Origin of the sequence: Streptomyces sp. HUAS 15-9 (assembly GCF_025642155.1) — a bacterium.
Lineage (GTDB): Bacteria > Actinomycetota > Actinomycetes > Streptomycetales > Streptomycetaceae > Streptomyces.
This window is the reverse complement of record NZ_CP106798.1, coordinates 4,444,278-4,501,098: the sequence shown is the minus strand read 5'-3', so window position 1 is coordinate 4,501,098 and position 56,821 is coordinate 4,444,278. Positions and strand designations below refer to the sequence as shown.

The 56,821-nt window shown below is 71.1% G+C and carries 52 protein-coding genes, 1 tRNA gene and 3 pseudogenes (2 of these 56 only partly in view); 21 read left to right on the top strand and 35 right to left on the bottom strand.

The features are described 5' to 3' along the window. Positions 1–262, top strand: partial view of a hypothetical protein gene (locus tag N8I87_RS20835; protein WP_263210697.1) — the 3' portion only. The gene continues 314 nt to the left of window position 1, outside the view; 262 of the gene's 576 nt are visible here — the last part of the coding sequence; the start codon falls outside the window, past its left edge; its stop codon occupies positions 260–262. Between the two features lie 64 nt (positions 263–326). Here the strand turns inward: N8I87_RS20835 and N8I87_RS20830 are convergent, their stop codons facing one another. Beyond that, the gene (locus tag N8I87_RS20830) at positions 327–1,307 is read right to left on the bottom strand and encodes an NAD(P)H-quinone oxidoreductase (protein ID WP_263210696.1); all 981 of its coding nucleotides are present in this window, start codon (positions 1,305–1,307) and stop codon (positions 327–329) included. Positions 1,308–1,354: 47 nt separating this feature from the next. Then, positions 1,355–1,702, bottom strand: a pseudogene (locus N8I87_RS20825) (Ion channel protein); the annotation flags it as partial. A gap of 482 nt (positions 1,703–2,184) precedes the next feature. Here N8I87_RS20825 and N8I87_RS20820 point away from each other — a divergent pair. Then, positions 2,185–3,615 (top strand): hypothetical protein, encoded by a 1,431-nt coding sequence (locus tag N8I87_RS20820; protein WP_263210694.1) that lies wholly within the window; start codon positions 2,185–2,187, stop codon positions 3,613–3,615. A gap of 248 nt (positions 3,616–3,863) precedes the next feature. On the opposite strand, the pseudogene N8I87_RS20815 reads toward N8I87_RS20820, so the two are convergent. From N8I87_RS20815 to pdhA, 6 genes and pseudogenes are all read right to left on the bottom strand, one after another. Further along, positions 3,864–4,274 (bottom strand): annotated as a pseudogene (locus N8I87_RS20815) (potassium channel family protein); the annotation flags it as partial. Next, on the bottom strand, positions 4,271–5,644 hold the full coding sequence (locus N8I87_RS20810; RefSeq protein ID WP_263210693.1) for a molybdopterin molybdotransferase MoeA: 1,374 nt from the start codon (positions 5,642–5,644) through the stop codon (positions 4,271–4,273). The pseudogene N8I87_RS20815 and the gene N8I87_RS20810, both read right to left, overlap by 4 nt. Continuing rightward, complete coding sequence (locus N8I87_RS20805; RefSeq protein WP_411577260.1) at positions 5,641–6,615, bottom strand: NTP transferase domain-containing protein; 975 nt, start codon at positions 6,613–6,615, stop codon at positions 5,641–5,643. The genes N8I87_RS20810 and N8I87_RS20805 overlap by 4 nt, the downstream gene beginning before the upstream one ends. 60 nt (positions 6,616–6,675) lie before the next feature. Beyond that, positions 6,676–8,073, bottom strand: coding sequence for a dihydrolipoamide acetyltransferase family protein (locus N8I87_RS20800; protein WP_263210692.1), 1,398 nt, complete (start codon positions 8,071–8,073; stop codon positions 6,676–6,678). Further along, a complete protein-coding gene (locus N8I87_RS20795; RefSeq protein WP_263210691.1) occupies positions 8,073–9,077 on the bottom strand; it encodes an alpha-ketoacid dehydrogenase subunit beta in 1,005 nt (334 codons plus the stop codon). Before N8I87_RS20795 ends, N8I87_RS20800 begins: the two co-directional genes overlap by 1 nt. Beyond that, a complete protein-coding gene (gene pdhA, locus N8I87_RS20790) occupies positions 9,074–10,210 on the bottom strand; it encodes a pyruvate dehydrogenase (acetyl-transferring) E1 component subunit alpha (protein ID WP_263210690.1) in 1,137 nt (378 codons plus the stop codon). The genes N8I87_RS20795 and pdhA overlap by 4 nt, the downstream gene beginning before the upstream one ends. A 175-nt stretch (positions 10,211–10,385) precedes the next feature. Here pdhA and N8I87_RS20785 point away from each other — a divergent pair, with 175 nt between their 5' ends. After that, positions 10,386–10,886 carry an Lrp/AsnC family transcriptional regulator gene (locus N8I87_RS20785; protein WP_411577259.1) on the top strand — a complete coding sequence of 167 codons (501 nt, stop codon included), beginning with the start codon at positions 10,386–10,388 and terminating at the stop codon, positions 10,884–10,886. A gap of 9 nt (positions 10,887–10,895) precedes the next feature. Here the strand turns inward: N8I87_RS20785 and N8I87_RS20780 are convergent, their stop codons facing one another. Together N8I87_RS20780 and N8I87_RS20775 are read right to left on the bottom strand one after the other, a co-directional pair. Beyond that, complete coding sequence (locus N8I87_RS20780) at positions 10,896–11,486, bottom strand: TetR/AcrR family transcriptional regulator (RefSeq protein WP_263210689.1); 591 nt, start codon at positions 11,484–11,486, stop codon at positions 10,896–10,898. Beyond that, positions 11,483–12,997, bottom strand: coding sequence for a 3-hydroxyacyl-CoA dehydrogenase (locus tag N8I87_RS20775; RefSeq protein WP_263210688.1), 1,515 nt, complete (start codon positions 12,995–12,997; stop codon positions 11,483–11,485). Before N8I87_RS20775 ends, N8I87_RS20780 begins: the two co-directional genes overlap by 4 nt. A 160-nt stretch (positions 12,998–13,157) precedes the next feature. On the opposite strand from N8I87_RS20775, the gene paaN reads away from it, so the two are divergent. Beyond that, complete coding sequence (gene paaN, locus N8I87_RS20770; protein WP_263210687.1) at positions 13,158–14,852, top strand: phenylacetic acid degradation protein PaaN; 1,695 nt, start codon at positions 13,158–13,160, stop codon at positions 14,850–14,852. A 7-nt stretch (positions 14,853–14,859) separates the two neighbouring features. Here paaN and N8I87_RS20765 read toward each other — a convergent pair whose 3' ends face one another. The 3 genes from N8I87_RS20765 to N8I87_RS20755 are packed head-to-tail and all read right to left on the bottom strand — an operon-like array spanning position 14,860 to position 17,371. Further along, complete coding sequence (locus N8I87_RS20765; protein WP_263210686.1) at positions 14,860–15,615, bottom strand: TrmH family RNA methyltransferase; 756 nt, start codon at positions 15,613–15,615, stop codon at positions 14,860–14,862. Further along, positions 15,612–16,820 carry an HTTM domain-containing protein gene (locus tag N8I87_RS20760; protein ID WP_263210685.1) on the bottom strand — a complete coding sequence of 403 codons (1,209 nt, stop codon included), beginning with the start codon at positions 16,818–16,820 and terminating at the stop codon, positions 15,612–15,614. Before N8I87_RS20760 ends, N8I87_RS20765 begins: the two co-directional genes overlap by 4 nt. After that, complete coding sequence (locus tag N8I87_RS20755; RefSeq protein WP_317633483.1) at positions 16,817–17,371, bottom strand: DUF5819 family protein; 555 nt, start codon at positions 17,369–17,371, stop codon at positions 16,817–16,819. The genes N8I87_RS20760 and N8I87_RS20755 overlap by 4 nt, the downstream gene beginning before the upstream one ends. 904 nt (positions 17,372–18,275) lie before the next feature. Here N8I87_RS20755 and paaA point away from each other — a divergent pair. From paaA to N8I87_RS20725, 6 genes are all read left to right on the top strand, one after another. Beyond that, entirely contained in the window at positions 18,276–19,298 is a 1,023-nt protein-coding gene (gene paaA, locus N8I87_RS20750; protein WP_263210684.1) for a 1,2-phenylacetyl-CoA epoxidase subunit PaaA, read from the top strand. Then, positions 19,295–19,582, top strand: a complete 288-nt coding sequence (gene paaB, locus N8I87_RS20745) for a 1,2-phenylacetyl-CoA epoxidase subunit PaaB (RefSeq protein ID WP_263210683.1) — start codon at positions 19,295–19,297, stop codon at positions 19,580–19,582. The genes paaA and paaB overlap by 4 nt, the downstream gene beginning before the upstream one ends. Beyond that, positions 19,579–20,313, top strand: a complete 735-nt coding sequence (paaC, locus tag N8I87_RS20740; RefSeq protein WP_263210682.1) for a 1,2-phenylacetyl-CoA epoxidase subunit PaaC — start codon at positions 19,579–19,581, stop codon at positions 20,311–20,313. Before paaB ends, paaC begins: the two co-directional genes overlap by 4 nt. Then, complete coding sequence (gene paaD, locus N8I87_RS20735) at positions 20,307–20,834, top strand: 1,2-phenylacetyl-CoA epoxidase subunit PaaD (RefSeq protein WP_263210680.1); 528 nt, start codon at positions 20,307–20,309, stop codon at positions 20,832–20,834. The genes paaC and paaD overlap by 7 nt, the downstream gene beginning before the upstream one ends. Then, a complete protein-coding gene (locus tag N8I87_RS20730) occupies positions 20,834–21,892 on the top strand; it encodes a 2Fe-2S iron-sulfur cluster-binding protein (RefSeq protein ID WP_263210679.1) in 1,059 nt (352 codons plus the stop codon). The genes paaD and N8I87_RS20730 overlap by 1 nt, the downstream gene beginning before the upstream one ends. Before the next feature lie 133 nt (positions 21,893–22,025). Beyond that, entirely contained in the window at positions 22,026–23,159 is a 1,134-nt protein-coding gene (locus tag N8I87_RS20725; protein ID WP_263210678.1) for an acyl-CoA dehydrogenase family protein, read from the top strand. A gap of 62 nt (positions 23,160–23,221) precedes the next feature. Here the strand turns inward: N8I87_RS20725 and N8I87_RS20720 are convergent, their stop codons facing one another. The 4 genes from N8I87_RS20720 to N8I87_RS20705 form a co-directional block, all read right to left on the bottom strand. After that, the gene (locus N8I87_RS20720) at positions 23,222–23,551 is read right to left on the bottom strand and encodes a rhodanese-like domain-containing protein (RefSeq protein WP_263216567.1); all 330 of its coding nucleotides are present in this window, start codon (positions 23,549–23,551) and stop codon (positions 23,222–23,224) included. Between the two features lie 59 nt (positions 23,552–23,610). Next, positions 23,611–24,423 (bottom strand): hypothetical protein, encoded by an 813-nt coding sequence (locus N8I87_RS20715; RefSeq protein WP_263210677.1) that lies wholly within the window; start codon positions 24,421–24,423, stop codon positions 23,611–23,613. Positions 24,424–24,519: 96 nt separating this feature from the next. Next, entirely contained in the window at positions 24,520–25,947 is a 1,428-nt protein-coding gene (locus tag N8I87_RS20710) for a DUF2252 domain-containing protein (protein ID WP_263210675.1), read from the bottom strand. Between the two features lie 310 nt (positions 25,948–26,257). Then, positions 26,258–26,341, bottom strand: a tRNA-Leu gene (locus tag N8I87_RS20705). Between the two features lie 362 nt (positions 26,342–26,703). Here N8I87_RS20705 and N8I87_RS20700 point away from each other — a divergent pair. The 6 genes from N8I87_RS20700 to pknB all read left to right on the top strand — a co-directional run bounded on the left by N8I87_RS20700 (position 26,704) and on the right by pknB (position 35,156). After that, the gene (locus N8I87_RS20700) at positions 26,704–27,552 is read left to right on the top strand and encodes an FHA domain-containing protein (RefSeq protein WP_263210674.1); all 849 of its coding nucleotides are present in this window, start codon (positions 26,704–26,706) and stop codon (positions 27,550–27,552) included. A gap of 10 nt (positions 27,553–27,562) precedes the next feature. After that, a complete protein-coding gene (locus N8I87_RS20695) occupies positions 27,563–28,081 on the top strand; it encodes an FHA domain-containing protein FhaB/FipA (protein WP_263210673.1) in 519 nt (172 codons plus the stop codon). Between the two features lie 98 nt (positions 28,082–28,179). Continuing rightward, positions 28,180–29,766 carry a Stp1/IreP family PP2C-type Ser/Thr phosphatase gene (locus tag N8I87_RS20690; RefSeq protein ID WP_263216566.1) on the top strand — a complete coding sequence of 529 codons (1,587 nt, stop codon included), beginning with the start codon at positions 28,180–28,182 and terminating at the stop codon, positions 29,764–29,766. A 27-nt stretch (positions 29,767–29,793) separates the two neighbouring features. Next, the gene (locus N8I87_RS20685; RefSeq protein ID WP_263210671.1) at positions 29,794–31,254 is read left to right on the top strand and encodes an FtsW/RodA/SpoVE family cell cycle protein; all 1,461 of its coding nucleotides are present in this window, start codon (positions 29,794–29,796) and stop codon (positions 31,252–31,254) included. Positions 31,255–31,508: 254 nt separating this feature from the next. After that, positions 31,509–32,987 (top strand): peptidoglycan D,D-transpeptidase FtsI family protein, encoded by a 1,479-nt coding sequence (locus N8I87_RS20680; RefSeq protein ID WP_263210670.1) that lies wholly within the window; start codon positions 31,509–31,511, stop codon positions 32,985–32,987. Positions 32,988–33,164: 177 nt separating this feature from the next. Beyond that, positions 33,165–35,156, top strand: a complete 1,992-nt coding sequence (gene pknB, locus N8I87_RS20675) for a Stk1 family PASTA domain-containing Ser/Thr kinase (protein WP_263210669.1) — start codon at positions 33,165–33,167, stop codon at positions 35,154–35,156. Between the two features lie 92 nt (positions 35,157–35,248). Here pknB and N8I87_RS20670 read toward each other — a convergent pair whose 3' ends face one another. From N8I87_RS20670 to N8I87_RS20645, 6 genes and pseudogenes are all read right to left on the bottom strand, one after another. Then, positions 35,249–35,995, bottom strand: coding sequence for a class E sortase (locus N8I87_RS20670; RefSeq protein WP_263210668.1), 747 nt, complete (start codon positions 35,993–35,995; stop codon positions 35,249–35,251). Positions 35,996–36,008: 13 nt separating this feature from the next. Continuing rightward, on the bottom strand, positions 36,009–37,067 hold the full coding sequence (locus N8I87_RS20665) for a class E sortase (RefSeq protein ID WP_263210667.1): 1,059 nt from the start codon (positions 37,065–37,067) through the stop codon (positions 36,009–36,011). Then, entirely contained in the window at positions 37,064–37,702 is a 639-nt protein-coding gene (locus N8I87_RS20660) for an aminodeoxychorismate/anthranilate synthase component II (RefSeq protein WP_263210666.1), read from the bottom strand. The genes N8I87_RS20665 and N8I87_RS20660 overlap by 4 nt, the downstream gene beginning before the upstream one ends. Further along, positions 37,699–37,898 (bottom strand): annotated as a pseudogene (locus tag N8I87_RS20655) (hypothetical protein). Before N8I87_RS20655 ends, N8I87_RS20660 begins: the two are co-directional and overlap by 4 nt. A gap of 17 nt (positions 37,899–37,915) precedes the next feature. Beyond that, positions 37,916–38,605, bottom strand: coding sequence for a class E sortase (locus tag N8I87_RS20650; protein WP_263210665.1), 690 nt, complete (start codon positions 38,603–38,605; stop codon positions 37,916–37,918). Positions 38,606–38,627: 22 nt separating this feature from the next. Further along, on the bottom strand, positions 38,628–39,416 hold the full coding sequence (locus tag N8I87_RS20645; RefSeq protein WP_263210664.1) for a DUF881 domain-containing protein: 789 nt from the start codon (positions 39,414–39,416) through the stop codon (positions 38,628–38,630). 140 nt (positions 39,417–39,556) lie between these two features. On the opposite strand from N8I87_RS20645, the gene crgA reads away from it, so the two are divergent. Continuing rightward, entirely contained in the window at positions 39,557–39,811 is a 255-nt protein-coding gene (gene crgA, locus N8I87_RS20640) for a cell division protein CrgA (protein WP_263210663.1), read from the top strand. A gap of 257 nt (positions 39,812–40,068) precedes the next feature. Here the strand turns inward: crgA and N8I87_RS20635 are convergent, their stop codons facing one another. Further along, positions 40,069–40,956, bottom strand: coding sequence for a rhomboid family intramembrane serine protease (locus N8I87_RS20635; RefSeq protein ID WP_263210662.1), 888 nt, complete (start codon positions 40,954–40,956; stop codon positions 40,069–40,071). Between the two features lie 138 nt (positions 40,957–41,094). Beyond that, complete coding sequence (locus tag N8I87_RS20630) at positions 41,095–41,628, bottom strand: peptidylprolyl isomerase (protein ID WP_263210661.1); 534 nt, start codon at positions 41,626–41,628, stop codon at positions 41,095–41,097. Positions 41,629–41,961: 333 nt separating this feature from the next. Between N8I87_RS20630 and N8I87_RS20625 the strand changes: the two genes are divergently transcribed. Beyond that, positions 41,962–42,654, top strand: coding sequence for a DUF5324 family protein (locus N8I87_RS20625; protein ID WP_263210659.1), 693 nt, complete (start codon positions 41,962–41,964; stop codon positions 42,652–42,654). A gap of 79 nt (positions 42,655–42,733) precedes the next feature. Here N8I87_RS20625 and N8I87_RS20620 read toward each other — a convergent pair whose 3' ends face one another. The 10 genes from N8I87_RS20620 to mftA all read right to left on the bottom strand — a co-directional run bounded on the left by N8I87_RS20620 (position 42,734) and on the right by mftA (position 52,840). Further along, entirely contained in the window at positions 42,734–43,711 is a 978-nt protein-coding gene (locus tag N8I87_RS20620) for a Ppx/GppA family phosphatase (protein WP_263210657.1), read from the bottom strand. A 54-nt stretch (positions 43,712–43,765) separates the two neighbouring features. Next, positions 43,766–44,326 carry an adenylate kinase gene (locus N8I87_RS20615; RefSeq protein WP_263210656.1) on the bottom strand — a complete coding sequence of 187 codons (561 nt, stop codon included), beginning with the start codon at positions 44,324–44,326 and terminating at the stop codon, positions 43,766–43,768. 33 nt (positions 44,327–44,359) lie between these two features. Then, complete coding sequence (acs, locus tag N8I87_RS20610) at positions 44,360–46,474, bottom strand: acetate--CoA ligase (RefSeq protein ID WP_411577258.1); 2,115 nt, start codon at positions 46,472–46,474, stop codon at positions 44,360–44,362. A gap of 65 nt (positions 46,475–46,539) precedes the next feature. Beyond that, positions 46,540–48,144 carry a mycofactocin biosynthesis glycosyltransferase MftF gene (mftF, locus tag N8I87_RS20605; protein ID WP_263210655.1) on the bottom strand — a complete coding sequence of 535 codons (1,605 nt, stop codon included), beginning with the start codon at positions 48,142–48,144 and terminating at the stop codon, positions 46,540–46,542. A 322-nt stretch (positions 48,145–48,466) separates the two neighbouring features. Further along, complete coding sequence (locus N8I87_RS20600; RefSeq protein WP_263210653.1) at positions 48,467–49,252, bottom strand: mycofactocin-coupled SDR family oxidoreductase; 786 nt, start codon at positions 49,250–49,252, stop codon at positions 48,467–48,469. Next, positions 49,249–50,022 (bottom strand): mycofactocin biosynthesis peptidyl-dipeptidase MftE, encoded by a 774-nt coding sequence (mftE, locus tag N8I87_RS20595; RefSeq protein WP_263210652.1) that lies wholly within the window; start codon positions 50,020–50,022, stop codon positions 49,249–49,251. Before mftE ends, N8I87_RS20600 begins: the two co-directional genes overlap by 4 nt. A 1-nt stretch (position 50,023) precedes the next feature. Next, entirely contained in the window at positions 50,024–51,196 is a 1,173-nt protein-coding gene (gene mftD / locus N8I87_RS20590; RefSeq protein ID WP_263210650.1) for a pre-mycofactocin synthase MftD, read from the bottom strand. Continuing rightward, on the bottom strand, positions 51,193–52,422 hold the full coding sequence (gene mftC / locus N8I87_RS20585) for a mycofactocin radical SAM maturase (protein WP_263210648.1): 1,230 nt from the start codon (positions 52,420–52,422) through the stop codon (positions 51,193–51,195). Before mftC ends, mftD begins: the two co-directional genes overlap by 4 nt. After that, positions 52,419–52,703: a mycofactocin biosynthesis chaperone MftB gene (mftB, locus tag N8I87_RS20580; RefSeq protein WP_263210647.1), complete on the bottom strand. Its 285-nt coding sequence runs from the start codon at positions 52,701–52,703 to the stop codon at positions 52,419–52,421. Before mftB ends, mftC begins: the two co-directional genes overlap by 4 nt. Positions 52,704–52,717: 14 nt before the next feature. After that, positions 52,718–52,840: a mycofactocin precursor MftA gene (gene mftA, locus N8I87_RS20575; protein WP_263210646.1), complete on the bottom strand. Its 123-nt coding sequence runs from the start codon at positions 52,838–52,840 to the stop codon at positions 52,718–52,720. 394 nt (positions 52,841–53,234) lie between these two features. Between mftA and mdo the strand changes: the two genes are divergently transcribed. The 3 genes from mdo to N8I87_RS20560 form a co-directional block, all read left to right on the top strand. Further along, positions 53,235–54,527, top strand: a complete 1,293-nt coding sequence (gene mdo / locus N8I87_RS20570; RefSeq protein ID WP_263210645.1) for an NDMA-dependent methanol dehydrogenase — start codon at positions 53,235–53,237, stop codon at positions 54,525–54,527. A 107-nt stretch (positions 54,528–54,634) separates the two neighbouring features. After that, positions 54,635–55,819, top strand: a complete 1,185-nt coding sequence (locus N8I87_RS20565) for an AAA family ATPase (protein ID WP_263210643.1) — start codon at positions 54,635–54,637, stop codon at positions 55,817–55,819. Between the two features lie 68 nt (positions 55,820–55,887). Further along, positions 55,888–56,821 carry the 5' portion of a VWA domain-containing protein gene (locus tag N8I87_RS20560; protein ID WP_263210642.1) on the top strand. The gene runs 590 nt beyond the window's last position, so the window shows 934 of its 1,524 coding nt (coding positions 1–934); its start codon is at positions 55,888–55,890; the stop codon falls past the right edge of the window.

Here is a 56,821-nt window from a genome sequence, read left to right as displayed (position 1 = left end):
CCAGGAGGAAGCGGACGATCCCGGCGAGGACGGTGACGCCAGCGCCCTCGCGACCCCGAGCACGGCGTCCTCCGCATCGCCCCAGGAGGCCGGGCTGGTCCCCTCCGCACCCCCGGCGCCCCCCGCGGGGCAGACCGGCGCCCACGGGGGTGAGTCCACCGCCGAGCCCGTCCTGCAGATCCTGCCGCTGGGCAGCGGCCTGGTCCTCATCGGGCTGGGGCTGGGCCTGGCGTTCGTCGCCCTGCGGGTACGCAGGGGCTGAGGCCCACCCGGCCGACCGCACCGGGGCCAGGGCCGGGCATGAGCCTCCACCACGTCACCGGGCGTTACGGCGCGACCAGCAGGACCTTGCCGACGTGGCCGCTGGCCTCCACCACCCGGTGGGCCTCGGCGGCCTCGGACATCGGCAGCTCGCGGTCGACGACCGGGCGGATGTGACCGGCGTCGATCAGGGGCCACACATGCTCGCGCACGGCCGCGACGATGGCCGCCTTCTCGGCGAGCGGGCGGGCGCGCAGCGAGGTGGCGCTGACGGCGGCCCGCTTGTTCAGGAGCGCGCCGATGTTCAGCTCGCCCTTGGCGCCGCCCTGCAGGCCGATGATCGCGAGGCGGCCGTTGACGGCGAGGGCGCGGACATTGCGGTCCAGATACTTGGCGCCCATGTTGTCCAGGATGACGTCGGCGCCCGCGCCGTCCGTGGCCCGCTCCATCTCGGCGACGAAGTCCTGCTCCCGGTAGTTGATCAGGATGTCGGCACCCAGCTCGGCGCAGCGCTCGAGCTTCTCCTTGGTACCGGCCGTGACCGCGACCCTCGCCCCGACCGCCTTGGCGAGCTGGATGGCCATCGTGCCGATGCCGCTGGAGCCGCCGTGCACGAGCAGCGTCTCACCGGGGCGCAGATGGGCGACCATGAAGACGTTCGACCAGACCGTGCAGACCACCTCGGGCAGCGCGGCGGCCTGCGTGAGGTCGAGGCCCTTGGGGACCGGCAGCAGCTGCCCGACCGGGACGACGACCTTCTCGGCATAGCCGCCGCCCGAGAGCAGCGCGCACACCTCGTCGCCGACGGCCCAGCCGGAGGCCCCGGGACCGAGCGCGGCGATCCTGCCGGAGCACTCGAGGCCGGGGTAGGGGGACGCGCCGGCAGGCGGGTTGTAGAAGCCCTGCCGCTGCAGGATGTCGGCCCGGTTGACGGCGCCGGCCGCCACCTCGACCAGCACCTCGCCCTCGCCGGGCACCGGATCGGGGACCTCGTCCCACACCAGCGCCTCGGGCCCACCAGGTTCGGGAATCGTGATCGCATGCATGACGGCGACGCTACCCCGCACCGCGGCGACCCTCGGGTGAGGCCCGCTCAGTCCCGTGGCAACGGCCGCAGGTCCGGGGTGACCTGCGCACCCGGTGTCGCCCGGACGATCGTGATCAGACGGTCCGTCAACTGGAGGGTGCCGATGGACGGATCGTCGTAGCCGAGCACGCGGTGGCCGCGTACGACGCTCACCACCAGGTCGTCCGTGTCCCGGGGGCCCCGGCCCGCCTCGGCCTTGACCACCGGGCGTTCGACGAGGTCGAGGCCGCTGCCCTGCTGGATCAGATCCTCCATGACCATGCCGGCGGCGGGGCTGAGCACGGACAGGCCGAGCAGCCGGCCGGCCGCGCTGGCGCTGGTGATGACGGCGTCGGCGCCCGACTGCTTGAGCATGCCCGTACCAGCTCCCTAGTCGCGCGCGATCAACCAGCGCACGCCCAAGGCTGACCAACCCGACGCGCGCCAGACACGCCCTTGACCGTACCCATCCCCACACGATCGAGGCGAGGCGCGGACTCAAGGTGAGGGTTCGGGGCAGACGCTGGCGAGCATTGCAGTGCATCGCCCCACCCAGCGCTGCCCCACGACCGGCACATACAGGGATCACTTCCGCAGGGGACTTCTCAGACTCCGGTTCAGTGAAGGCTCATGTCCGATCGGGTGATGCATAGAGAAATGAGCGCAGCCGCAACAACAGCGGTACGTAGCGTGGGCACGTCATTATGCGGGGCGAGCTTGTCAGCCCCACTGGATTCAGCGCGAGAACCATTAATGGGATTCACGCGTGACAGCGCTGCCGAAGCGCGAAAGAAGGTCGACGCATGAGGACGTTTTTCGGGATGAGCCGGTGGCGGAGAAAACCGGGGAATTCCCCGATGTCACGGACTGCTTTGACGGTGGGACTGTCGATCGTGACAGCGGCCGCGCTGGGGCTGGGAAGCGCCGAGTCCGCGTCGGCCGCGTCGGCATCCCGTCAGCCGGTCAACTGCCCGGCGAGTCAGTTCGTGAACCAGTACGCCACTGCCGACAATGTCTCGGCCGCATTCGCGAACAGCGGAAACACCAGCACCTACAGTTTCGACTCACTCACGGACGAAAACCCCGTCGGCGGTGTTCCGGGGCTGATCGGCTACTGCGTCTATCCAGGAAGCTCCCAGCCCACCAACGTCACGGCACAAGCGGTGGGAGCCAACGGCGCGGCATGGTCCGCAACCACGAACGCCAACCGTTTCGCGTTCTCGCGCCCGGACGGCAACCCGAGCAACATCCCGCTCGACGGGACGGCCACCACGGTGGGCACCGCGACCTTCCCCGGAGCGGCTCCGACCAGTCAGACCATCCTGCTCCACATCAACGACCCCGCAGTGTGCGAGGCCCTCTACGGCGGCGGCAGCAACAAGCCCGGTCACCACGGCGGCGACTGGCCGCTGAAGCCGGGGACGCACAAGTACCCGGAAAAGCCCGGCAAACCAGAGAAGAAGAAGACGTGCTACGTCAAGCCCACGCCTCCCTCAACCGCCTGTGACTTCGGCGGCCGAGCCCCCGGCACGGTGTACTCCGCCATCCCCACGAACTTCCCCGCCTGCGAGGGGCCGCCCAGCCTCGGCTACGAAGCGACCGGAACCAGCGAGTTTGGCGATGAAGTAGGACTCAGCCAGACGGGCAATCTCAGCTCGCTGAGAGTGGACTTCCAGAGCTTCGCGTGCAGTGTCAGCGGGCACTGGTTCTCAGGCGACTGCGTGACAACACCGGGAGCGACCTTCACCCACCCGATCACGGCGAACATCTACGCCGTGGACAACTCCGGCCCCGTTCCTGCACCGGGTGCACTCCTCGCCACGGTGACCCAGACCCAGACGATTCCCTACCGGCCTTCGGCTGACCCAGCGTGTACGGGCACAGACGCGGGCAAGTGGTTGAACCCCTCCACCAACCAGTGCGTCAACTCCATCTCGGCCCCGCTGACGTTCAGCTTCCCCGCCGGGACGGCACTGCCCAGTCAGGTCATCTGGACAGTCGCGTTCAACACGACGCACTACGGCGCCAACCCGATCGGTGAGGGCGCGCCCTGCTTCTCGACCTCACAGGGTTGCCCGTACGACTCACTCAACGTCGGAGCGGAGACCTACCCCGGCTCGCCCTACGTCGGCACGGACGTCGACCCGAACGGCGCCTTCCTCAATTCCGTCATCCCCAGCACCTACTGCGACGGCGGAGCCGGCGGTACCGGCACCCTCCGCCTGGACACGGCACCGACGGACTGCTGGGCCGACTTCAAGCCGCTGGGGGAGGTTCGCATCGCATAAGTAAAGACACCGAATCTTCCTGACGCTGGCAACGCATTTGCCGCAGCGTTCGTAACTTGAGGGAAACCCGGCAGTGCCGTCCCCGCTGAGACAACGAGACCTGGCACCGAGTCTCTGTCATCTCAGGGGGACGGCATTTTCTGCGTTTCACATTCCGGGCGTGCAACAGGCCTCTAGCTCGATCACAGCCCCGTCAGCAGCCGTTCTCCGTGTCGTGACTCAGTGGCACATCCAGCAAAACGTTGACTCCAGCGATTCAGGCGCCATTCCTCACGGGTGCGCTCGGTGAGCACCTCCAGTGTGGTGCCGACCAGAATGATCAGGAACAGCACCCGCAGGGGTGTGATGACGAAGATGTTGGTGAGCCGGGCACCGTCGCCGACCGGTGTGATGTCGCCGTATCCGGTGGTGGAGAGGGTGACCGTCGCGTAGTAGAACGCGTCGAGCAGATCGACGGACCCGTCGGAGTTGTCGCTGTAGCCGTCGCGGTCGGCATAGACGATCAACGCGGTCGCGACCAGCACCAGCAGGGCCATCACCAGTCGTTCGGCGACCTGGCGGATCGGGCGCTCCACCACTTTCTTCGGGAGTTTCACCTGATGGGTCACCAGTTGCTCACCCGCCTGGCGGGCTATGGCGTCATGACCCGGAAGTTTCACGTGAAACACACCCCGATTCCGGCGCTGGCCCAGGGCAGGTCGAGGAGTTCCGTCTCCTGCCCCTGCCCGGCGCCACCGGGTGGTACGACCGCGAGCGCGTCGGCGGCGGCGATGCCGCGCAGCATCGCCGGGCCGTTGTAGTGCACCGGCGCGGCACCGTCGCCGCGCAGCACCACGGGGATGAGCCGGGTGTCGTAAGGATGCCCGTGCACCGTCTCCCGCAGCGGCAGCGTGTAGGGCTCGGGGGCCGGGTGGGCGGCGAGGGTCCGCAGCAGGGGTTCGGCGAGCGTGAGCAGGCCGGAGATGGCCGCGAGGGGGTTTCCGGGCAGGCCGACGAGGTGCTGGTTCTCCTTGGTGCGGGCCAGCAGCATGGGGTGGCCGGGGCGCACCTTGACGCCGTCGACGAGCAGTTCGGCGCCGATGCGTCGCAGGGTGGGATGGACGTGGTCGACGGGGCCGGACGCGGTGCCGCCGGTGGTGAGAATGAGATCGGCGTCGGACGAGGCGATGGCCTTGTGCAGGGCCTCGGCGTCGTCGCCGATCCGGCGTACCGAGGTGACGTCGGCGCCGAGCGCGCGCAGCCAGGACGGCAGCATCGGGCCGAGCGCGTCACGGATGAGCCCCTCGCGCGGGAGCCCTTCGGTGAGCAACTCGTCGCCCAGGACGAGCACTTCGGCACGGGGGCGGGGGATCACGGTGACGATGTCGTATCCGGCGGCCGCGGCGAGGCCCAGCACGGCGGGGGTGACGAGGGTGCCGACGGGCAGCAACTGGTCGCCGCTGCGGCACTCCTGGCCACGGGGACGGATGTCCTGGCCGTGGCCCACCTCCCGGGTGGGGTGCAGGCGGCCCTTGGCGTCGATGCGGCCGTGCTCGCTGCGCAGGACGGCCGTGGTGTCGGGCGGGACACGGGCGCCGGTCGCGATCCCCACCGCCTCCCCGTCCGTCAGCGGCTCCGGCTGCGCGTGCCCGGCCAGGACGTCCTTCTCCCGTACGGCCCACGGGCCGGGGCCGGCGACCGCCCAGCCGTCCATCGCGGACGTGTCGAAGGAGGGGAGGTCGGTGAGCGCGTCGAGCGGGGCGGCCAGGACCAGGCCGAGGGCGTCGCCGAGCGGCACGGAGACCGGGGCGCGGCGCACGCCGGAGCGGGCGGCACGGGCGGCGGTCTCACGGGCCTTGGGCCAGGGGGTGGCCCGGTGGTGAGCGTCGTCCGAGGCGCGCCCGGCGTCGGAGGCGGGCGCGGGTACGTGGCCGCCCGGGGCGGGACCGCGGTCTTCCTTGGGTTCCCTCACGAGGGCGAGCGCCTCCTCGACGTCGAGGTCGTCGGTGTCCTCGGTGTGCGCGCCGGCCCGGCTGCCGTGGGCGGTCATCCGGCGTCCGGGCCCGGGGCGGGCTGCGGGGAGCCGTTGTCTTCCTCCCAGCGCAGCGCCAGTGCCGTCGCCTTGCGGGCGGCCTCTGCGACCGCCTCGGGGCCGCCCTTGCCCCGCGCGGCCGCGTAGCCGACGAGGAAGGTGGTCAGCGGGGCGGCGGGGCGGGCCACTCCATGGGCGGCGTCGCGCGCGAGGTCGAGCAGGACGCCGGTGTCGACGTCCAGGTCGATGCCCAGTTCGTCCTTGACTGCGGAGATCCATTCATCCAACACGTGCCCATGCTCCCTGATGCGTGCTCTGGCGGTGGCGATGTCGTCCCAGGTGTCGCAGTCGAAGGACGCGAGCGGGTCCGGGACGCGGGTGAGGTCGAGCGAGCCGGTCAGCCGGCGCAGGGGCAGCCCGGCGAGTCCGCCGTGCCGGTCCGCGAGCACCGCGAGCTCCCGGCGCAGGGCGGCCGTGCGGTACGCGGCGACGAGCGGCTGGTCGCGGCCGTCCGCGTCGACGAGCAGCGCCCCCTCGGCGCCGCCGGTGCGCAGGGCCGTCACCAGCCGGCGCACCGTGTCCTCTTCGAGGAAGGGGAGGTCGGCGGAGAACACCACGGTGAACTCGGCGGGGACATCCTGGCTCGCGGTCCGCCGGAGGCCGGCGTCGAGTGCGGCGACCGGTCCGCCGCCGGGCGGCTCCTCGCGGGCCCACCGCACCGGCCGGGCGGTCGGCCGCGGTTCGGCCACGACGACGGTCGCGCGCGCTCCGGCGCAGGCCGCGAGCACCCGGTCGAGCAGCGGGCGCCCGCCGACCCGCACCGCCGGCTTGTCCACCCCGCCGAGGCGCCGGGCGGCACCACCGGCGAGCACGACGGCGTCGTAGGGTGCATCGGCGTACGACACGGCGTCGCGGGGCACGTCGGCGTATGCGGGCGCGCCGTCGTACGGCACGTCGCGGCCGGGGGAGGCGGGCTCGGAGGCGGTCACCCTCCGAGTATGCGTGCCTCCCTGATCACAGGGAATGCCACCCTGATCACAGGGAACCGGTCACAAGGTGCGCAGGAGCACCGCCGGCTGTTCCACGCAGTCCGCCACGTACCTGAGGAAGCCGCCCGCCGTGCCGCCGTCGCACACCCGGTGGTCGAAGGTGAGCGAGAGCTGGACGACCTGCCGCACGGCGAGCTCGCCCTCGTGCACCCAGGGCTTGGGGACGATGCGGCCGACGCCGAGCATGGCCGCCTCGGGGTGGTTGATGATCGGCGTGGAGCCGTCGACGCCGAACACCCCGTAGTTGTTCAACGTGAAGGTCCCGCCGGTGAGTTCCCCGGGCGTCAGTGTCCCGGCCCGCGCGGCCTCGGTCAGCCGGGCGAACTCGGCGGTCAGCCCCTCCGCGTCCCGCGCGTGCGCGTCCCGTACGACGGGCACGACGAGCCCGCGCTCGGTCTGTGCGGCGAACCCGATGTGCACCTGGGCCAGCCGGACGATCTCGCGGGCCTCCAGGTCCACCGTGGAGTTGAGCTCGGGGTACCGGGCGAGGGCGGCGGTGCAGATCCTGGCGAGGAGCGCGAGGAGGGAGATCTTCGGTCCTCCGGCCGCGTTCATGGCCGTCCGCGCGCGCATGAGCTCCGTGGCGTCCGCGTCCACCCAGCAGGTGGCGTCCGGGATCTCCCGGCGGCTGCGGGACAGCTTGTCGGCGACCGCTCCGCGGATGCCCTTGAGGGGGACGCGGGTGCCTGCGGCGCTCGGCGCCGAGCCCACCGCCGGGGCCTGCGCCGGCGGAGCCACGGGGACGGCATGCGCGGTCCTGGCCTTGAGCGCGCCCTCGACGTCCGCCCGCAGGATCAGCCCCTCGGGACCGGAACCCACCAGCTCCCGCAGATCGAGGCCGTTCTCACGAGCGAGCCGACGGACGAGCGGGGAGATCACGGGAACTGGGCCGCCCGCGTACGCGGTGCTCGCGTGCCCGGCGGTCGTACCACCCGATGCGGTCGTGTCGTTCACTGCGGTCGTGTCGTTCGCTGCGGTCGTACGGCTCGACGCAGCCACGTCGGCCGCCGTGCCCGTGGCGCCGCTCGCACCGTTGTGGGTGACGGGCGCGGCCGGTGCCGGACGCACCCTGCGGCGCCGCGCCGGCGCCTCCGATGTGCCGTATCCGACCAGCACATTGCCCGAACCCTCGGTCTCACCGGCGGGCGCGGCCGGTCCGACCGCCACCGTCAGCAGGGGTGCACCCACGGGAAGTTCCGTGCCCTCCTCGCCGAAGCGGGCGGTGACCACGCCGCCGTACGGGCAGGGGACCTCGACCATCGCCTTGGCCGTCTCGACCTCGACGACCGGCTGGTCGACGGCGACGACATCGCCGACCCGCACGAGCCAGCGGACGATCTCCGCCTCGGTGAGTCCCTCCCCGAGGTCGGGGAGCTTGAACTCCAGCACCTGCGCCATCAGCCCTCGGCCTCCCACTGCAGACGCGCCACGGCGTCCAGGATCCGGTCGACGCCGGGCAGGTGGTGCCGCTCCAGCATCGGCGGCGGGTAGGGGATGTCGAACCCGGCCACGCGCAGCACCGGCGCCTCCAGATGGTGGAAGCAGCGCTCCGCGACCCGGGCCGCGATCTCGCCGCCTGGTCCGCCGAATCCGCCCGACTCGTGCACGACGACCGCGCGTCCGGTGCGGCGCACCGAGGCGCAGACCGTCTCGTCGTCGAACGGCACCAGGGAGCGCAGGTCGACGACCTCGAGGTCCCAGCCCTCCGCCCGGGCCGCCTCGGCGGCTTCGAGGCAGACGGGAACGGACGGGCCGTATGTGAGGAGCGTGGCGCTGCGGCCCGTGCGCCGCACCACGGCGCGTCCGATCGGTTCAACGGCCGTCGGGTGCTCCGGGTTCCAGGTGTCCTTCGACCAGTAGAGCCGCTTGGGCTCCAGGAAGACGACCGGGTCGTCGGAGGCGATGGCGGCGCGCAGCAGTCCGTAGGCGTCGGCGACGGTCGCGGGCGTGACGACGTGGAGGCCCGGAGTGGCCATGTAGTACGCCTCGGAGGAGTCGCTGTGGTGCTCGACCCCGCCGATGCCGCCGCCGTAGGGGACGCGGATGGTGATCGGCAGCGGCATGGTGCCGCGCGTGCGGTTGCGCATGCGGGCGACATGGCTGACGAGCTGTTCGAACGCCGGGTAGGCGAAGGCGTCGAACTGCATCTCCACGACCGGGCGCAGTCCGTACATGGCCATGCCGACGGCCGTGCCGAGAATGCCCGCCTCGGCTAGCGGGGTGTCCGTGCAGCGGTCCTCGCCGAACTCCTTGGCGAGCCCGTCGGTGACCCGGAAGACACCGCCGAGCGTGCCGACGTCCTCGCCCATGACGTGCACGGTGGGGTCGGCGGCCATCGCGTCGCGCATCGCGCGCGTGAGGGCCTGCGCCATCGTGGCGGGCTTGACGGCGACAGTGGTCATCGGTGACCGCCTTCCTGCTCGGCCTCGAGCTCGGCCTCCAGCAGAGCGCGCTGCTCCCGCAGTTGCGGGGTGGGCTCGGCGTACACGTGGTCGAACAGGTCCATGGGGTCGAGCCGCGGGTCCCGGTTCATGCGCTCGCGCAGGTCGGCGGCCATCGCCTCGGCGTCCTCGCGCGCGGCCCGCACGGCGTCCTCGTCGAGCAGCCCGCGGGCGGTCAGCTCCCGCTCCAGCAGCTGGATCGGGTCGTGCTCGCGCCAGGCCTCGACCTCGGCGTCGCCGCGGTAGCGGGTCGCGTCGTCGGCGTTGGTGTGGGCGTCGATGCGGTACGTCACCGCCTCGACGAGGGTCGGGCCGCCGCCCGCGCGCGCGTGCCGTACGGCGTCGCTGAGCACTTCGTGCATGGCCGCGGCGTCGTTGCCGTCGACCAGGCGGCCCGGCATGCCGTACCCGACGGCCTTGTGGGCCAGGGAGGGGGCGGCGGTCTGCTTGGCCAGCGGGACGGAGATCGCGAAGCCGTTGTTCTGGACCAGGAAGACGACCGGCGCCTGCCAGACGGCGGCGAAGTTCAGCGCCTCGTGGAAGTCGCCCTCGCTGCTGCCGCCGTCGCCGACCAGGGCGAGCACGACCACGTCGTCGCCCTTGAGGCGGGCCGCGTGGGCGAGGCCCACGGCGTGCGGCAGCTGGGTGGCGAGGGGGGTGCACAGGGGGGCGACGCGGTGCGTGTGCGGGTCGTAGCCGGTGTGCCAGTCGCCGCGCAGCAGGGTGAGTGCCTCGACGGGGTCGACTCCGCGGGCGACGGCCGCGAGCGTGTCGCGGTAGCTCGGGAAGAGCCAGTCCTGCTCCTGGAGGGCCAGCGCGGCGGCGACCTCGCAGGCCTCCTGGCCGGTGCTGGAGGGGTAGACGGCGAGGCGGCCCTGCTTGGTCAGGGCGGTGGCCTGAGCGTTGTACCGGCGGCCGCGCACCAGCTGGGCGTACAGCCGGCGCAGCAGCTCCGGGTCGGCCTTCGCCGCGGCCTCGGTGCCGAGGACGCGGTAGGGCTCGGCGTCGGGCAGCAGCGGCGCGGGGTCCATACGGGGCTGCCAGGCGGGCGGCGGCGAAGGCCGGTACGCGCCCCGCTGCTCCATGACCGTCATGACGGCACCTCCTCGTGGGAGTGGCTACGGGAGACGTGTCCCGTGTGACCCGCCTCACCTACCGATTGTTCGGTCGTCGGCACATTTTGGCTACGGGCACCTCCAGGCTGTGGACAAACGGTTCTCCACAACCTGGAATGAACGCAGTACGTCCACGGCGGGAAGGCGGGGGGACATGGCACCTGAACAAATGGCCGAGGGCCCGGAAGCCGGCGTCGTCCTGCCGCCCCCGCGCCCGCTGGACGCCATTGATCGGGACATCCTGCAGATCCTCCAGGCGGACGGCCGTGCGTCGATACGGTCCGTCGCCGAGCGTGTCCACGTCTCCCGCGCCAATGCCTACGCCCGCATCAACCGTCTCGTCGAGGACGGCGTCATCCGCGGTTTCCGCGCCCGCGTCGACCATGAGCGCGCGGGGCAGGGCACGTCGGCGTACATCACCCTGAAGATCGTGCAGAACACCTGGCGCACGGTGCGCGCGCAGCTCAGACAGCTGCCGGGCGCCTCCCACATCGCACTGGTGGGCGGCGACTTCGACGTGCTGCTGCTGGTGCACACGCCGGACAACAAGGCGCTGCGCGAGCTGGTGCTCACCCGGCTCCAGGCGATCCCGGAGGTGCTCAGCACACGGACGCTGCTGGTGTTCGAGGAGGAGGACCTGGAGCCCGAGGGCTGACCTGCCGGCTCATCCGGCCCGGCGCAGGCCTCCGAAGGCCAGCTGCACCACGGCGTCGGCCACTTCCCGGCCGCTGGCGCCGCGCGCGTCCGGCCGGTACCACTCGGCCACCGAGTTGATCATCCCGAACACCAGCCGGGTGGCGAGGCGAACCTCCACGTCACCGCGGACGTCCCCGTCGGCCGCCGCCGCCTTGAGCAGCTCGGCGACCCGGTGGTCGAAGTCGCGCCGGCGCTCCAGGGCCCACCGCTCGGTGTCGGTGTTGCCGCGCACGCGCAGCAGCAGCGTCACATAGGGCAGCTCGGCTATGAGCACCTCGACCATGCGCCGAACGACGTACTCCAGGCGGTCGGCGGGGCGCCCCACGCGCGCGTGCTCCTCGTCGAGGATCCCGAAGAGCCCTTCCAGCGCCCGGCTGACGGCGCGGCGCAGCAGTTCCTCCTTGCCGGCGACATGGTGGTAGATCGACGACTTGGAGATGCCGGCCGCCTTGGACAGGTGCTCCATGGAGGTGCCGTCGTAGCCACGCTGGTTGAAGACCCGGACGGCGACGGAGAGCAGCGACTCGGGGGTGTAGGTGTCGCGCTTGACGGTGGTCATGGGGTGCCCTCCCGCTTCTCGGTGGCGTACGCGTGGCGGTAGAGCGCGAGGGACGGCGCATAGCGCCCGGACGGGTCGCGCAGGTGCAGGTCGTCCAGCAGGTCGTAGGCGAAGTCGCGGCCGAGCCTGCGGCTCCACTCGAAGGGGCCGAGCGGGTAGTTGACGCCGAGGCGCATCGCGGTGTCGATGTCCTCCTCGGTGGCGACGCCCTTGGCCACGGCGTCGTGCGCCAGGTCGACGATCCGGGCGACCGTGCGGGCGACGATCATGCCGGGGACGTCGCCGATGACGCTGACCTGCTTGCCGAGCGCCTGGAAGAGTCCGACGGCCTCGGTCAGGGTCTGCGGCGCGGTGTCCTTCGAGGAGGACAGGGCGATGCGGGTGGCCTTGCGGTAGTCGAGCGCCAGGTCGAAGTAGACGACGTCGCGGAACTCGACCGAGGTCTGCCCGTCGGCCAGCGCCAGTGTGCCGCCGCTGGGCAGCACGAGCCGGGTGCCGTGGTCCTCTTCCTCCTCACGGACCGGGATGCCCGCCTCGCGGATCACGGTCAGCAGTTCGGCCGCCGGGCCCAGACCGCCCTCGGCGATCACGTAGGCGGGCGGTGTCGCCTTGTCGGCGGTGTGCGGCTCGGAGCGCTCGGCGTCGTCGGCGTAGTCGTACCAGCCGTGCCCGGACTTGCGTCCCAGCCGGCCGGACTCGACCAGCCGCCGCTGGGCCAGCGAGGGCGTGAAGCGGACGTCCTGGAAGAAGGACTGCCACACGGAGTGCGTGACGGACTCGTTGACGTCCTGTCCGATCAGGTCGGTCAGCTCGAAGGCGCCCATCCGGAAGCCGCCGGACTCGCGCAGCACCGCGTCGATGGTGGCCGGGTCGGCGGCCTGGGACTCGTAGACGGCGAAGGCCTCGGCGTAGAAGGGCCGGGCGAGCCGGTTGACGATGAAGCCGGGGGTGTCGGCGCAGGCCACCGGCGTCTTGCCCCAGGCACGGGCGGTCTCGTACGCGCGCGTGGCCGACGTGACGTCGGTGGCGAACCCGGAGACGACCTCGACCAGCGGCAGCAGCGGGGCCGGGTTGAAGAAGTGCAGGCCCACGAGGCGGGAGGCGTTGCGCAGGGCGCCGCCGATGGCCGTCACCGACAGGGACGAGGTGTTGGTGGCCAGCAGACAGTCGTCGGCGACGATGTCCTCCAGCGCGCGAAAGAGCTCCTGCTTGACCTCCAGCCGCTCCAGGACTGCCTCCACGACCAGTGCGCAGTCCGCGAGTTCGGCCAGGTCCTGCGCGGGCAGCAGGCGCGCGCGGGCCGCGTCGCGGTCGGCGGCGGTGAGCCGGTCCTTCTCGACGAGCCGGTCGAGGCGGGCGCCGATCGCTTCGGCCGCGTCCCGGGCCCGCCCGGGGAGGGCGTCGTACAGCCGCACGGGGTGGCCCGCGACCAGCGCGACCTGGGCGATGCCCTGGCCCATGGTGCCGGTTCCCACGACGGCCACGGGGCTGCTGAGGTCCAGTGCTGTCATGTGCGCGATCCTCCCGCACGGGGTTTTCCACAGATGCGGCAGGCCCCCTTGTCCCGACCGATCGTTCGGTTACTCTAACTCTGTCCGCCTGTTCCCGCCTCTGTTTCCGCACAGGTCATGAGCTCGACGAGGAGCTCTTGAGACGAGGAGTTGGTCCCGCATGGCCTCCGAACTGACCGCGCACGAGTTGATCGCCAAGCACCGGCCGACTCTCGACCAGGCGCTGGAGGCCATCCGCACGCGCGCGTACTGGTCCCCGCACCCCGAGCACCCGAAGGCGTACGGCGAGCACGGCAGTCTGGACGCGGAAGCCGGCAAGGCCGCCTTCGAGGCCCTCCTGGGCAACCGCCTCGACCTGGCCGACCAGCCCGGCATCGACGACTGGGTGGGCGGCGAGGTGTCGCCGTACGGCATCGAGCTGGGCGTGACCTACCCGCGGGCCGACCTCGACACGCTGCTGCCCGCCATGAAGGCCGGACAGCGCGCCTGGCGGGACGCGGGCGCGGAAGTGCGCGCGGTGGTCTGTCTGGAGATCCTCAAGCGGATCAGCGACCGCACGCACCAGTTCGCGCACGCGGTCATGCACACCAGCGGCCAGGCGTTCATGATGGCGTTCCAGGCGGGCGGCCCGCACGCGCAGGACCGCGGCCTGGAGGCGGTGGCGTACGCGTACGTGGAGCAGGTCCGCACGCCCGACACCGCGGAGTGGACCAAGCCCCAGGGCAAGCGCGACCCGCTCGCGCTGACCAAGCAGTTCACACCGGTGCCGCGCGGCATCGCGCTGGTCATCGGCTGCAACACCTTCCCGACGTGGAACGGCTACCCGGGCCTGTTCGCCTCCCTCGCCACCGGCAACGCGGTCCTGGTCAAGCCGCACCCGCGCGCGGTGCTGCCGCTCGCGCTGACCGTGCGGATCGCCCGCGACGTGCTCGCCGAGGCGGGCTTCGACGCGAACCTGGTCGCGCTGACCGCCGAGCGGCCCGGCGAGGGCATCGCCAAGGCGCTCGCGGTCCGTCCCGAGATCAGGATCATCGACTACACCGGCTCGACGGCGTTCGGCGACTGGCTGGAGACCGCTGCCCGCCAGGCGCAGGTCTACACGGAGAAGGCCGGCGTCAACACGGTGATCGTGGAGTCGACCGGCAACTACAAGGGCATGCTGTCCAACCTGGCCTTCTCACTGTCCCTGTACAGCGGGCAGATGTGCACCACCCCGCAGAACCTGCTGATCCCCCGCGACGGCATCCGCACCGACGAGGGCCCCAAGACCTTCGACGAGGTGGTCGCCGACCTCGCCCGCGCGGTCGACGGTCTGCTCGGCGACGACGCGCGTGCCAACGCCCTGCTCGGCGCGATCGTCAACCCGGACGTGAAGGCCCGCCTGGAGGCCGCGGCTGGCCTGGGCGAGGTGGCCCTCGCCTCCCGCGAGATCACCAACCCGGAGTTCCCGGGAGCGGTGGTCCGTACGCCGGTCGTCGTGAAGCTGGACGGCGCCAAGCCGGACGACGAGGCCGCCTACATGAGCGAGTGCTTCGGCCCCGTCTCCTTCGCCGTCGCGGTCGACTCGGCGGCCGACGCCGTGGAGCTGCTGCGGCGGACCGTCCGTGAGAAGGGCGCGATGACCGTCGGCGCGTACACGACCGACGACGACGTCGAGCGGGCGATCGAGGAGGTCTGCCTGGAGGAGGCCGCCCAGCTGTCGCTCAACCTCACCGGCGGGGTGTACGTCAACCAGACCGCCGCCTTCTCCGACTTCCACGGCTCGGGCGGCAACCCGGCGGCCAACGCGGCGCTCTGCGACGGCGCGTTCGTGGCGAACCGCTTCCGGATCGTCGAGGTCCGCCGGGAGTCCTGAGCGGCTCCTAGGAGCCGAGGGACGCGCCCCCGGTGGCGCTCCAGTGGTACAGCGTCATGGCCACACTGGTCGCGAGGTTGTAGCTGGAGACCTGGGGGCGCATCGGCAGTGCCACCAAGTGGTCGGTCCGCGCGCGCAGTTCGGCGGACAGACCGCTGCGCTCGGAGCCGAAGGCGAGCACGGCGTCGTCCGGCAGCTTCACACTCCGGATGTCCTCACCCTCCGGGTCGAGCGCGAACAGCGGCCCGGCCGGCAGCTCTCGCACCGTCAGCCGCTCCACCGCGGTCGCGAAGTGCAGCCCCGCCCCGCCACGCACCACGGTGGGGTGCCAGGGGTCCAGCGTGCCGGTGGTGACGACCCCGGTCGCCCCGAATCCGGCGGCCAGCCGGATCACGGCCCCGGCGTTGCCCAGGTTGCGCGGATCGTCGAGGACCACGACGGGCGCGGTGCGCGGCATACGGGCGAGGGCCCGCAGATTGTCCTCGCGCGACGGCCGTACGGCCAGGGCGGCCACGCCGGTGGGATGCGGTCGCGGCACGAACGAGGCGTACGTCCGCTCCGGCACCTCGGTCAGCAGCGCGTCCAGCGTGTCCCGCACGTCCGGGGCCAGGTCGCCGGCGAGGGCGAGCGCCGCACGCCGGTCCGTGGTGACCGCCACCAGGACCTCTGCCCCGAAGCGCACCGCGTGCTTGAGGGCGTGGAAGCCGTCGAGCAGCACGGCGGAACCGGCGCGCTCGCGCCAGCGGGTCACAGGGTCGGTCATGCCGTGAAGCCTACGCGGGGACGCTCCCCGTCCTCCGGGGCGCGGGGCCCCGGCACCTCGGGGCCCCCACGGGCGAGCGCTCGCCCACGCGCGCGTGCCGCCCAGCCGCCGAGCCGGCGCAGAAACGTCGTCGGCAGGAAGACGGCGTCCGTGGCGATCATCGCGAGCGAGAAGAACGGCAGCCCGAGGACGACGGCGATCACGGCGTGCTCGGTCATCATCGCGGCCAGCAGGACGTTCTTGACCCGCCGGTTGAACACGGTGAACGGGAAGGCGACCTGCACGATCACCGTCCCGTACGTCACCAGCATCACCATCGTGCCGCTGGAGGAGAGCAGACCGGCGAGGGACGGCCAGGGCGAGAAGTAGTCGAGGTGGAGCGGGTAGTAGACCGCGGTGCCGTCCTGCCAGCGCGAGCCCTGGATCTTGTACCAGCCGGCCGTCGCGTAGATCAGACACGCCTCGGCCATGATCACGAACAGGGCGGCGTTGTGGAGGACGTTGGCGATCACGTCCAGCAGGATCCGGGGCTCGCCCTGCGGGGTGAGGCGCCCGACCAGCCACCACAGGCCCAGCGCCGCCCACGCCGTCCACAGGAGCACGGGCACCAGCCGGCCGCCGCCGAGGCGGTCCACCACGGTCACCCCGCTGAGCACCAGCCCGAGCACCACCCACAGGACCGGTCCCACCCGGTCGGTGACCCGCTCCCCACGCGCGCGTGCCGCCTCCGTGCGCACCGCTCGGCGCGCGTCCAGGGACCACACCTGGCCGCAGCGCGTGAACACCAGATAGATGGACATCAGGTGCAGCACGTTGTCGCCGCCGTCGCCCATGAAGACGCTGCGGTTCTGCAGCGAGAGCACCCCGAGCATGAACAGCACGGACATCGTGCGGGTGCGCCAGCCCACGAGCAGCAGGGCGCTCGACACGACGGCCAGCAGATAGAAGGTCTCGAACCAGGCCTGCCCGTCGGACCACATCAGGGCGGTGAAGGCGTGGTTGTCCCGCGTCAGCTGCTGGGCGAGGTCCCAGCTCCACGGGCCGTCGGGGCCGTAGAGCTCCTGACGGTGGGGGAACTCGCGCAGCAGGAACAGCAGCCAGGTCCCCGCGAAGCCGATGCGGATCACGGCGCTCTGGTGGGGACCGAGGGCGGATCCGGTGACCTTGGCGATGCCGCGGGAGGCGGACACGAAGAGACGGTTCACTTCACACCCCTGGCGGCCTCGTCGTCCGTGACCGTCCACCACGGCAGCACGCGGTCCACCGGCTTGTCGGAGACCTGCTCATGGCTCCACCCGGGCGGGGGCACATTGGTGGTCTCCGAACGGACCTGCACGCTGTGCACCGTGCCCTTCCGACTCGCCGGGTCCTCCCGGTACAGGCGCATCACCACGATCCGGCGCATGTACTGCTCGGAGAGCGACCCGCGCAGGCCCACCGGCCTGTTCTCGGCGTCGTGCGTGGCGGTGAAGAAGTCCCACGCCCGGCGCAGCTCGTTCTGCTCGGTGTGGCTGGGCAGCGGATTCCCCTTGATGGCGGCGCCGTCCAGCGCGGACAGGTCGTACCAGCCGGTGGTCGTCATGCTGCCGTCGGGCAGGACCACCTGGGCCCGCGTCTGGACCGCGATGTCCTGCTGCAGCGGGTTCGGCGCGAACAGCTTCCAGTTCTGCTCGAACTCCGGGTAGATCCACTCCTCGATCGCCTTGCCGTGCTGCTTCGTCGCCGTGTTCGCCGGCGCGACGTGCAGAAACACCATCCCGAGGTGCACACAGGCGACAACCGCGACGACCGCGAGCGCCAGGGCCGCGCCGATCTGATAGCGGGGGGAGAGGGCGGCGACTCCGGTGCGGGGTGGTGCCGGGGTGACGGAGATCGGGGGGATGGGGATGGGGTCGGGGGTGGGGCCATGGCCGGGGGCCGGGGGTCCGCAGGTGCGGTCTCCGTGGTCTCGGCCCGGGGCAGGGTGTCAGGGGCTATGGACGGGGCCGGGAAGTGGGGGCCGGGGGCTTCGGGCGAGTCCGCTGGGCGGGGGTCGTCGGCACCATCGGCCTCGGGCTCGTCGGCGGTCTCATGAGCCCCATCGACCCCACTGGCCTCACCGGTCTCCAGAGGCTCGCCGTCCTCACGGAGCTCCCCGGCGGCACCGGACGTCCCGGGTCGACGCGCCCCGCGCAACCCGTCCGGCCCGTGCGGGGCCTTCGAGTCTCCGTCGTACGCGTCCATTCCGCCCCGTTCCCCGATCCCGCTCAGTCGTCCGGCCGCCCCGTCCCCGCCGGGCGCCGCATGGTCCGCGAACACCGTTCCTCGGCGTTCGCACGGAACGGTACTCAGCCCCACCCGCCGGGCACAGCCCCGTAAAGGCACCCGAGCACGTGGCCGTCGCCACTCCACCGACACCGCGTCACCGCTCCAACGCCGACCCGGTCCCCGCGCCCACACCCGCCACGGACGGTCCGCCGCAGCCATCACAGCAGGTCGCAGGAGGTCGTACGGCCCACCGCACGCCGCCTCCACAGCAGGACCGCAAGTTGTCCACAGGCCGCCGGGGCGGTTGTCCACAGCGGTTGACACCTCACGGCGCTCGCTTCACCATTGAGACGCACGGACCGAACGATCGGTCGGGAGAGCACTCCGTCAGAGCCCGAGGTCAGGGGGACCGCATGGCCACAGCAGCCGCGCAGAGTACGTCGCGTTCACCGGCGTCCGGCGCCCAGGGCACCGTCGACACGGCGGTGTACGAGCGCACGTTCGACGCCGCCGTGGCCGCGGACGAGCGCATCGAGCCACGGGACTGGATGCCCGATGCCTACCGCGCGACGCTGATCCGGCAGATCGCCCAGCACGCCCACTCCGAGATCATCGGCATGCAGCCGGAGGCCAACTGGATCACGCGCGCACCCTCGCTGCGCCGCAAGGCCATCCTCATGGCCAAGGTCCAGGACGAGGCGGGCCACGGCCTGTATCTCTACAGCGCCGCGGAGACCCTCGGCACCAGCCGCGAGGAACTCCTCGACAAGCTGCACAGCGGCCGCCAGAAGTACTCCTCGATCTTCAACTACCCCACCCTGACCTGGGCGGACGTCGGCGCGATCGGCTGGCTGGTGGACGGCGCCGCAATCACCAACCAGGTACCCCTGTGCCGCTGCTCGTACGGCCCGTACGCGCGCGCGATGGTCCGCATCTGCAAGGAGGAGTCCTTCCACCAGCGCCAGGGCTACGAGTTGCTGCACGCCCTGAGCCGGGGCACGCCGGAGCAGCACGCGATGGCGCAGGACGCGGTGGACCGCTGGTGGTGGCCGTCCCTGATGATGTTCGGCCCGCCCGACGACGAGTCCCAGCACTCCGCGCAGTCGATGGCCTGGAAGATCAAGCGCCATTCGAACGACGAGCTGCGCCAGCGGTTCGTGGACATCTGCGTCCCCCAGGCCGAGTCGCTGGGCCTCACGCTCCCCGACCCGGACCTGCGGTGGAACGAGGAGCACGGGCACCACGACTTCGGCACGATCGACTGGTCGGAGTTCTGGGAGGTCCTCAAGGGCAACGGCCCGTGCAACGAGCAGCGCATCACCCAGCGCCGGCGGGCACACGACGAGGGCGCATGGGTAAGGGAGGCCGCCGCGGCCCACGCGGCCAAGCACACCGCCGGGACACGGCCCGGCGGGACTGGAGGAGCGCAGGCATGACCAACACCGACTGGCCCCTGTGGGAGGTCTTCGTGCGCTCGCGCCGCGGACTGTCCCACACCCACGCCGGCAGCCTGCACGCGCCGGACGCCGAGTTCGCCCTGCGCAACGCCCGTGACCTGTACACCCGACGCGGCGAGGGCGTCTCGATCTGGGTCGTCCCGGCGACCGCGATCACCGCGTCCTCGCCGGACGAGAAGGACCCCTTCTTCGAGCCCGCCGCCGACAAGCCCTACCGGCACCCGACCTTCTACGAGATCCCGGAAGGGGTGAAGCACCTGTGACCCCGGCACCCGAGACCCCCGTGACCGCGAGGTCCGCCGCCCTGGCCCTGGGCGACGACGCGCTGGTGCTCTCGCACCGGCTGGGGGAGTGGGCGGGCCACGCCCCCGCCCTGGAGGAGGAGGTCGCCCTCGCCAACATCGCGCTGGACCTGCTCGGCCAGGCCCGGGTGCTGCTGTCCATGGTGGGCGACGAGGACGAGCTCGCGTATCTGCGCGAGGAGCGCGCCTTCCGCAACCTCCAGCTGGTCGAGCAGCCCAACGGCGACTTCGCGCACACGATCGTCCGCCAGCTGTACTTCTCCACCTACCAGCATCTGCTCTACGCCCAACTGGCAGCCGGCGACGGCCCGTTCGCACCGCTCGCCGCCAAGGCCGTCAAGGAGGTCGCCTACCACCGCGACCACGCCGAGCAGTGGACGCTGCGGCTCGGGGACGGCACGGACGTCAGCCATGAGCGGATGCGGCGGGCGTGCGACGCTCTGTGGCGCTTCACCGGGGAGATGTTCCAGCCGGTGGAGGGCCTGGACGCCGACTGGGCGGGCATGGAGGCCGACTGGCTGAAGTCCGTCGGCGCCGTGCTCGGCCGGGCCACCCTGGCCGTGCCCGAGGGGCCGCGGACCGGGGCGTGGTCGGCGGGCGCCGGCCGGCAGGGCCTGCACACCGAACCCTTCGGGCGGATGCTCGCCGAGATGCAGCATCTGCACCGCAGCCACCCGGGGGCGTCATGGTGACGACGACCGCGCTGGAGGCGGAACTCCTGGAGCTCGCCGGTTCGGTGCCCGACCCCGAACTGCCCGTGCTCAGCCTTCAGGAGCTGGGTGTGGTGCGCGCGGTGCACCTGCGCGACACCGGCGCGGTGGAGGTCGAGCTGACCCCGACCTACACCGGCTGCCCGGCCGTCGAGGCGATGTCCCTGGACATAGAGCGGGTGCTGCACGAGCACGGCGTGCGGGAGGTCACCGTCCGCACCGTGCTGACGCCCGCCTGGTCGACGGACGACATCTCGGACGAAGGGCGGCGCAAGCTGCGGGAGTTCGGCATAGCTCCCCCGCGCGAGCGGCACGAGGCCGGACCGGTCGCGCTCGCACTCGGCCCGACCCGCACCGAGGCCGACGCATCCGACCCCGTCCGCTGTCCGCACTGCGGATCCGCCGACACCGAGCTGCTCAGCCGGTTCTCCTCCACCGCGTGCAAGGCACTGCGGCGTTGCCGCGACTGCCGTGAACCGTTCGACCACTTCAAGGAGTTGTGATGGCCCGCTTCCACCCGCTCCCGGTGGCCGCGGTCGACCGGCTCACCGACGACTCCGTGGCGCTGACCCTCACCGTCCCGCCCGAGCTGCGCGAGCAGTACCGGCACGCGCCGGGCCAACACCTCGCCCTGCGCCGGGTCGTCGACGGCACGGAGATCCGGCGGACCTACTCGATCTGCTCCCCGGCCCCCGGCACCGAGGGCCCGAGCACCCTGCGGGTCGGGGTGCGGCTGGTCGACGGCGGCGCCTTCTCGTCGTACGCGCTGAAGGAGGTGAACGTCGGGGACGAGCTGGAGGTGATGACCCCGGCAGGACGCTTCACGCTGGAGCCCGCACTCGGTCTGTACGCCGCGATCGTCGGCGGCAGCGGCATCACCCCGGTGCTGTCGATCGCCTCGACGCTCCTTGCGCGCGAGCCCTCGGCCCGGTTCTGTCTGATACGCAGCGACCGGACGGCCGCCTCCACGATGTTCCTGGAGGAGGTCGCCGACCTGAAGGACCGCTACCCCGAGCGGCTGCAGCTGGTGACGGTGCTCTCCCGCGAGGAGCAGCAGGCCGGTCTGCCGTCCGGGCGCCTGGACCAGGAGCGGCTGGCCGGGCTGCTGCCCGCGCTGCTGCCGGTGGACGGTGTGGCGGGGTGGTTCCTGTGCGGGCCGTTCGGGCTGGTGCAGGGCGCGGAACGGGCGCTGCGCGAGCTCGGTGTGGACCGGGCCCGGATCCACGAGGAGATCTTCCACGTGGACGCCGGCGCGGCCTCCGCGACGACCGCTTCGGCCCCCGCGCACAGCACCGTGACCGCCCGGCTCGACGGGCGTGGCGGGACCTGGCCGGTGCGGGACGGCGAGTCGCTGCTGGAGGCGGTGCTGCGCAACCGGCCCGATGCCCCCTATGCCTGCAAAGGCGGGGTGTGCGGGACGTGCCGGGCCTTCCTGGTCTCGGGCGAGGTGCGCATGGACCGCAACTTCGCGCTGGAGGCGGAGGAGACGGAGGCGGGGTATGTGCTGGCCTGCCAGTCGCATCCGGTGACGGAGCAGGTGGAACTGGACTTCGACCGCTGAGGCCGGACCGGCGCCCCCGCCGGTCCCTTGCCTCCCTCACCGTCCCTCTGCCTCCCTCACCGTTCCCTTCTTCTAGAACCTGTTCTATCTTGACGGACCGTCAGATCAACGGATCCGCCGGGAGGACAGGACCGTGGACTTCACCTTCACCGAGGAGCAGTTGGCGGCGGCCGAGGCGGCCCGGGGAGTGTTCGCCGGGGTGGCGCCGGACGCGGTGCCGAGCCCGGCGCTCACCACCGGTGCCGTGGCCGAGGGCTTCGACCGGGCGCTGTGGGCCAGGCTCGCCGACGCGGACCTGCTGAGCCTGCTGTTCGACGCGGAGTACGGCGGGGCGGGCCTGGACGCCATCGCGCTGTGCCTGGTGCTGCGGGAGTCCGGGAAGGTGCTCGGGCGGGTGCCGCTGCTGGAGAGCAGCGCGGCCACGGCCGCCGTACAGGCCTACGGCGGCAAGGAGTTGGCGGCCGCACTGCTGCCCCGTGCCGGGCGCGGTGAGCTGGTGCTGACCGTCGCCGCGAACGGCCGCACCGGCCACGACCCGGCCGAACTCGCCGTGACCGCACGGCGCGACGGTGACGTGTGGGTGCTGGACGGGATGCAGACGGCCGTGCCGTGGGCGTACGACGCCGACCTCGTCGTCGTACCCGCGCACACCGACGCCGACCGCACCGTCCTCGCGCTGGTGCCCCGCGAGCACGCCGGCGTCGCCCTCGCCGAGCAGGTCTCCACCAGCGGGGAGCGGCTGGGCGAGCTGCGCCTGGAGTCCGCGCGGATCACCGCCCGGGACGTCGTCGAGGCCGACGGGGCGTGGGAGCGGCTGCGGGAACTGCTGGTCACGGGGACATGCGCGCTGGCGCTCGGGCTGGGCGAGCGGGTGCTGAGGATGACCAGCGAGTACACCGGCAAGCGGGAACAGTTCGGGCACCCGATCGCGACCTTCCAGGCCGTCGCCGTCCAGGCAGCCGACCGCTATGTCGACCTGCGCGCCATGGAGGCCACCCTGTGGCAGGCCGCCTGGCGGATCGGCTCCGGGGCACCGGGCGTACTGCCCGCCTCCGCGGACGTCGCCGTGGCCAAGATCTGGGCCGCGGAGGGCGTACGACGGGTGGTGCAGACCGCTCAGCACCTGCACGGCGGGTTCGGCGCCGACACCGAGTACGCCCTGCACCGCTACCACGCCTGGGCCAAGCACCTGGAGCTGGCGCTCGGCCCGGCCGCGGCGCACGAGGAGGCGCTGGGAGACCTGCTGGCGGCGCACCCCCTGGGCTGACCTACGTCCCGGGAGTCTGTGATCTGGAGCGGGGTCCGTGATCTACCCCCGGGATCTGTGATCTAGAGGACGAAGCCCGGCTGTCCCGCGTCGGTGACGACCGGGCGGCCGGCCGCCTGCCAGACCTGCATGCCGCCGTCGACGTTCACGGCGTCGATGCCCTGCTGGACCAGATACATCGTGACCTGGGCCGAGCGGGCGCCGGACCGGCAGATCACATGGACCCGGCCGTCCTGTGGAGCCGCCTCGGTCAGCTCGCCGTAGCGGGCCACGAACTCGCTGATGGGGATGTGCAGCGCCCCCTCGGCATGGCCGGCCCGCCACTCGTCGTCCTCGCGGACGTCCAGCAGGAAGTCGCTGTCCTCGAGGTCCACGACCCCGACCGTGGGCACACGCGCTGCGAAACTCATGCGTCCGACGCTACCCGAACGCACACCTCGGTCGGGCCGCGCTACTCCTGCCCCAGCAGCCCCGCCAGCTCCGCCTCCCGCTCCGCCACGTCGGCGCGGAGCTTCTCGGCGATCTCTTCCAGGAGGGCATCGGGGTCGTCCGGGGCCAGGCGGAGCATCGCCGCGATAGCGGTGTCCTCCAGTTCCCGGGCGATCAGGGTGAGGAGTTCCTTGCGCTGAGCCAGCCATTCGAGGCGGGCGTAGAGCTCCTCGCTGTGGCTCGGACCCGGCTCGGCGGGGACCGGCCCCGCGGCCCACTCCTCGGCCAGCTCGCGCAGCAGCGCCTCGTCGCCGCGGGCGTAGGCGGCGTTGACGCGGGTGATGAACTCCTCGCGCCGAGTGCGCTCGTCCTCCTCCTGCGCCAGATCGGGGTGGGCCTTGCGGGCCAGCTCGCGGTAGAGCTTGCGGGCCTCCTCGCTCGGGCGCACCCGCTGCGGAGGCCGTACCGCCTGGTCCGTGAGCATCGCCGACGCCTCCGGGAACAGGCCGTAGCCGTCCATCCAGCCGTTCAGCAGCTCCTCGACGCCGGGAATCGGCATGACCCGGGCCCGGGCCTCCTCGGCGAGCCGGATGTCCTCCGGGTCGCCGGTGCGGGCGGCCTTCGCCTCGGCGATCCGGGCGTCCAGCTCCTCCAGCCGGGTGTACATCGGACCGAGCTTCTGGTCGTGCAGCCGGGAGAAGTTCTCGACCTCGACGCGGAAGGTCTCCACCGCGATCTCATAGTCGATCAAGGCCTGCTCGGCGGCCCGCACGGCCCGCTCCAGCCGCTCCTCGGGCCGCGGTGCCTGGGACTGATCAGCTTCCGGGGTCGTCACCCGACCAGCGTAGGCCACGGCCGAAACCCCTCACCCCCGGCGCCGCCCGGCCCGCCGTACCGCACCGCGCGACCGGCCCTCCCCTCCCCGGAGCCGTCACACCCCCATCTCGGCCGCGACCCGCCCCGACCGCACCGCCGTCACCAGGTCCGCGTGGTCCGCCTCCGTACGGTCGGCGTAGGCGACCGAGAACCCGGCTATGGCCTCGTCCAGTTCCTCGTTCTTGCCGCAGTATCCGGCTATCAGGCGGGGGTCGGCGCTGTGGGCGTGGGCGCGGGCCAGCAGGGCGCCGGTCATCCGGCCGTAGTCGTCCATCTGGTCGGCGGACAGGGCCGCCGGGTCGACGCTGCCCTTGCGGTTGCGGAACTGACGGACCTGGAAGGGCCGGCCGTCGACCGTCGTCCAGCCCAGCAGGATGTCGCTGACCACCTGCATGCGCTTCTGGCCCAGCACCACCCGGCGGCCCTCGTGGCCGACGGGCGCCGCGTCGAAGCCGGCCGTCGCCAGATGCGGGACCAGCGCCGACGGGCGGGCCTCCTTCACCTGGAGGACCAGCGGTTCACCGCGGTGGTCCAAGAGCAGCACGACATACGAGCGCGTGCCCACGCTGCCCGTGCCGACCACCCGGAACGCCACGTCGTGCACCGCGTGCCGGGCCAGGAGCGGCAGCCGGTCCTCCGAGAGCGTCTCCGCATAAGGTTCCAGGGACGCGGCCACCGCCGCTGCCTCCGCGTCCTCCACGCGCCGCAGCACCGGCGGGGCGTCGACGAAACGGCGGCCCCCGTCCTCGGCGGCCTCGGTCGACTTCGCCGCGAACCGCCCGCTGGTGTTGGCCCGCGCCTTCTCCGAGACCCGCTCCAACGTCCCGAGCAGGTCATGGGCGTCGGTGTACGAGACGAGCTCCTCGTCCGCGATGGCGTTCCAGGCGTCCAGCACCGACAGCTTGGCGAGCAGCCGCATGGTGCGCCGGTACGCCCCCACCGCGTCACCCGCCGCCTTGCGGCACATGTCCTCGTCGGCACCCACCTCCCGGCCGGCCAGCACCAGCGAGGTGGCGAGCCGCTTGAGGTCCCACTCCCAGGGGCCGTGCACGGTCTCGTCGAAGTCGTTCAGATCGATGACCAGGCCGCCGCGGGCGTCGCCGTACAGACCGAAGTTGGCCGCGTGCGCGTCGCCGCAGATCTGGGTGCCTATCCGGGTCATGGGGGTGCGCGCGAGGTCGTACGCCATGAGGCCGGCCGAGCCGCGCAGGAAAGCGAAGGGGGTGGCGGCCATCCTGCCCACCCGTATCGGCGTGAGCCCGGGGATACGGCCCCGGTTGGACTCCTCCACCGCGCTCACCGCGTCGGGCCGCGAGCCGTCCAGGTCCAGGGCGCTGTGCGTGCGGCGCGGAACGCTCGTACGCAGCGCCTTGCCCTGCTCCCTGGGCGAACCCTGCGACGGCCACTGGGCGAATCCACGCACCCGGGGCAGCCGCCCCCGCGCCCGCGCCAACTCCCCCACTGCCGCTCCGGCCTCGGTCACCGCGACCGCCTCCCCCGCGTCCACACACGCACTCGCCCGAACATCAACTCGTGCAGACCGTACAACCGGTGACCGAAACGCGTCAGACCCTGTGGACAACTCCACGGCTGTGGAAATCCCGGGCCGGGCGACCCGGTGATGATGAAGGACGGAGACATGATGACGAAGTAGGGGGCGGGATGACGAAGGACAGGACCCCGCGGACAAGTTGTCCGCACGCCCCCGCGAACCTGAGAGACTCGTCACATTGTGAAATACCACGCAAACACGACAAAGGGCCCACCGTGATCACGATGGGCCCTTGCCACTGTGCGCGAGGGGGGAGTTGAACCCCCACGCCCTTGCGGGCACTGGAACCTGAATCCAGCGCGTCTGCCTATTCCGCCACCCGCGCATTGGGTGTGCCTTCCGGCCCCGTCCCTTGCGGTCCGGCCCCTTCCGACATCCAGAACATTAGCACGTCGGACAGGGTGGGTTCACATCCCTTATCGGGCCCCGGACAGGCACCCTGGACCAGGTATCAGGCAGGACCGGTTCACGTATCAACCTCGTACCGGTCCCCGTCATCCCCCCAGGAGGCGGACCGGGTCCACAGTCAGGTGCGGGACACTGGTCGTGGCCCGCCTCTACGATCCTTGACAGAGAGAGTTCGAAGGGGGCCCACGCGGGGAACCGGCTGTTTGCCGGGCGCGTGGATACGATCAGTAAGCAGTACCAGGCAAGGCAGTAGGGAAACAGCGACGGAGGAGGTGCCCCATGGGAGTCCTGAAGAAGTTCGAGCAGCGTCTCGAAGGTCTGGTCAACGGCACCTTCGCCAAGGTGTTCAAGTCCGAGGTCCAGCCCGTCGAGATCGCCGGAGCGCTCCAGCGGGAGTGCGACAACAACGCGACCATCTGGAACCGTGACCGGACCGTCGTCCCCAACGACTTCATCGTGGAACTGAGCGCGCCGGACCACGAGCGCCTCAGCCCCTACTCCGGCCAGCTCGGGGACGAGCTCGCCGGAATGGTGCGTGACTACGCGAAGCAGCAGCGCTACACCTTCATGGGGCCGATCAAGGTCAACCTGGAGAAGGCGGACGACCTGGACACCGGTCTGTACCGGGTGCGCAGCCGGACCCTCGCCTCCTCCAGCAGCCAGCAGGCCCCGCCGGCCGGCAGGCCCGGCCAGGGCGCCCCGGGCGGCTACGGCTACCCGCCGGCCGCCGCGCCCGCGGGAGCCCCGCCCATGCCGTCCGCGCCGCCGCCCGGCGGCCGGCCTGGCGGCTACGGATACCCGCAGCCCGCCGCCCAGCGGCCCCCGGCCGCTCACGCGAGCGGCGGCCGCACCCGCTACTGGATCGAGATCAACGGCGCCCGCCATCAGATCTCCCGCCCGACGCTGGTGCTGGGCCGCAGCACCGAAGCCGACGTGCGGATCGACGACCCCGGCGTCTCCCGCCGGCACTGTGAGATCCGGACCGGAACGCCCTCGACGATCCAGGATCTCGGGTCCACCAACGGCATCGTGGTGGACGGGCAGCACACCACCCGCGCTACGCTCCGCGACGGCTCGCGGATCGTCGTGGGCAGCACCACCATCATTTACCGGCAAGCCGAAGGGTGAAGCGGGGGCAATGTCAGAGCTGACCCTCACGGTCATGCGGCTGGGTTTCCTGGCCGTACTGTGGCTGTTCGTGATCGTGGCCGTGCAGGTCATCCGCAGCGACCTGTTCGGTACGCGCGTCACCCAGCGCGGATCGCGCAGGGAGGCGGCACGGCCGCAGCAGGCCGCACGGCAGCAGCAGGCCGCGCCCCCGCAGCAGCGCGGCCAGCAGGCCGGCGGCCGTCAGCGCCGCAACGCCCCGACCAAACTGGTCGTCTCCGAGGGCACCCTCACGGGCACGACGGTGGCACTCCAGGGCCAGACCATTACCCTGGGCCGCGCACACGACTCAACGATCGTGCTGGACGACGACTACGCCTCCAGCCGCCATGCCAGGATCTATCCGGACCGCGACGGTCAGTGGATCGTCGAGGACCTCGGCTCCACCAACGGCACATACCTGGACCGGTCCCGGCTGACGACCCCCACACCGATCCCGCTGGGCGCGCCGATCCGCATCGGCAAGACCGTCATCGAGCTGCGGAAGTAGTACCACGTCATGAAAGAGCGCGAGCGGAGCGAGCACGCAACGGCGGACCGCAAACCGGCCGTCGGCGCGCTCCCGACCGGAGGGTGGGCACCGTGCGGATGTACCCGGAGCCGACGGGCGAGGTGCGCATGAGTCTGTCACTGCGCTTCGCCGCCGGATCGCACAAAGGCATGATCCGGGAGGGCAACGAGGACTCCGGCTACGCCGGTCCCCGGCTGCTCGCCATCGCCGACGGCATGGGCGGCCAGGCGGCCGGCGAGGTCGCCTCCTCCGAGGTGATCTCGACGCTGGTCACGCTCGACGACGACGTGCCCGGCTCCGACATCCTCACCTCCCTCGGCGCCGCCGTGCAGCGCGCCAACGACCAGCTGCGCGCCATGGTCGAGGAGGACCCCCAGCTGGAGGGCATGGGCACCACGCTCACCGCCCTGCTGTGGACCGGACAGCGGCTCGGCCTCGTCCACGTCGGCGACTCCCGCGCCTATCTGCTGCGTGACGGTGTGCTCACACAGATCACCCAGGACCACACCTGGGTGCAGCGCCTCGTCGACGAGGGCCGGATCACCGAGGAGGAGGCGACCACGCACCCGCAGCGGTCCCTCCTGATGCGAGCCCTGGGCAGCGGCGACCATGTCGAGCCCGACCTGTCGATCCGCGAGGTCCGCGCCGGCGACCGCTATCTGATCTGCTCCGACGGCCTCTCCGGCGTCGTCTCCCACCAGACGATGGAGGAGACCCTCGCCAGCTACCAGGGCCCGCAGGAGACCGTGCAGGAGCTGATCCAGCTCGCGCTGCGCGGCGGCGGCCCGGACAACATCACCGTCATCATCGCCGACGTCCTCGACCTGGACACCGGAGACACCCTCGCCGGCCAGCTGTCCGACACCCCGGTGGTGGTCGGCGCGGTCGCCGAGAACCAGCTCCACCTGCACGACAACGGCATCATGCAGACCCCGGCCGGCCGCGCCTCCCACCTCGGCCGCCAGGGGCACGGTCAGGGCGGCGGCGAGTTCGGCCCGCCCGGCTCCGGCGACACCACCGGCTACGTCCCGGCGGGCAGTTTCGGCGACTACACCGACGACGACTTCATCAAACCGCGCAAGGGCCGCAGGTGGCTGAAGAGATCCCTCTACGGCGGTCTCGCCCTCGCGGTCATCGGCGGCGGCCTGTACGGCGGCTACCGCTGGACGCAGACGCAGTACTACGTCGGCACCAAGGGCGAGCACGTCGCGCTGTACCGGGGCATCAACCAGGACCTGGCCTGGGTGTCGCTGTCGAAGGTCGAGAAGGACCACCCCGAGATCGAACTCAAGTACCTGCCGCCCTACCAGCAGAAGCAGGTCAAGAACACGATCCCGCAGGGCGACCTCGCAAAGGCCCAGTCGAAGGTCCAGGAGCTGTCCGTGCAGGCCTCCGCCTGCAAGAAGGAGGCCGAGCGCACGGCTGCCGAGAGCGAGAAGAACGCCAAGACGGGCCAGGGCGAGGCCGGCGGCACCACGGGAACCACGCGTACCTCCCTCACGTCCAAGGCCTCACCGACACCCAACCCGTCCAACTCGGCACCGTCTTCGACGTCCCCCTCGAAGTCTCCGTCCTCGACCCCGTCCGCGACCGCGACTCCCAGCCCCGGGCCCACGCTCTCGGAGGATGAGCAGAAGGTCGTCTCGCTGTGCGGTAAGCAGTAGGCAAGCCGTGAGAGGCCCCGTCACACGATGAGCAGTACTTCCAACAGTTCGACGCACCACACGTCCACGATCGGCGCCATCGGCGCACCGAGCCGGCGCAACACCGAGCTGGCGCTGCTGGTGTTCGCGGTGGTCATCCCGGTGTTCGCGTACGCCAACGTGGGCCTGGCCATCGACAACCAGGTGCCCGCCGGCCTGCTCGGGTACGGCCTCGGGCTCGGTCTGCTGGCCGGCGTCGCCCACCTCGGTGTGCGGAAGTTCGCCCCGTACGCCGACCCGCTCCTGCTGCCGCTGGCCACCCTGCTCAACGGGCTCGGTCTGGTGTGCATCTGGCGGCTGGACCAGTCGAAGCTGCTGCAGTCACTGCCCAACTTCGCCCCGGCCGCGCCCCGCCAGCTGCTGTACACCGCGCTCGGCATCGGCATGTTCGCCGCGGTGCTGTTCTTCCTCAAGGACCACCGGGTCCTCCAGCGCTACACCTACATCTCGATGTTCGGCGCACTGATCCTGCTCATCCTGCCGCTGGTCCCGGGGCTCGGGGCCAACATCTACGGCGCCAAGATCTGGATCAACATCCCCGGCCTCGGCTCCCTGCAGCCGGGTGAGTTCGCGAAGATCGTCCTCGCCGTCTTCTTCGCCGGCTACCTGATGGTGAAGCGCGACGCCCTGGCCCTCGCCAGCCGCCGCTTCATGGGCCTGTACCTGCCGCGAGGCCGCGACCTCGGCCCGATCCTGGTCGTCTGGGGGATCTCGATCCTCATCCTGGTCTTCGAGACCGACCTCGGCACCTCGCTGCTGTTCTTCGGAATGTTCGTCATCATGCTGTACGTCGCCACCGAGCGGACCAGCTGGATCGTCTTCGGTCTACTGATGTCCGCCGCCGGCGCGGTCGGCGTGGCGAGCTTCGAGCCGCACGTCAAGAGTCGCGTCGACTCCTGGCTCGACCCGATGAGGGAGTTCACACTCAGCCGCCAGAACGTCCCCGGTCACTCCGAGCAGCTGCAGCAGGCCCTGTGGGCCTTCGGCTCCGGCGGCACCCTGGGCACCGGCTGGGGCCAGGGCCACTCCGACCTGATCCGGTTCGCCGCCAACTCGGACTTCATCCTCGCCACCTTCGGCGAGGAGCTGGGCCTGGCCGGCATCATGGCGATCCTGCTCGTCTACGGCCTGATCGTGGAGCGCGGTGTGCGCACCGCCCTCGCCGCCCGCGACCCCTTCGGCAAACTGCTCGCCGTCGGCCTGTCCGGGGCCTTCGCCCTCCAGGTCTTCGTCGTGGCCGGCGGTGTCATGGGTCTCATCCCGCTCACCGGTATGACCATGCCGTTCATGGCCTACGGCGGTTCCTCCGTGCTGGCCAACTGGGCACTCATCGGCATCCTCATCCGCATCAGCGACACGGCCCGCCGCCCCGCGCCCACCCCCGCGAGCAACCCGGACGCGGAGATGACCCAGGTGGTCCGCCCCGGAAGCACCGGCCCCGCCGGGTGAACATGACCACCTCCCCGGCGCACCTCTGACGAACGGCTTCCGCTCCCGGCACACACCGGGACCGGAAGCCGTCCGCTTCTACTGGAACCCTCCGCCCCTCCAGTACGTCTATTGATCAGTCGTTGTCCACAGCCCCGCCTGGAGGCACAGCCACTGCCTCTAGACTGTGGGCGGCCAAGGATGAGCGCCAGCACCAGCGACACCGAGAGACTGAAGCAAACAGGCGCACCTGTTAGCTTGTGGAAAGGCCGGACGTGAACAAGCCACTGCGCCGAATCGCGATCTTCTGCGGACTGCTGGTCCTGGCGCTGCTGATCCGTGACAACTGGCTTCAGTACGCCCAGGCCGACAAACTGCGCACCGACCCCAAGAACCGCCGCGTGGCCATCGAGCGGTACGCGTACCCGCGCGGCGACATCATCGTCGACGGCAACCCGATAACCGGCTCGGTCGAGGCCAAGAGCGGCGACTACAAGTACAAGCGCACCTACAAGAACGGGCCCATGTGGGCACCGATCACCGGCTACTCCTCGCAGGCGTTCGACGGCAGCTTCCTGGAGAAGATCGAGGACGGCATCCTCACCGGCAACGACGACCGGCTCTTCTTCCGCAAGACCCTCGACATGATCACGGGCAAGCCCCAGCAGGGCGGCAACGTGGTCACCACGCTGAACGCGGCCGCGCAGAAGGCGGCGTTCAACGGCCTGTCGAAGCAGGGTGGCAAGGGTGCGGTCGTCGCCCTGGAGCCCTCCACCGGCAAGATCCTCGCGCTGGCCTCCTACCCGTCGTACGACCCCTCGACCTTCGCGGGTGACCGCGACAGCGACGCGGCGGCCTGGAAGAAGCTCCAGAAGCAGTACAACCCCGCCGACCCGATGCTGAACCGGGCGCTGCGCGAGACCTACCCGCCGGGCTCCACCTTCAAGGTGGTCACGGCCGCGGCCGCGCTGGAGAACAACCTGTACCCGGACGCCAACACGAACACCAGGTCGCCGCTGCCGTGGACCATGCCGGGCACCACCACCGAGCTCAAGAACGAGGGCAACATCCCCTGCAAGAACGCGACCATGCGCGTCGCGCTGCAGTACTCCTGCAACACCGTCTTCGGCAAGATCGGCGCCGACCTCGGCAACGACAAGATGCTGGCGGAGGCGAAGAAGTTCGGCTTCGCCGAGGAGCAGTTCGTCCCGACCCGCTCCAGCGCCTCGGTGTTCTCCGACCACATGAACCAGTCGCAGACCGCGCTGTCCTCGATCGGCCAGTACAACACCGCCGCGACCCCGCTGCAGATGGCCATGGTCGCCTCGGCCGTCGCCAACGGCGGCAAGCTCATGAAGCCGTACATGGTCGACAAGCTCCAGTCCTCGAACCTGGACACCGTGGCGACCACCGAGCCGCAGCAGCTCAGCGAGCCGCTGTCGGCGAAGAACGCGCAGATCCTGCAGTCGATGATGGAGACGGTCGTCCAGGACGGCACCGGCAAGAACGCTCAGATCGGCGGCGACGTCACCGTGGGCGGCAAGACCGGTACCGCCCAGCACGGCGTGGAGAACAGCGAGAACCCCTACGCCTGGTTCATCTCGTACGCCAAGCTCAGCGACGGCAGCTCGCCGGTCGCCGTGGCCGTCGTGATCGAGGACGACAACGCCAACCGCGACGACATCTCCGGCGGCGGCCTCGCGGCGCCGATCGCCAAGAGCGTGATGGAGGCGGTCATCGGCTCCAAGAAGTGAGTGACCCCGCTCACGTCCCCTTCACATCGGTGCACGTTGCGATACCGGTCCTGTATCGGGTGACGGGCTTGGCCAGGTCACACAGCGCCAGCCGGGTACGGTAGGCCCGGACGGCAGCCTCCGGCCGCACACGGACGTGCGCGGCCGAGACCCGACGGAGAGGGCTGGTAGGTAGCTATGGAAGAGCCGCGTCGCCTCGGCGGCCGGTACGAGCTGGGCCAGGTGCTCGGCCGTGGTGGCATGGCGGAGGTCTACCTCGCGCATGACACCCGCCTCGGCCGCACCGTGGCTGTGAAGACGCTGCGCGCGGACCTCGCGCGTGACCCTTCCTTCCAGGCCCGCTTCCGCCGGGAGGCCCAGTCGGCCGCCTCGCTCAACCATCCCGCGATCGTGGCGGTCTACGACACGGGCGAGGACTACATCGACGGGGTCTCGATCCCGTACATCGTGATGGAGTACGTCGACGGGTCCACGCTCCGTGAGCTGCTGCACAGCGGGCGCAAGCTCCTGCCCGAGCGTGCGATGGAGATGACCATCGGCATCCTCCAGGGCCTGGAGTACGCCCACCGCAGCGGCATCGTCCACCGTGACATCAAGCCGGCGAACGTCATGCTGACGCGCAACGGCCAGGTCAAGGTCATGGACTTCGGCATCGCCCGCGCCATGGGCGACTCCGGCATGACGATGACGCAGACGGCGGCCGTCATCGGCACCGCCCAGTACCTCTCCCCGGAGCAGGCGAAGGGCGAGCAGGTCGACGCGCGCTCGGACCTCTACTCGACGGGCTGTCTGCTCTACGAGCTGTTGACGGTACGGCCGCCGTTCGTAGGGGACTCCCCGGTCGCGGTCGCCTACCAGCACGTCCGCGAGGAACCGCAGCCCCCGAGCGTCTTCGACCCCGAGATCACGCCCGAGATGGACGCCATCGTCCTGAAGGCGCTGGTCAAGGACCCGAACTACCGCTACCAGTCTGCCGACGAGATGCGCGCCGACATCGAGGCCTGCCTCGACGGCCAGCCGGTGGCGGCCACGGCGGCCATGGGCTCGGTCGGCTACGGCGGCTACCCCGACGACCAGCCGACGACGGCGCTGCGCGCGGACGCCGGCGCCACGTCGATGCTGCCGCCGATGAACCCGGACGACGGCGGCTACGGCTACGACGACCGCCCCGACCGCCGCCGCCAGCCCAAGAAGAACAACACCTCCACGATCCTCCTTGTCGTCGCGGGCATCCTGGTCCTGGTCGGCGCGATCCTGATCGGGAAGTACGCGTTCAGCGGGAACGGGGCGGACAACAGCAAGGTCAGCACGCCGAGCTTCGTCGACCACACCGTCGGCGAGTCCAAGAGCATGGCCAACAACATCGGCCTGAAGCTGTCGTTCACCAAGAAGCCCTGCGAGAACCAGACCAAGGGCAAGGTCTGCTCGCAGGACCCGCTACCCGAAACGAAGGTCAAGAAGGGCTCCACCGTCAATCTGGTGGTCTCGACGGGTGCGCCGAAGGTCACCGTGCCCAGCGTGATCGGGCTCAGCCTCGACGAGGCCAGGTCGAAGCTCGAGGGCGACGACTACAAGTTCAAGGTCAATACCGAGACCCGGGAGTCCACGGAAGACCCGGGCACCGTCCTCGAACAGAACCCGGTCGACGGCAAGCAGATCCAGAAGGGCTCCACGATCACCCTCACGATCGCCAAGGCCGCGCAGAAGTCGACCGTCCCGGACGTCACCGGCCAGACCTGTGACGCCGCCAAGGCCCAGATGACGGCCAACAACCTGGTCGGCAACTGCGTCGAGGTGGACACCAGCGACCCGAACCAGGCCGGCAAGGTCATCGCGACCAGCCCGGCGAAGGGCGAGCAGGTCGACAAGAACTCCACGGTGCAGATCCAGGTCGGCAAGGCCCCGCAGCAGACGCAGGTGCCGAACGTCGTCGGGCAGACGGTGAAGAACGCCAAGAAGATCCTGCAGCAGAGCGGCTTCAACAACATCCAGTTCGCCGACGGCAGCTCGCAGGACGACGGCGCGTTCGTCAGCCAGCAGGACCCGGTCGCGGGCACCGCGGGCGACCCGAACAGCACCACCGTCACCCTCACGACCCTGGGCTTCGGCAACGGCAACAACGGCGGCAACAACGGCGGAGCGACCCTCTTCGGCGGCACCAGCGGCTGACGGGTCGGCCACCCACGACAGAGCAGAGCCCCGGCACTCCTCACACGGGAGTACCGGGGCTCTGCTTCGTCACATCACCGCACGTCGAACGGTCAGCGCAGTTCCTCCGGCGGTGTCCGCTTGCTGTCCACCTTGTCCACGCGGACCAGTTCGCCCCACACCACATACCGGTACCGGCTCGTGTAGACCGGCGTGCACGTCGTCAGGGTGATGTAGTGGCCCGGCTTCTTCTTGCCGGATTCCTTCGGGACCGGGGCGAGGACCTTGACGTTGAACTTCGAGGTCTCGTCGAGCACGGCGTAGACCTTGTAGACGTACCACTTGTCCTTCGTCTCGAAGACGACCGGGTCGCCCTTCTCCACCTTGTCGATGTTGTGGAACTTGGCGCCGTGGCCGTCGCGGTGGGCGGCGAGGGTGAAGTTGCCCTTCTTGCCGGACATGGGCAGGGTCGCCTTCACCGGGTCCGTGTAGTAGCCGGCCACACCGTCGTTCAGGACCTCCGTCGACGTGCCCTTCTCGACCAGGACCTCGCCGTTGTGCATCGACGGCACGTGCAGGAAGCCGATGCCGTCCTTGGTGTCCAGCGCGCCGGGACCGCTGTCGTGGGCCCAGCTGTCGCGGACCTTGTCACCGCGCCGGTCCGCCTGCCGGTCGGCGATGACGTTCGTCCACCACAGGGAGTAGACGACGAACAGGCCGAGCACCAGGCCCGACGTGATCAGAAGTTCACCGAAGACGCTGACGGCCGTGGCGATACGGCCGGTGTCCCGGCGCCGCCGTACCGGCGCCGCCTCCGGCGCGTCCGTCTGCTCTTCGGTGTCGTCGGCGGTCGCTGCCACTGTTCATCTGCCCTTACTCGACGAGCGCATCCGGCTTGCCCTTGCTGCGCGGCCGTTCCTCGACCATCTTGCCCCAGACGATCAACCGGTACTTGCTGGTGAACTCCGGCGTACACGTGGTGAGGGTGATGTACCGGCCCGGCCGGGTGAAGCCCGACCCCCTGGGGATCGGGTCCAGCACGCTCGTGTTGTTGGGCGCCGTCACCGGGAGCATCGACGTCATCTTGTAGACGTAGTACGTGTCCTGGGTCTCCACCACGACGGCGTCGCCCGGCTTGAGCCTGTTGATGTACCGGAACGGCTCGCCGTGCGTGTTGCGGTGCGCCGCCAGCCCGAAGTTGCCGGTCTTCGCGCTCGGCATCGCGGTCTTCAGCGGGCCCTCGCCGTAGTGCCCCACCATGCCCTTGTCGAGCACCCTCTTGTTGCTGACGCCCTCCGCTATCGGCGCCACCACGTCCAGCTCGGGAATGTGCAGGATGGCGAACCCCTGCCCCGGCTCGAACGTCCCCGGTTCCCGCTTCCCGCTCGCCCAGTCGTTCTGCAGGCTGCTCGTCTCCTCGCCCGCCTGCGCATGGGCCCGGACGTTCGTCCACCACAGCTGGTAGGTGACGAACAGCAGCATCAGCACGCCGGTGGTGATGAACACCTCGCCTATCGCCCGGCTCGCGACGACGGCCGCACCCGGCTTGCGCGCCCGCGCCTGGCGCCGGGCCTCCACTCGGGAGAGCGGCGGTCTGGGCCCGTTCGCCTCCCCGCGCGGCTCCGCCTGCCTCGCCGCGCCGCCATGGCGCCCGCCGCGCCGCTTGGCGGCCTTTCTGCGGGCCGCCCGGCCGCCCACCGGGGTTCCGGTGGCCGAGGAGGGGGATGAGGCGCCAGAGGCGTATGTGGCACCGCTCCCGGCCCCCGGCGGCGGATCCGGCAGACGGAGGGCCACCGTCTCGTCGTCGACGGGAGGCACGTACGGCTCTGAGTAGCCCCCCTGCCCGTACTGGTCCCCGAGCGCACCGGAAGCCCCGTACGACTGATCCCCGTACGAGGCATCGGTCTCGCGCTCCGGGCGCAGCGCGGTCACGCCGTGGCCCTGCCCACCACCGGGGCGAGCCCCGCCGACCTCGCCACCGCGCCCTGGTCCCCGCACTCCACCAGCCAGTTCGCCAGCATCCGGTGTCCGTGCTCGGTCAGCACCGACTCGGGGTGGAACTGCACACCCTCGACCAGGAGTTCACGGTGTCTGAGGCCCATGATGATCCCGTCGTGGGTACGGGCCGTGACCTCCAGTTCCGCCGGAACCGTGGCCGGCTCGGCGGCCAGCGAGTGGTAGCGGGTCGCCGTGAAGGGCGAGGGCAGTCCGGCGAAGACGCCCTTGCCCTCGTGCTCGACCAGGGAGGTCTTCCCGTGCAGCAGCTCCGGCGCGCGGTCCACCACACCGCCGTACGCCACCTGCATCGACTGCATGCCGAGGCAGACGCCGAAGACGGGCACCTCGGTGGCCGCGCAGTGGCGGACCATGTCCACGCAGACGCCGGCCTCCTCGGGGGTGCCGGGGCCCGGCGACAGCAGCACGCCGTCGAAGCCGTCCTGGGCGTGCGCCGTCGACACCTCGTCGTTGCGCAGCACCTCGCACTCGGCGCCCAGCTGATACAGGTACTGGACCAGGTTGAAGACGAAGCTGTCGTAGTTGTCGACGACGAGAATCCGCGCACTCACTGGTTGTCCACCGTCACATCGTTGAAGGGCAGCAGCGGTTCGGCCCACGGGAAGACGTACTGGAACAGGACATAGACCACGGCCAGGACCAGCACGAGTGAGATCAGCGCCCTCACCCACACGTTGCCCGGCAGATGCCGCCAGATCCAGCCGTACATGCCGTCCCTTCCGTCGCGCGCCACGGCACCTGACTCACGCCGTTCAGCCACCAGACTAACGGCGCAGAGCCTTCGGTCTGCCTGCCTCCACAGGCTGTGTGGAGTCCAGGTGCGCCCAGACGATCAGCCTGTGACTGTGCCCCCATTCCGGATCGCACGTGGTCAGCGTGAGATAGCGGCCTGGACGCGTATACCCCGACTTACGTGGCACAGGGTCGATCACTTCAACGTCCGTCGGAACTGTTTTGTAAGGGCCTTTGTCGATCCGATACGTGAACCAGGTCGTCCCGTCCGTCAGTACGACCGCGTCCCCCGGGCGCAGCTCGGGAAAGTCCTTGAACGGATCACCGTAGGTACGCCGGTGACCGGCGACCGCGAAGTTGCCCTGCCCGCCCAGCCGGGCGGTACGGGCGTAGTGGGCGAGGCCCTTCTTCAGCACATCCGTGCCGGTGCCCTCGAGCACGGGTTTGTTCCACGTGAAACCGAGCCGCGGGATGTACATGATCGCGAACGGCCTGCCGTAGTGGTACGCCACGGGCCCGGCCGGGCCTGAGGAGGATCCGGGGCCCGCCGCCGGGTGCCCGGCCGCCCCTTTCGACCACTCCCGCTGTAACTGGTCGATCTGGTCGTCCATGACGTGGTCGGCCTTCACACCGGTCCAGAACAGCACATAGACGACGAACAGCACGATCAGAGCGCCGACGGTGATGCAGAGCTCGCTGACGGACCTGACGATCACGCGCACCGGCGGCTCCTGGGCGGACGGGCTACTGCACGGGCTTCGCGTAGTGCAGATCCACTGTGCCCGAGTAGCCGGGAAGAGTCATCGCCCCGTCCTCGGTGACTTTCCAGCCGAGGCCGTAGACGTTCACGTACACCATGTAGTTCTGGATCGCCGGGCTCGCCGCGAGCGACTTCTGCAGCGCGTCCGGGTCCCCGACCGCGGTGATCTTGTACGGCGGTGAGTAGACGCGGCCCTGAAGGATCAGCGTGTTGCCCACGCAGCGGACCGCGCTGGTGGAGATCAGCCGCTGGTCCATGACCTTGATCCCCTGGGCGCCGCCCTTCCAGAGGGCGTTCACCACCGCCTGCAGGTCCTGCTGGTGGATGACCAGGTAGTCGGGCTGTGGCTCGGGGTAGCCGGGGAGCTTGGCGGTGGCGTTCGGCGGGGCGTCGTTGAGCGTGACGGTGATCGCCCTGCCGGTCAGCTTCTGGGTGCCCGCGTTCTTCTCCAGCGCCGCGAGCTTGCGGTCCTCGGCCTCCGTGCCGCCGTCGTCGCCCCGGGCCAGGGACTCCACGCTGTCGCGCAGGGCCGCGTTGGACTCGTCCAGCCCCTTGTTCTTGTGGCTTCGTTCCTGGATCAGGTCGGAGAGCTTCAGCATGGAGGCATCCGTACGGATGTCGGTGCCCTTGGCCGTGTCGAAGCTGGTGAAGAAAATGAGCCCGGCGAGGGCGAACACGGCCGCCGTGAGGATCCGCACCGGCCGGACACGGGATGCGGGAGCAGGGTCGGAACCCGTTGATCCCGTCCCGGGGGAGTCGGCAGAATTGCTCAACGTACCCTTATCTCCTTCGGCGCCGCGGAAGCACTACGCTAACGGACGCCCGGGGGAGCGCTAAGAGTCCCCTTGTACGCTGCCCCGGACCGACCCAGTTACTTGCGCGGCCACGCAGCGCATCGACAGGAGAGACCCTCGTGCCGAAGTCACGTATCCGCAAGAAGGCCGACTACACGCCGCCGCCCGCGAAGCAGGCGACGGCCATCAAGCTGAACAGCCGCACCTGGGTCGCGCCGGTCATGCTGGCGATGTTCGTCATCGGCCTGGCCTGGATCGTCGTGTTCTATGTGACCGACGGTTCGCTGCCGATCGACAAGCTCGACAACTGGAACATCGTGGTCGGCTTCGGCTTCATCGCGGCGGGATTCGGCGTCTCCACGCAGTGGAAGTAGCGGCCGCGTCCCGGTGAACACAGCTCTGCCCAGAGCTGTCCGCTGAGTTATCCACAGCGTTTTCCACAGTGGGGAAAAGAAAGACGATCTGTGGATAACTCATCGAGTGTTGACGCCGGTGTGACTGACCTACCGGCGACCGCGAACATGTTCGCCCCCTGTCCGACCTGGGAAAACACACCTGAGCGACAGGGGGCACAGCTGTTCCCGCACAGCGTGCACAAGATCCGCCACACGCTGTGGACAACGGTTCGGTATCAGGTGAGCTGTGCGGTCCTGAGCAGCGTCAGGACCACGACCGCGACCAGGAACAGCACACAGGCGCCGTACTGGATCAGGTTCCGGTGCCGACGTGGAGCGTGGACCATGGCGTAGCCGCACACGAGGCCCGCGACCAGGCCGCCGATGTGGGCCTGCCAGGCGATGCCGCTCCAGCTGAACGTGAAGATGAGGTTGATCACCAGCAGGGCGATGACCGGGCGCATGTCGTAGTTGAGCCGCCGCATCAGGACGGCGGTCGCACCGAAGAGGCCGAAGATCGCTCCGGAGGCGCCCAGCGAGGGCTGGTTGGGTGCGGCCAGCAGATAGCTGAGGGCGCTGCCGGCCAGCCCCGAGACGAAGTACAGCGCGATGTACCGGGCCCGGCCGAGGGCCGCTTCCAGGGGGCCGCCGATCCACCACAGGCTGAGCATGTTGAACAGGATGTGGATATAGCTGCCGTGCAGGAACATCGCGGTCAGCAGCCGGTACGACTGGCCGTGCGCAATGCCCTGGACCGAGCCGAGAAGCGGGACGTAGGCCTGGCCGATCAGGTCGAAGCGATCGGTGAAGCTGTCGCCCACGGCACTCTGGACCAGGAAGAAGGCCAGATTGAGGCCGATCAGCACCTTGGTGACCAGCCGTGGGTCGGCGGTGACCGTGCCTCCCGCGACCGTCCGGGGCCGGGACGCGGCCGGGGAGTGCCCCGTGCCCGAGCCGGTGCGGACGCATTCGGGGCACTGGAAGCCCACGGACGCGCTGACCATGCACTCGGGGCAGATCGGACGCTCGCATCGGGTGCAGTGGACGCCGGTCTCGCGGTCCGGGTGCCGATAGCACACGGGCACGCGCTGGGCGTCCTGCGCGCTGCCTGCAGCCTGGTCCATGAGATCCCCTCGGTCGTGGTGGGCAATAAGACCGCCCCGCTCATCCTTACGGACGAGCGGGGCGTTTGGTTCCCTCCGGGAGAAACCGGTGAGCCGCCCAGGCCCCGCGAGGCCGGGATGGTCCGAGCGACACCCGGCTCAGCCCTCGCGCTTCTCGATGACGACCGACTCGATGACGACGTCGTTGACCGGCCGGTCGTTGGGACGCGTGGTGGGCACGTTGGCGATGGCGTCGACGACCTTCTGGCCGGCCGGGTCGGTGACCTCGCCGAAGATGGTGTGCTTGCGGTTCAGCCAGATGGTCGGGCCGACGGTGATGAAGAACTGCGAGCCGTTGGTGGCCGGGCCGGCGTTGGCCATGGCGAGCAGATAGGGCTTGTTGAAGGAGAGGTCCGGGTGGAACTCGTCCTCGAACTCGTACCCGGGACCGCCGATGCCGGTGCCGAGCGGGTCACCGCCCTGGATCATGAAGCCGCTGATCACCCGGTGGAAGACCGTGCCGTCGTAGAGCCGGTCCGTGCTCTTCACACCGGTCTCGGGGTGGGTCCACTCGCGCTCACCCTGGGCGAGCTCGACGAAGTTCCTGACGGTCTTCGGCGCGTGGTTCGGGAACAGCCGGATCTCGATGTCGCCGTGGTTGGTCTTGAGGGTGGCGTAGAGCTGCTCGGCCACGATCTGCCTTCCGTTGTCTTCCTGTGATCCCCCGATCCTTGCACGGCCGGGCCATCGCGTCGCCCGGCCGAGGTCGATGCGCGCTCATCCGCACGAATCGCTTGCGGAAAACAGGTCGAGTCCCCTCTGGGCGGGAGCGCGTGGCGGCGATCCGTGGCATTGTCGACGACAAGCTCCTGTTGTCCAGAATTCGTCATTCATTCTCGCTTGCGCTTGATCGAGTGCATCAGCACCCGTATGCCCTCCCTCGCGTGCCGCGCAGATGCTTGACAGGCATGATCCGTAAAAGTGTGGAAAGTCGAAATACCGTACGCCACCGAGGAGGAGGAAGCCGTGACCCGCATTGACAGCGTGCGCGCCGCGACCGGCTCGGCGAAGGACAGCGTGCTGCACGCCGCGGAAGTGGTGGCGCCCTACGCCGACACGGCCAAGGAGCGTGCCTCGTACTACGCGCAGGAGGCGCGCGTACGGCTTGCGCCCGTGGTGTCCCAGGCCGCCGAGCAGGCCCGCGTCCAGTACGACGCCCATCTCGCACCGCGCCTGGAACAGGCCCTTGCGCATGTGCCGCCGAAGGTTGACCAGGCCGCGCAGGACGCGGCCGTCCTCACCCGCAAGGCTGCCCGGCAGGCCGCCGACTATTCGCGGCCGAGGATCGAGCAGGCCATCGCGGCGGCGGGGCCGATGCGTGACGAGGCCACCGCGCGGGGCGTCGCCGCGCTGGCCGCGCTGCGCGGTCAGGTCTCACCGGAGGAGATCCAGAAACTGGTCCGCAGGCACGAGCGGCGGGAGAAGGCCGGCCGTGTCGCCAAGGTGCTGGTCGTGCTGGGTACCGTGGCGGCCGGTGCCTTCGTCGCCTGGAAGTGGTGGGACAAGCAGACCAACCCCGACTGGCTGGTGGAACCACCGGCGGCCACGGAGGTGCCCGAGTCCGGCCGCCTGTCGTCGGTGGACGGCAGTCTCGACCCCGAGGTGGCGGCCAAGGAGGCCGAGGAGCAGGCGGCGAAGGACGACAAGCACCGCCACTGAGCTGCGCCGCCGACATCTGTCGTCGCGAACGTCGCCGTGGGGCGGAGGACCTCAGGGTCTTGTGCCCCACGGCGATGTTTCACGTGGAACATCCGGCATCGGTGCCGATCTCGCTGGTGGCGTCCGCCCACCAGTCGGCGCCGTCCTCGATATAGCGGAGCAGGACTCCCTCACGGATGGCCCAGGGGCAGACGGCGACCCTGTGCAGGCCCATCAGTTTCATGGCGGTGTGCCCGACGAGGGCTCCGGCCAGGCTCTGGGCGGCGCGGGGCGCGGAGATCCCGGGGAGCTGGGCGCGTTCGGCCGCGGAGAGGGCGGCGAGCGCGCCGATGGCCTGGCGCAGGTCGCTACGGAGCATGTCGCGCTGGATGAAGGGGCCATGGCGTCCGGGGGCGGTACCGCACAGCCGGGCCAGCTGCTGGAAGGTGCGGGAGGTGACGGCGGCGGTGCGCGGGCCCTCCCAGCGGACCCGCGCCGCGACGTCCCGCAGCTCATGGCGCACCCTCCGCCGTAACGCCTTCAACTCGGCCTGGGCGGGCGGGTCCTGGGCGGCGAGGAACTCCCGGGTCAGCCGGTCCGCGCCGAGCGGGAGGGAGGCGGCGAAGTCGGGCAGGCGGCCGCGCCCGAAAGCCACCTCCAGCGAGCCGCCCCCGATGTCGAGGAGCGCGAGGGGGCCGGCCTGCCAGCCCATCCAGCGGCGGGCCGCCAGGAACGTCAGCCGTGCCTCCGTCTCCCCCGGCAGGGTGCACATCCGGATGCCCGTCTCCGACCCCACCCGGTCCAGTACCTCCTGACGGTTGGGGGCGTTGCGCACGACCGTGGTCGCGAACGCCAACGGGCCCGGCGCCCGCCACTGCTCGGCCGCGCCGCCCGCCGCGGCGACGGCCTTCACGAGCTGCGCCACCGCCTCCTCGCCGATCGTCCCGTCGGGCTCGACCCGTTCGGACAGGCGCAGTCGCCATTTGACGGTGTGGACCGGCAGCGGAACACCGCCCTCGGCGTCGGCCACCACCAGTCGGACCGTATTGGATCCCGCGTCCACCACGCTCACCCGCATGACCCTTCGCGTACCCAGCTCAGCGGCCGTGACCCCACCACGAAGGGGAACCGCTCACGCCGCTCCGGGCAGGTCCGCGAGCGCCTCCAGTGCCCGGTCGGTGATCTCCTCGACGGTTCCGACGGCGTGCACGGTCAGCACGATGTCCGTGTAATGGGCGAGGAGCGGTGCCGTCTGCCGCCGGTAGACCTGCTGGCGGTGCCGGATGACCTCCTCGGTGTCGTCGGACCGGCCACGGCCGCGCAGGCGTTCCACCACGATGTGCTCGGGGGCGTCGAACTCGACGACGGCGTCCAGGACCGCTCCGGTCCTGGCCAGGATGGTGGTGAGGGCGTGCGCCTGCTCGACGGTGCGGGGAAAACCGTCGAGGAGGAAGCCGCGCCGGGCGTCCGGTTCCTCCAGGCGACGGCGGACCATCGCGCCGGTGACGTGGTCGGGCACGAGTTCGCCCGCGTCCAGGTAGCGCCGGGCCTCCTGCCCGAGTGGTGTCCCGTGGCTGACGTTCTCCCGGAACAGGTCGCCGGTGGAGATGTGCGGGATGCCGAACCGGCGGCCGAGCAGGGTGGCCTGGGTGCCCTTGCCCGCTCCGGGAGGGCCGATGAGGACGAGTCGCATCAGGGGGTTGCGCCTTCCAGTGATCAGGTCGGTTCAGGCGGAGGGCCGGCGGCTCGTGAGCCCGGCGTTGATGAGGTCCATCACTGAGGCGTCGGCGAGCGTCGTGACGTCGCCGACCTCGCGGTTCTCGGCGATGTCGCGCAGCAGCCGCCGCATGATCTTCCCGGACCGGGTCTTGGGCAGCTCGGGGACCACGATGATCTGGCGGGGCTTGGCAATGGGGCCGATCTCCTGGGCCACGTGCTCGCGCAGGGCCGGGGTGATGTCTCCCTCGGACCCCTTACCCCCTTCAGACCCTTCAGACCCTTCAGACCCTTCAGACCCTTCAGACCCTTCAGACCCGTCGGACCCCTCGGACCCCTCGGACCCCTCGGACCCTTCGGACCCTTCGGCCCGGACCGTGTCACCGCGCAGGATCACGAACGCGACGATCGCCTGCCCCGTCGTCGCGTCCGCCGCCCCCACCACCGCGGCCTCGGCGACCGCGGGGTGCGAGACGAGCGCCGACTCGACCTCGGCGGTGGAGATGCGATGACCGGAGACGTTCATGACGTCGTCGACCCGGCCCAGCAGCCAGATGTCGCCGTCCTCGTCGTAGCGGGCGCCGTCGCCGGCGAAGTAGTAGCCCTGTCCGGCGAACCGGGCCCAGTAGGTCTCGCGGTAGCGCTCGTCGTCGCCCCAGATGCCGCGCAGCATGGCCGGCCAGGGCTCGTCGAGCACCAGGTAGCCGCTCTCGCCCCGGCCGACCTCCTCGCCCTGGTCGTCGACCACCTTGGCCGAGATGCCCGGCACCGGCTGCTGCGCGGAGCCCGGCTTGGCGGGGGCCGCTCCGGGCAGGGGTGCGATCATGACCGCGCCGGTCTCGGTCTGCCACCAGGTGTCCACGACCGGCGCGCGGTGGCCACCGATGTGCGTGCGGTACCAGCGCCATGCCTCCGGGTTGATCGGCTCGCCGACACTGCCGAGCACGCGGATCGACGAGAGGTCGTAGCGGGCCGGGAGCTGCTCGCCCCACTTCATGAAGGTGCGGATGAGGGTGGGGGCGGTGTAGTAGACCGATACCCCGTACCTCTCGATGATCTCGAAGTGCCGCCCCTCGTGCGGGGTGTTGGGCGTGCCCTCGTACATCACCGAGGTGGCGCGGTTGGCGAGCGGTCCGTACACGATGTAGGAGTGCCCGGTGATCCAGCCGATGTCGGCGGTGCACCAGTAGACGTCGGTGTCCGGGTCGAGGCCGAAGGCGGTGCGGTGGGTGTACGCGGCCTGGGTGAGGTAGCCGCCGGAGGTGTGCAGGATGCCCTTCGGCTTTCCGGTCGTACCGGAGGTGTAGAGGATGAACAGCGGGTGCTCGGCGTCGAAGGACTCCGGCCGGTGCTCGTCCGGCTGGGCGTCGACCACGTCGTGCCACCACAGGTCGCGGCCCTCGGTCCAGGGCACGTCGGTTCCGGTGCGCCGGACCACCAGGACGTGTTCGACGCTCGGTGCGTGCCGGGTGGCCTCGTCGGTGTGCGCCTTCATCGGCTCGGCCCGGCCCCGGCGGTACTGGCCGTCCGACGTGATCAGGAGGCGGGCCTCGGCGTCCTCGATCCGTGACTGGAGGGCGGCCGGCGAGAACCCGCCGAAGACGACACTGTGCGGCAGCCCGAGCCGGGCGCACGCCAGCATGGCGAACACCGCCTCGGGGATCATCGGCAGCTGGATGGCGACCCGGTCCCCGGCCGAAAGGCCCAGCGAGAGCAGGGCGTTGGCCGCCTTGCACACCTCGCGCCTCAGCTCGGCGTAGGTGATGGTCCGGGTGTCGCCCGGCTCGCCCTCCCAGTGGATGGCGACCTGGTCGCCGTGACCGGCCTCGACGTGGCGGTCGACGCAGTTGTACGCGACGTTCAGCCTCCCGCCGGTGAACCAGCGGGCGAACGGCGCGTCCGTCCAGTCCAGGACGGCGGACCAGCCGGTCTCCCAGTGCAGGTGTTCCGCCTGCCGCGCCCAGAACGCCGGGCGGTCGGTGGCCGCCTCCTCGTACAGCCCGGACACCGCTTCGGCCTCCCCCACTGCCTCCAGGGCGTGGGAGGTGCCCCCACCGGCGGGCGGGCTGCCGGGTGCGGGGCGGAGTTCGGAGCGCGGCGTCATGTTGGTTCCTCCAGGCGTCATGCTGGTTCCTCCAGGGGTACGGGTGGGGTGACGGGCGGATCGCGGGAGGCCGGGTGACCCGTCCGTCACCAGGTCTCCACGGTGGCCGTGGCGGGTTGGTGCGAGGTTGGCGCGAGGGAGCGGGGCTCCCAGGGGTGCTTCGCGGCCTTGCCGCGCAGGGGCAGGGCGATGCGGGGCAGCAGCGGCGCGGCGGTACGGCGGCGCAGTGCGCCCTGCCACACGCCCCAGCCGTAGGCCAGGTCGTCCAGACGGCGGATCGCCGTGTGCGTGAGCGGGCCCAGCGAGGAGCCGGAACGGTGGTGGTCGGCCAGCCCCTCGGCGAGAGCGGCGACGGCGAGGCCGTAGCGTGCCCGGCGGCTGACAGCGGCGGCTGCCACGGCGAGGGGCCAGTGGTGCCGGGTGGCACAGCGCAGCAGTTGTTCGGCGGTACCGCCGAGCGCGGCCAGCGACAGCAGGGCGCCGGCCCGGGCGGGCTGGTCGGCGTCCGGCATGCGCCGGGCCACCTTCACGGCGGTCAGCGCGGTCAGCGTCAGCGCGGCGGCCGCGGGTACCGGCCTGCCGCGCAGCAGCAGGGCGCAGGCGGCGAGCGACCAGGGGGCGGCGTACAGCGGCGGCACCCGGCCGGGGTGGCGCAGGGCCAGGTCGGCGGCACCGGTGCCGTATCCGGCCCGCTGGGCGAGCCAGCGGCGCAGGTCGGTGCGGTGCCGGTGGCCCACGCGCACGTCGGGGACGTAGCGCAGCCGCCAGCCCGCCTCGTGCAGCCGCATGCACAGGTCCACGTCCTCCCCGACCCGCATGCCGGGGGCGAACCCGGCGCCGACGGCGGTCCGGCGGACCACGATGGTCGCGCTCGGGACGTAGCCGAGCATCGACACCGGCACGACCGGCCCCTCCCGCGAGCCCATGTCCAGCGGCGACCGGACCTGCTCGTAGCGGTCGAGCCGGCGTGGCGCGGGCACCGGCAGGGCGACGATCCGGGGCGCGACGAGAGCCACCGCCGGGTCGCCGAAGTGGGCCAGCAGGGGGGCGAGCCAGCCCGGTTCGGGTACGACGTCGGAGTCGCAGAACGCCACGTACGCCGTCTCGGCGTGGCGCAGTGCGGTGTTGCGTGCGGCGGCCGGGCCGAGGTTGCGCGGGTGCACGAGCAGCCGGGCGCCGTGCCGCCGGGCCACGCGGGCGAGGGCGTCCGGATCCCGGGAGCCGTCGTCCACGACCAGGACGGGCAGGGTGGAGGTGGGCGGGTCGGCGCGCAGGGCGGCCAGCAGTGCGTCGAGTTGGTCGGCCCGGTCGCGGATCGGGATGGCCAGGGTGGTGTCGCGGACCGGGGGCAGTGGGGGGCGGGGGTGGGCGACGCCCGCGTCCAGGAGCCGGCGGGCGAGCGCGGCGCTCGCGGCGTCCGCCACCCCGAACCCACCGTCCTCCAGCAGCCGCACGGCACCGGCCCCGAGACGCAGCAGCCTCGGCGGGGAGCCGCCGAGCATCAGGTGGCCGTCGCGGGAGCGGTGGGTGTCGGCGGCGAGTTCGACCGCGAACCCGTCGGGGAGCCGGTCCTTCGGCGGGGACGGCAGCGGCTCGGACCGCGGGGGCGACCCCACGTGCCCGGCGAACAGCAAGGCGCCCGCACGCCCGACGGACCGGGACGGGTCCGCGTCCCGCAGGAACCGTGTCATCGGATACCTCCGAGGAAACTCCCGGCTTGAGCCGGGAGAGGAATGAAACTCCTGTGGAGCAGGGCAGGGAACGGTGAATCGATGCCAGGTCGAATCACCGCCCGCCCACGGTCCGCGGTGATAGGCTTGGGCACGCCCGGTCGGCGAAAGCCAAACTGGCTGGGCCTACCGCCGGGCTGGCGGGATGTCAGATCTGTGGAGCTGGTGTAAGACCGATGGTTGGCACTCCAACCCTTGCCGTTAATTCGGGTCGGCAACTGTCGATGAAGCAGAGAGGTCAACCCGTGAGGGTTGAATCCCCCTGCTTCAGCTGGGGGAGAAGTCAAGTCGTGAACCCTCCGTCCGCGTGGAGTACGGAGCCGGTGACGGCGAAGGAGTCGGCCGAGCAGGCCCAGGCCACCACCGCGGCCACCTCCTCCGGCTCCAGGGGCCGCCCGGACAGCTGCTGCTCGGCGAGCTTGTCGACCTCGGGCAGTTCGTAGAGGTCGGCCGTGGCACGCAGCATGTCCGTGCGCGTGGAACCCGGTGACACGGCGACCGCGTTGACCCCGGTGTCGCGCAGGTCGCAGGCGAGGCCGCGGACCAGGCCGACCACGGCGTGCTTGGCCGCGCAGTAGGCGCCCAGGCCCCACAACCCGCGGTGCGCGGCGGCCGAGGCGAGGGCGACGAACCGGCCGGTGCGGGGCTGCGGCCCGCGCAGCAGCGCGGGTACGGCGGCACGGGCGAGGTTGGCCACGCCCATCACGTCCACGTCGAGCAGCGTCCGCCACTGCGCGTCGGTGTGCTCCCACACGGGGCCGCCCCCGAGCATGACCGCCGCGGCGGCCACGGCGGCGTCGACCCCGCCGAACTCGCGCTCGGCCTGCTCCACGGCGGCTCGCAGCGCGGCCGCGTCGCGGACGTCCGCCCTGGCCGTGCGCACCAGGGGGAACTCATGGGTCAGGCGGTCCAGTTGTTCCGGGTCGGCGAGCGGGTAGGGCACCTCGGGGTCGTCCTCGCACCGGTCGACGGCGACGACGGCCCAGCCCTCGCGGGCCAGTCGGCGTACGGTCGCGGCGCCGATGCCCCGTGCGGCGCCGGTGACGACGGCGACCCGGCGGCCGGTCACCGCCCGTCCCCCGTCCGGGCGGTGACCGGCTGCCGGTCGGGCAGGCCGAGCCTGCCCTGTCCGGTGACCCGCCAGGCGCGGATGTCGGCGGCGAGGCGGTCCGCCATGCGGTCGAGGAGCCGTTCGCCCTCGCTCGCGCGAGCTCCGGCCGGGTCTCCGAGGACGCCGGAGGGGCTGACCCCGCGAACGGACTCGGCGACCAGGCGGTCCATCAGCAGATGGACGGGGTCGGTGGGTCCGGCCACGGCCCGCTCGCCACGGACGGCGGCCGGCCGCAGGCGCAGCATCAGCGAGGTCTCGGTGCGGCCGGCATGGGCGTCCGTGTCCGCCGCCGGCCCCGACGGCACACACGGCCACCAGGCCGCGTCCCGGCTCTCGCCGCGCAGACCGGTCACCGCGTCGGCCAGGCTCACCATGTTTCCACCGTGTCCGTTGACCACCAGCAGGCGCCCCGCCCAGCGCAGCAGGGAGCGGCCGGTCTCGGTGAGCAGCAGGCGCAGCGCGTCGTGGCCGATGGACACCGTGCCGGGGAAGCCCTCGTGCTCACCGCTGGCCCCGTAGGGCTGGGCGGGCGCGACCAGCACGTCCAGCTCTTTGCCGAGCCGGGCGGCGGCCCGTTCGGCGACGGCGGCGGCCACCGCCGTGTCGGTGTCGAGGGGGAGGTGTGGGCCGTGCTGCTCGCAGGAGCCCAGCGGCAGCAGCACCAGGGGGCGGCGGGCCATGAGGTCCGGCCAGGCCAGATCCGTGAGCCGCGCGGGGCCCGCGGCCATCTCAGACCGCGCCCAGGGTGCGGGTGAACCCGGGCGGGATGACCAGGTCGTCGGGGGTCAGTTCATGGACGGACGAGCGTCCGAGGCCGAGCAGGGCGGAGTCGATGCCGCGGCTGAGGATGTCGAGGACGTTCTCCACGCCGGTCTGGCCGCCCGCCGCCAGGCCCCACAGATAGGCGCGGCCGATCATCACGGCCCTGGCGCCCAGGGCCAGCGCCTTGACCACGTCGCTGCCGCGCCGGATGCCGCCGTCCAGCAGCAGTTCGACCTGGTCGCCGACCGCGTCCGCGACGGCGGGCAGGGCGCGGATCGGTGCCGGGGTGGCGTCGAGGTTGTTGCCGCCGTGGTTGGACACGGAGATCGCGGTGACGCCCGCGTCGACCGCGCGCAGGGCGTCGTCCACCCGGCAGACGCCCTTGAGCAGGAACGGCCCGTCCCACTGCTCGCGCAGCCAGCGCACGTCGTCCCAGGAGGGCGGCGGGGTCTGCAGCCAGGCGCCGTAGGCGCCGAAGAACGTGGGCGCGTCCTTGCCGGGCTCGGCGAGGTTCGGGGTCGACAGGTCCGGCAGGCTGCGGGACTTCACGAAGTCCCACAGCCAGCGCGGGCGGGCCAGCGTCTCCGGTGCGAACTGCGCCATGGCCTTGAGGTTCAGCCGCTCGGGGATCTTCGGGCTGCCCCAGTCGCGGCCGTAGGAGAAGGACCAGTCGAGGGTGACGACGAGCCCCTTGGCACCGGCCTGGCGGGCGTACTCGATCCGGCGCTGCATCTCGTCCTTGGAGCCCATCCAGTACATCTGGAAGAACGTCTGCGGATTGGCCGCCACGACGTCGGGCAGCGGCTTGCTGGCGAAGGAGCTGAGCCCGATCGCGGTGCCGCGCGACGCGGCGGCGCGGGCGACGGCCACCTCTCCGTCCGGGTGTACGGCCTGCACGCCGGTCGGGGAGATGATCACCGGGAGGGCGATCTGCTGTCCCATGACGGTCGTCGCCAGGTCGCGCTTGGCCGACAGTCCGGCCACGTGCGGGGCGAAGCCCAGCTGACCGAAGGCGGTGGTGTTGTCGTCGTAGGAGACGCCCTTCTCGGAGCCGGCGAGCAGCGCGCTGTAGACGGACTTCGGCAGCCGCTTCTTCGCCAGCCTCTGGGCCTCGGCGACCGTCTCGATCCACTTGCTCATGACGTTCCCTTCGTGTGGTGTACGGCGTCGGCGCCGGCCAGCGGGCTCTCGTCGCAGAAGCGGTCCGGCCGCCGGGTCCGGACGGCGGGCATGCCCAGGGGCACGGTGCGGTGGGAGTGGTCGTTGCCCTGGGGCGGAAGCGCGGAGCGTTCGGTGGCGGTGAGGGCGGTGGCGCCGTGGCCCATGACGCACTCCGGGTCCGGGCCGTCCAGCGGCAGGCCCGTGAAGAACTTCGCGGCCATGCAGCCGCCCTGGCAGGCGTCGTACGCCGGACAGCTCGCGCAGGCGCCGCCGGAGGCGGGCCGGCGCAGGTCGGTGAAGAGCGCGGAGTCGCGCCACACCCGTTCGAACCCGCCCGGCGCACGCACGTTGCCCGCCTTGAAGGCGTCGTGGATGGCGAACGGGCAGGCGTACACGTCACCCACCGGGTCGATCAGGCAGACCACGCGTCCGGCTCCGCACAGGTTCAGTCCGGGCAGCGGCTGCGAGCCGAGCGCGTTGAGGTGGAAGAAGGAGTCACCGGTGAGCACCTTCTCGCCGTGGCCGACGAGCCAGGTGTACAGCTCGCGCTGCTGCTGTGCGGTGGGGTGCAGTTCGTCCCAGACGTCGGCGCCCCGCCCGGACGGCCGCAGCCGGGTGATGCGCAGCTGGGCGCCGTACCGGTCGGCCAGGGACGCGAAGTCGTCCAGTTGCGGGATGTTCTGACGGGTCATCACCACGGAGATCTTGAAGTCCCGGAAGCCGGCCGCGGCGAGGTTCTCCATCGCCCGCACGGCCATGTCGTACGAACCCCGGCCGCGCACCGCGTCGTTGATCTCGCGGGTGGCGCCGTCGAGGGAGATCTGGACGTCGACGTAGTCGGTGGCCGCGAGGCGGCGGGCCCGGTCCGGGGTCAGCCGCAGCCCGTTGGTGGAGAACTTCACCCCCACCTGGTGCGCGATCGCGTAGTCCAGCAGTTCCCAGAAGTCGGGGCGGACGGTGGGCTCGCCGCCGCCGACGTTGACGTAGAAGACCTGCATGCGTCGGAGCTCGTCGAGCACGGACTTGATCTCGTCCGTGGACAGCTCCGCCGGGTCGCGCCGTCCGGAGGAGGACAGGCAGTGCACACAGGAGAGGTTGCACGCGTACGTCCATTCCCAGGTCATGCAGATGGGGGCGTGCAGGCCGCCCTTGAACTGCTCGACGAGGGCGGGGACCGGGGCGGACGGTTCTTGGGTGACAGTCACGGCTGCGGCTCCGCTCCGGTGGGGATGATCATGTCGGCGGCGGCCAGCGAGGCCAGCGCGCGCCGGAAGGTGTCCCGGCGCGCTTCGGGCACACCGGCGAGCGCCTCCCGGGCGCTGGCGTGCCGGCCCAGCTCCCGTACCAGCTCGACCAGTTCGGGCGCCTTCAGGAACGACAGCCGACGGTTGCCGAAGTGGTAGGCGAGCGCCCCGAACGGCTCGGGGCGCAGCGCGACGCAGGGGTTCAGCCGGTAGGGCCGGTCCGCGTCGAAGGGGGACGGCATGACGACCGGCCGGCCTAGTAGACGCCGCACATGCCGTCGATGGAGACCTCCTCGACGAGGATCTCCTCGATGACGTCGTCGGCGTTGACGGTGTCGTCCTGCTCGGCGACGAGGGTGTCGTCCTGTACGGCACTCATGGCAGTCCTCCTGGTGTGAGGGGCGGGAAAGTGAGGGGAGCCGGGCCGCGTGGCGTGGCACGCGGCCCGGACACCACTCGACGCTAGGCCGGTCGCCTTCGCGTCTCGCCCTGCTTTCGGCCGCCCTCACCCTGTCCGGTCGGACAGGTGTGCCCGTTGCGCCGCAGGTCAGCGGCGCTCACCCCGTCCGATCGGACAGGGCACATCCCCTCCGTCCGTGCCCGCCTGCCGTCCGAGCGGCCGGTATCGCACCGCCACGCGGTCCCGGAGGGTGATGCACGCCGCATTCGTTCGGCACGTCCGTGCTCCACCCGGACCTCTGCCCGCCGGCGGGCCCTGGGAGCAGTCGACGCAGCACGCGCGGCTCCACCGCGCGGAGAGGACAGTCGCGATCATGCAGGTAGAAGAACTTCTCAAGCCGTTCCCGATCAAGGAATTCCATCCCTTCCCGCGGGCGTTGATGGGCCCCGGAGCCCACGAGCTGATCGGCCCGGAGGCCAAGAAGCTCGGGTTCAGGCGCACCCTGGTGATGACCACGGGTCTCCGCGGCAGCGACACCGTGCACAAGATCGTCGAGTCGCTGAAGTACCACGGCCTCGAGGTCGTGGTGTACGACAAGGTCGAGTCGAACCCCAAGGACTACAACGTCATGGACGCCGTGGCGCTGTACCAGGAGAACAAGTGCGACTCGTTCGTGTCGATCGGCGGCGGCTCGTCGCACGACGCGTGCAAGGGCGCCCGTATCTCCGTCGCCCACGACGGCCGCAACGTCAACGACTTCGAGGGCTTCAACAAGTCCGAGAACCCGAAGAACCCGCCGCACATCGCGGTCTCGACGACGGCCGGCACGGGCTCGGAGACCTCCTGGGCGTACGTCATCACCGACACCACCACCGACCCGGACAATCCGCACAAGTACGTCGCCTTCGACGACGCCTCGGTGGCCTCGCTCGCCATCGACGACCCGACCCTGTACTACGACTGCCCGCTCGACTACACCGCGCAGTGTGGTTTCGACGTCCTCGCGCACGCCTCCGAGCCCTACGTCTCCCGGCTCAACTTCCAGCCCTCGCTGGGCAACGCGCTGCACGCCATCCGGCTCACGGCCCGGCATCTGCGGCAGGCGGTGTGGAACGGCACGGACCTGGCCGGGCGCGAGGGCATGATGTACGCGCAGTACATCGCGGCGCAGGCGTTCAACTCTGGTGGCCTGGGCATCATCCACTCCATCTCGCACGCGGTCAGCGCGTGCTACGACACCCACCACGGGCTGAACAACGCCATCGCGCTGCCCCGCGTGTGGGCGTTCAACATGCCGGCGCAGTACGAGCGGTTCGCGGACATCGCCGAGGCGATGGGCGTGGACACCCACGGCATGACCAAGGTCCAGGCCGCCGACGCCGCGCTCGCCGCGGGCATCCGGCTGCTGCGTGACGTGGGCATCCCGGAGAAGTTCACGGACGTCCAGCAGGACACCTACTCCAAGAGCCGCCTGGGCCAGGGCCCGACCAAGTACTACGAGCAGGCCAAGGTGATCAAGGGCGACGCCGCCGATGTCGACCGCATCACGAACCACGTCCTCGGCGACGCCTGCACCCCGGGCAACGCCAAGGAGTGCACGTTCGACACCGTCCGGCCGGTCGTCGACCACTGCATGAACGGCGACCTGGACGAGCTGCTCGGCTGAACACCCGCCACGACCGAGCCCTTCCGGACCGGGGCGGGGGACGGACCACCCTCGTCGTCCCCCGCCCCGTCGCCCTCCCCGGCCGAACAGCACCTCATGGAGGACCCGTGCCCGCCACACCCGCCCGCCCCGCCGAGTTCGCCTCGGTCGAGGACATCACCGAACGCTTCGCCGCCCACGGCTACATCGCCGACCGCCGGCTCGCCACGACCGTGTTCCTGCTGACCAGACTCGACAAGCCGGTACTCCTGGAGGGCCCGGCCGGCGTCGGCAAGACCGAGCTGGCCAAGGCGCTGGCCGCCGCCACCGGACGCCGCCTGCTGCGGCTGCAGTGCTACGAGGGCCAGGACGAGAGCCGCGCCCTGTACGAGTGGGACTACGGCAAACAGCTGCTGTACACCCAGATGCTCCGGGACAAGATCGGCGACCTGACCGCCGACGCGCCCGATCTGGCCTCGGCCGTCCAGCGGATCGAGGAACAGGACAGCGTGTTCTTCTCCGACCGGTTCCTCGCCGCGCGCCCGCTGCTGGAGGCGGTCCGCGGCGAGGAGCCGGCGGTGCTGCTGATCGACGAGGTCGACCGGGCCGACGAGGCGCTGGAGGCCGTACTCCTGGAGTGCCTGGCCGAGTACCAGGTGTCGGTCCCCGAGATCGGCACGTACACCGCGAAGGTCCCGCCGTACGTCGTCCTGACCTCGAACAACACCCGTGACCTGTCGGCCGCGCTCAAGCGCCGCTGTCTGCATCTCTTCCTCGACTACCCGGACGCCGAGCGGGAGCTGGAGATCCTGCGCGCCAAGGACACCGGGCTGTCCGAGGCCACCGCCCGTCATCTGGTCGAGGTGGTACGGGGCCTGCGCGAGCTGCAACTGCGCAAGAACCCCAGCATCTCCGAGACGGTCGACTGGGCCCGCACCCTCGCCGTGCTGGGCGTCGAGGAACTGGATCCCGAGGTGCTCGCCGACACCGCCAACGTGGTCCTCAAGTACGAACGCGACCTGGGCCGTGCCCTGGACGTCCTGCCCCGCCTCGTCGACCCCAACCGCACCCTGCCCGAGCCGGGCCATCGGCACGACGGGCACGGCCACCACCATCACAACGGGCACCACCACGACCACGACCACGAGCACGAGGTGGACGGGCGGGCGGTCCGGGCGGCCATGGACCAGCAGGGCCGCCACGACGACGGCTACTACGGCGCACCCGGCCCCGGCCCGACGCGCCGCACCACACCCGGCGCCGGCCAGGGCGCCCGCGCCTTCGCCGCCATCGCCCGCCGCCGCGCTCTCTGACCCAGGACGACAGAACCAACAGGACCAACAGCACCAACAGGACACGGGAGGCCGCAATGGAAGCCGGGGTGCACCGATTCGTCCGCGTTCTACGGCTGTTCGGGCTGCGCGTGTCCGTGTCGGAGGCCATGGACGCCATGCGCGCGGCCGCCCAGCCGGGCGTGCTCGGCAGGCGCGAGACACTGCGCGAGGCCCTGCGCCTGACGCTGGTGAAGGACCGCCGCGACGACGAGCTGTTCGACGAGCTGTTCGCCGCGTTCTTCTCGCTCCGCCCGGTCCACCAGGACTCCGACGGGCACGGTCACAGCCATGAGCACGACGATCTGACCGACACCGGCGAACTGGAGTCGTACACCGTCTCCGACGAGCCGTCCGAGACCCCGCAGCAGGGCCACAGTCACGGCAAGCCGGCCGACATCCGCGACTACTTCGACCAGCAGGACCTGGCCCAGCGCTACAACCTGCACCAGGAGGCCAACAAGCTCGACCTGGCCGCGATGACCGAGGAGATCGTGCTGTCCAAGGACGGCGCCGCCGACGCCACACGCGGCCCGTCCGTCCAGTTGGAGACGGAGCGGCTGCACGGCGCCGGCATCCCCGGGCAGCTCGCGGCGGCGGCCGGACACCCGATCGACACGACGCTGACCGTGGCCCAGCAGGACGCCCTGCTCGGCTGGCTCGCCGACGACACCTCCGACGACCCCGACGACCCCGGACCCGGCGCGCTCCGGCGAGGGCCCGCAGGCGTCATCGACAACCTGCCCGAACTGCTCAGGCGCCACCTGGACCGCCTCGCCGAACTCCAGTCGGTGGCCGTGGAGTCGGCTCAGCTCGCCGAACGTGCCCGCGCGGAAGCCGTCGACGAGCACGAACGCACCCAGCTGGAGGAGGCGTTGCGCCGCGTCGGCCGCTCCCTGCACGGCGCCCTGACCAGCCGGAAGCGCGCCACGCCACGCGGGCGCGTGCATCCGGCCCGCACCATGCGCCGCAACATGCGCTACG

What these genes read in the sequence shown, in the direction of transcription:
- N8I87_RS20830 (WP_263210696.1), bottom strand. Translation starts at nt 1,307, where the DNA reads ATGCATGCGATCACGATTCCCGAACCTGGTGGGCCCGAGGCGCTGGTG.
- N8I87_RS20820 (WP_263210694.1), top strand. Translation starts at nt 2,185, where the DNA reads ATGTCACGGACTGCTTTGACGGTGGGACTGTCGATCGTGACAGCGGCC.
- mftE (WP_263210652.1), bottom strand. Translation starts at nt 50,022, where the DNA reads ATGGCCGCGGGCCCCGCGCGGCTCACGGATCTGGCCTGGCCGGACCTC.
- N8I87_RS20730 (WP_263210679.1), top strand. Translation starts at nt 20,834, where the DNA reads ATGGCCCGCTTCCACCCGCTCCCGGTGGCCGCGGTCGACCGGCTCACC.
- N8I87_RS20755 (WP_317633483.1), bottom strand. Translation starts at nt 17,371, where the DNA reads ATGGTGTTTCTGCACGTCGCGCCGGCGAACACGGCGACGAAGCAGCAC.
- N8I87_RS20690 (WP_263216566.1), top strand. Translation starts at nt 28,180, where the DNA reads ATGTACCCGGAGCCGACGGGCGAGGTGCGCATGAGTCTGTCACTGCGC.
- mftF (WP_263210655.1), bottom strand. Translation starts at nt 48,144, where the DNA reads ATGACACGGTTCCTGCGGGACGCGGACCCGTCCCGGTCCGTCGGGCGT.
- mdo (WP_263210645.1), top strand. Translation starts at nt 53,235, where the DNA reads ATGCAGGTAGAAGAACTTCTCAAGCCGTTCCCGATCAAGGAATTCCAT.
- paaN (WP_263210687.1), top strand. Translation starts at nt 13,158, where the DNA reads ATGGCCTCCGAACTGACCGCGCACGAGTTGATCGCCAAGCACCGGCCG.
- N8I87_RS20765 (WP_263210686.1), bottom strand. Translation starts at nt 15,615, where the DNA reads ATGACCGACCCTGTGACCCGCTGGCGCGAGCGCGCCGGTTCCGCCGTG.
- N8I87_RS20615 (WP_263210656.1), bottom strand. Translation starts at nt 44,326, where the DNA reads ATGCGACTCGTCCTCATCGGCCCTCCCGGAGCGGGCAAGGGCACCCAG.
- paaA (WP_263210684.1), top strand. Translation starts at nt 18,276, where the DNA reads ATGGCCACAGCAGCCGCGCAGAGTACGTCGCGTTCACCGGCGTCCGGC.
- acs (WP_411577258.1), bottom strand. Translation starts at nt 46,474, where the DNA reads ATGACGCCTGGAGGAACCAACATGACGCCGCGCTCCGAACTCCGCCCC.
- pdhA (WP_263210690.1), bottom strand. Translation starts at nt 10,210, where the DNA reads ATGACGGTCATGGAGCAGCGGGGCGCGTACCGGCCTTCGCCGCCGCCC.
- paaD (WP_263210680.1), top strand. Translation starts at nt 20,307, where the DNA reads ATGGTGACGACGACCGCGCTGGAGGCGGAACTCCTGGAGCTCGCCGGT.
- N8I87_RS20775 (WP_263210688.1), bottom strand. Translation starts at nt 12,997, where the DNA reads ATGACAGCACTGGACCTCAGCAGCCCCGTGGCCGTCGTGGGAACCGGC.
- N8I87_RS20810 (WP_263210693.1), bottom strand. Translation starts at nt 5,644, where the DNA reads ATGACCGCCCACGGCAGCCGGGCCGGCGCGCACACCGAGGACACCGAC.
- N8I87_RS20785 (WP_411577259.1), top strand. Translation starts at nt 10,386, where the DNA reads ATGGCACCTGAACAAATGGCCGAGGGCCCGGAAGCCGGCGTCGTCCTG.
- paaB (WP_263210683.1), top strand. Translation starts at nt 19,295, where the DNA reads ATGACCAACACCGACTGGCCCCTGTGGGAGGTCTTCGTGCGCTCGCGC.
- N8I87_RS20685 (WP_263210671.1), top strand. Translation starts at nt 29,794, where the DNA reads ATGAGCAGTACTTCCAACAGTTCGACGCACCACACGTCCACGATCGGC.
- pknB (WP_263210669.1), top strand. Translation starts at nt 33,165, where the DNA reads ATGGAAGAGCCGCGTCGCCTCGGCGGCCGGTACGAGCTGGGCCAGGTG.
- N8I87_RS20700 (WP_263210674.1), top strand. Translation starts at nt 26,704, where the DNA reads ATGGGAGTCCTGAAGAAGTTCGAGCAGCGTCTCGAAGGTCTGGTCAAC.
- N8I87_RS20695 (WP_263210673.1), top strand. Translation starts at nt 27,563, where the DNA reads ATGTCAGAGCTGACCCTCACGGTCATGCGGCTGGGTTTCCTGGCCGTA.
- N8I87_RS20795 (WP_263210691.1), bottom strand. Translation starts at nt 9,077, where the DNA reads ATGACCACTGTCGCCGTCAAGCCCGCCACGATGGCGCAGGCCCTCACG.
- mftA (WP_263210646.1), bottom strand. Translation starts at nt 52,840, where the DNA reads ATGAGTGCCGTACAGGACGACACCCTCGTCGCCGAGCAGGACGACACC.
- N8I87_RS20620 (WP_263210657.1), bottom strand. Translation starts at nt 43,711, where the DNA reads ATGCGGGTGAGCGTGGTGGACGCGGGATCCAATACGGTCCGACTGGTG.
- N8I87_RS20780 (WP_263210689.1), bottom strand. Translation starts at nt 11,486, where the DNA reads ATGACCACCGTCAAGCGCGACACCTACACCCCCGAGTCGCTGCTCTCC.
- N8I87_RS20800 (WP_263210692.1), bottom strand. Translation starts at nt 8,073, where the DNA reads ATGGCGCAGGTGCTGGAGTTCAAGCTCCCCGACCTCGGGGAGGGACTC.
- mftB (WP_263210647.1), bottom strand. Translation starts at nt 52,703, where the DNA reads ATGCCGTCCCCCTTCGACGCGGACCGGCCCTACCGGCTGAACCCCTGC.
- mftD (WP_263210650.1), bottom strand. Translation starts at nt 51,196, where the DNA reads ATGAGCAAGTGGATCGAGACGGTCGCCGAGGCCCAGAGGCTGGCGAAG.
- N8I87_RS20635 (WP_263210662.1), bottom strand. Translation starts at nt 40,956, where the DNA reads ATGGACCAGGCTGCAGGCAGCGCGCAGGACGCCCAGCGCGTGCCCGTG.